The sequence below is a fragment of the Gilliamella sp. Choc4-2 genome (assembly GCF_001690355.1).
In the GTDB taxonomy this organism is placed as follows: Bacteria; Pseudomonadota; Gammaproteobacteria; order Enterobacterales; family Orbaceae; genus Gilliamella; species Gilliamella apicola_A.
In genome coordinates, this window is sequence record NZ_LZHG01000074.1 from 1 (window position 1) to 51,736 (window position 51,736).

Annotated in this window: 47 protein-coding genes, 1 tRNA gene and 1 pseudogene; 29 read left to right on the forward strand and 20 right to left on the reverse strand. The window is 33.2% G+C overall.

Going from position 1 to position 51,736, the window contains the following annotated elements; all coding sequences use genetic code 11:
* Together A9G34_RS10010 and A9G34_RS10015 are read right to left on the reverse strand one after the other, a co-directional pair.
* Nucleotides 1-737, reverse strand: a 737-nt coding sequence (locus A9G34_RS10010) for a hypothetical protein (protein WP_141670403.1), incomplete at its 3' end; no start/stop codon positions are given.
* A gap of 752 nt (nucleotides 738-1,489) precedes the next feature.
* A complete protein-coding gene (locus A9G34_RS10015) occupies nucleotides 1,490-2,266 on the reverse strand; it encodes a M48 family metalloprotease (RefSeq protein WP_065569625.1) in 777 nt (258 codons plus the stop codon).
* A gap of 155 nt (nucleotides 2,267-2,421) precedes the next feature.
* On the opposite strand from A9G34_RS10015, the gene queA reads away from it, so the two are divergent.
* The 3 genes from queA (at nucleotide 2,422) to A9G34_RS10030 (ending at nucleotide 5,108) form a co-directional block, all read left to right on the forward strand.
* Nucleotides 2,422-3,459: a tRNA preQ1(34) S-adenosylmethionine ribosyltransferase-isomerase QueA gene (gene queA / locus A9G34_RS10020; protein ID WP_065569626.1), complete on the forward strand. Its 1,038-nt coding sequence runs from the start codon at nucleotides 2,422-2,424 to the stop codon at nucleotides 3,457-3,459.
* Between the two features lie 362 nt (nucleotides 3,460-3,821).
* Nucleotides 3,822-4,958 (forward strand): tRNA guanosine(34) transglycosylase Tgt, encoded by a 1,137-nt coding sequence (tgt, locus tag A9G34_RS10025; RefSeq protein ID WP_065569627.1) that lies wholly within the window; start codon nucleotides 3,822-3,824, stop codon nucleotides 4,956-4,958.
* A 73-nt stretch (nucleotides 4,959-5,031) separates the two neighbouring features.
* Nucleotides 5,032-5,108: transfer RNA gene (locus A9G34_RS10030), tRNA-Pro, on the forward strand.
* A gap of 257 nt (nucleotides 5,109-5,365) precedes the next feature.
* Here A9G34_RS10030 and A9G34_RS10915 read toward each other — a convergent pair.
* Nucleotides 5,366-5,827 (reverse strand): substrate-binding domain-containing protein, encoded by a 462-nt coding sequence (locus tag A9G34_RS10915; RefSeq protein ID WP_218055729.1) that lies wholly within the window; start codon nucleotides 5,825-5,827, stop codon nucleotides 5,366-5,368.
* Nucleotides 5,752-6,318, reverse strand: a complete 567-nt coding sequence (locus tag A9G34_RS10920; protein ID WP_218055726.1) for a LacI family DNA-binding transcriptional regulator — start codon at nucleotides 6,316-6,318, stop codon at nucleotides 5,752-5,754. Before A9G34_RS10920 ends, A9G34_RS10915 begins: the two co-directional genes overlap by 76 nt.
* Before the next feature lie 390 nt (nucleotides 6,319-6,708).
* Between A9G34_RS10920 and A9G34_RS10040 the strand changes: the two genes are divergently transcribed.
* From A9G34_RS10040 to A9G34_RS10050, 3 genes are read left to right on the forward strand one after another with little or no spacing between them, the layout of a single operon-like run.
* Entirely contained in the window at nucleotides 6,709-7,152 is a 444-nt protein-coding gene (locus A9G34_RS10040) for a PTS sugar transporter subunit IIA (RefSeq protein WP_065569628.1), read from the forward strand.
* 30 nt (nucleotides 7,153-7,182) lie between these two features.
* A complete protein-coding gene (locus A9G34_RS10045) occupies nucleotides 7,183-7,455 on the forward strand; it encodes a PTS sugar transporter subunit IIB (protein ID WP_065569629.1) in 273 nt (90 codons plus the stop codon).
* Nucleotides 7,456-7,475: 20 nt separating this feature from the next.
* The gene (locus tag A9G34_RS10050; protein WP_065569630.1) at nucleotides 7,476-8,846 is read left to right on the forward strand and encodes a PTS ascorbate transporter subunit IIC; all 1,371 of its coding nucleotides are present in this window, start codon (nucleotides 7,476-7,478) and stop codon (nucleotides 8,844-8,846) included.
* Nucleotides 8,847-8,919: 73 nt separating this feature from the next.
* Here the strand turns inward: A9G34_RS10050 and A9G34_RS10055 are convergent, their stop codons facing one another.
* The 3 genes from A9G34_RS10055 to A9G34_RS10065 form a co-directional block, all read right to left on the reverse strand.
* Nucleotides 8,920-10,368: an APC family permease gene (locus A9G34_RS10055; protein WP_051825313.1), complete on the reverse strand. Its 1,449-nt coding sequence runs from the start codon at nucleotides 10,366-10,368 to the stop codon at nucleotides 8,920-8,922.
* Nucleotides 10,369-10,552: 184 nt separating this feature from the next.
* Nucleotides 10,553-11,587 (reverse strand): alcohol dehydrogenase AdhP, encoded by a 1,035-nt coding sequence (adhP, locus tag A9G34_RS10060; RefSeq protein WP_065569631.1) that lies wholly within the window; start codon nucleotides 11,585-11,587, stop codon nucleotides 10,553-10,555.
* 382 nt (nucleotides 11,588-11,969) lie between these two features.
* Complete coding sequence (locus A9G34_RS10065; protein ID WP_065569632.1) at nucleotides 11,970-13,289, reverse strand: MFS transporter; 1,320 nt, start codon at nucleotides 13,287-13,289, stop codon at nucleotides 11,970-11,972.
* 254 nt (nucleotides 13,290-13,543) lie between these two features.
* Between A9G34_RS10065 and A9G34_RS10070 the strand changes: the two genes are divergently transcribed.
* The 7 genes from A9G34_RS10070 (at nucleotide 13,544) to A9G34_RS10100 (ending at nucleotide 23,554) form a co-directional block, all read left to right on the forward strand.
* A complete protein-coding gene (locus A9G34_RS10070) occupies nucleotides 13,544-14,578 on the forward strand; it encodes a tagatose 1,6-diphosphate aldolase (RefSeq protein WP_176701009.1) in 1,035 nt (344 codons plus the stop codon).
* 232 nt (nucleotides 14,579-14,810) lie between these two features.
* The gene (xerD, locus tag A9G34_RS10075; protein ID WP_034946882.1) at nucleotides 14,811-15,725 is read left to right on the forward strand and encodes a site-specific tyrosine recombinase XerD; all 915 of its coding nucleotides are present in this window, start codon (nucleotides 14,811-14,813) and stop codon (nucleotides 15,723-15,725) included.
* A 24-nt stretch (nucleotides 15,726-15,749) separates the two neighbouring features.
* Nucleotides 15,750-16,454, forward strand: a complete 705-nt coding sequence (gene dsbC, locus A9G34_RS10080; RefSeq protein ID WP_034946885.1) for a bifunctional protein-disulfide isomerase/oxidoreductase DsbC — start codon at nucleotides 15,750-15,752, stop codon at nucleotides 16,452-16,454.
* Between the two features lie 78 nt (nucleotides 16,455-16,532).
* Complete coding sequence (gene recJ / locus A9G34_RS10085) at nucleotides 16,533-18,263, forward strand: single-stranded-DNA-specific exonuclease RecJ (RefSeq protein ID WP_065569634.1); 1,731 nt, start codon at nucleotides 16,533-16,535, stop codon at nucleotides 18,261-18,263.
* Nucleotides 18,264-18,387: 124 nt separating this feature from the next.
* The gene (gene mpl, locus A9G34_RS10090) at nucleotides 18,388-19,779 is read left to right on the forward strand and encodes a UDP-N-acetylmuramate:L-alanyl-gamma-D-glutamyl-meso-diaminopimelate ligase (protein ID WP_065569635.1); all 1,392 of its coding nucleotides are present in this window, start codon (nucleotides 18,388-18,390) and stop codon (nucleotides 19,777-19,779) included.
* Between the two features lie 406 nt (nucleotides 19,780-20,185).
* Nucleotides 20,186-21,907 carry a proline--tRNA ligase gene (gene proS / locus A9G34_RS10095; protein ID WP_065569636.1) on the forward strand — a complete coding sequence of 574 codons (1,722 nt, stop codon included), beginning with the start codon at nucleotides 20,186-20,188 and terminating at the stop codon, nucleotides 21,905-21,907.
* 195 nt (nucleotides 21,908-22,102) lie between these two features.
* A complete protein-coding gene (locus A9G34_RS10100; RefSeq protein ID WP_034946894.1) occupies nucleotides 22,103-23,554 on the forward strand; it encodes a beta-barrel assembly-enhancing protease in 1,452 nt (483 codons plus the stop codon).
* A 66-nt stretch (nucleotides 23,555-23,620) separates the two neighbouring features.
* Here the strand turns inward: A9G34_RS10100 and A9G34_RS10105 are convergent, their stop codons facing one another.
* Together A9G34_RS10105 and rluC are read right to left on the reverse strand one after the other, a co-directional pair.
* A complete protein-coding gene (locus tag A9G34_RS10105; protein ID WP_034946897.1) occupies nucleotides 23,621-24,283 on the reverse strand; it encodes a histidine phosphatase family protein in 663 nt (220 codons plus the stop codon).
* A 23-nt stretch (nucleotides 24,284-24,306) separates the two neighbouring features.
* The gene (rluC, locus tag A9G34_RS10110) at nucleotides 24,307-25,290 is read right to left on the reverse strand and encodes a 23S rRNA pseudouridine(955/2504/2580) synthase RluC (RefSeq protein ID WP_034946900.1); all 984 of its coding nucleotides are present in this window, start codon (nucleotides 25,288-25,290) and stop codon (nucleotides 24,307-24,309) included.
* 148 nt (nucleotides 25,291-25,438) lie between these two features.
* On the opposite strand from rluC, the gene dsbB reads away from it, so the two are divergent.
* From dsbB to rapZ, 4 genes are all read left to right on the forward strand, one after another.
* Nucleotides 25,439-25,969 (forward strand): disulfide bond formation protein DsbB, encoded by a 531-nt coding sequence (gene dsbB / locus A9G34_RS10115; RefSeq protein WP_034946902.1) that lies wholly within the window; start codon nucleotides 25,439-25,441, stop codon nucleotides 25,967-25,969.
* A gap of 78 nt (nucleotides 25,970-26,047) precedes the next feature.
* The gene (gene rluA / locus A9G34_RS10120) at nucleotides 26,048-26,704 is read left to right on the forward strand and encodes a bifunctional tRNA pseudouridine(32) synthase/23S rRNA pseudouridine(746) synthase RluA (protein ID WP_034946903.1); all 657 of its coding nucleotides are present in this window, start codon (nucleotides 26,048-26,050) and stop codon (nucleotides 26,702-26,704) included.
* An 86-nt stretch (nucleotides 26,705-26,790) separates the two neighbouring features.
* Nucleotides 26,791-27,390: an XTP/dITP diphosphatase gene (locus A9G34_RS10125; protein WP_034946905.1), complete on the forward strand. Its 600-nt coding sequence runs from the start codon at nucleotides 26,791-26,793 to the stop codon at nucleotides 27,388-27,390.
* 98 nt (nucleotides 27,391-27,488) lie between these two features.
* Entirely contained in the window at nucleotides 27,489-28,337 is an 849-nt protein-coding gene (gene rapZ / locus A9G34_RS10130; protein WP_034946908.1) for an RNase adapter RapZ, read from the forward strand.
* Here rapZ and A9G34_RS10135 read toward each other — a convergent pair.
* Nucleotides 28,313-29,128 (reverse strand): divergent polysaccharide deacetylase family protein, encoded by an 816-nt coding sequence (locus A9G34_RS10135; RefSeq protein ID WP_065569637.1) that lies wholly within the window; start codon nucleotides 29,126-29,128, stop codon nucleotides 28,313-28,315. The two genes, rapZ and A9G34_RS10135, sit on opposite strands and share 25 nt — an antisense overlap.
* A complete protein-coding gene (envC, locus tag A9G34_RS10140) occupies nucleotides 29,125-30,333 on the reverse strand; it encodes a murein hydrolase activator EnvC (RefSeq protein ID WP_065569638.1) in 1,209 nt (402 codons plus the stop codon). Before envC ends, A9G34_RS10135 begins: the two co-directional genes overlap by 4 nt.
* Before the next feature lie 223 nt (nucleotides 30,334-30,556).
* Here envC and glyQ point away from each other — a divergent pair, with 223 nt between their 5' ends.
* From glyQ to ybaK, 4 genes are all read left to right on the forward strand, one after another.
* On the forward strand, nucleotides 30,557-31,489 hold the full coding sequence (gene glyQ, locus A9G34_RS10145) for a glycine--tRNA ligase subunit alpha (RefSeq protein WP_034946911.1): 933 nt from the start codon (nucleotides 30,557-30,559) through the stop codon (nucleotides 31,487-31,489).
* A gap of 11 nt (nucleotides 31,490-31,500) precedes the next feature.
* The gene (gene glyS, locus A9G34_RS10150; RefSeq protein ID WP_065569639.1) at nucleotides 31,501-33,573 is read left to right on the forward strand and encodes a glycine--tRNA ligase subunit beta; all 2,073 of its coding nucleotides are present in this window, start codon (nucleotides 31,501-31,503) and stop codon (nucleotides 33,571-33,573) included.
* A gap of 73 nt (nucleotides 33,574-33,646) precedes the next feature.
* On the forward strand, nucleotides 33,647-34,438 hold the full coding sequence (locus A9G34_RS10155) for a hypothetical protein (protein WP_034946916.1): 792 nt from the start codon (nucleotides 33,647-33,649) through the stop codon (nucleotides 34,436-34,438).
* 125 nt (nucleotides 34,439-34,563) lie between these two features.
* Nucleotides 34,564-35,049: a Cys-tRNA(Pro) deacylase gene (gene ybaK / locus A9G34_RS10160; protein WP_065569640.1), complete on the forward strand. Its 486-nt coding sequence runs from the start codon at nucleotides 34,564-34,566 to the stop codon at nucleotides 35,047-35,049.
* A 175-nt stretch (nucleotides 35,050-35,224) separates the two neighbouring features.
* Here ybaK and A9G34_RS10165 read toward each other — a convergent pair whose 3' ends face one another.
* From A9G34_RS10165 to A9G34_RS10180, 4 genes are all read right to left on the reverse strand, one after another.
* Nucleotides 35,225-35,497: an HU family DNA-binding protein gene (locus A9G34_RS10165; RefSeq protein ID WP_034946923.1), complete on the reverse strand. Its 273-nt coding sequence runs from the start codon at nucleotides 35,495-35,497 to the stop codon at nucleotides 35,225-35,227.
* Between the two features lie 175 nt (nucleotides 35,498-35,672).
* Nucleotides 35,673-36,266 carry a YjaG family protein gene (locus tag A9G34_RS10170; protein WP_034946926.1) on the reverse strand — a complete coding sequence of 198 codons (594 nt, stop codon included), beginning with the start codon at nucleotides 36,264-36,266 and terminating at the stop codon, nucleotides 35,673-35,675.
* On the reverse strand, nucleotides 36,259-37,332 hold the full coding sequence (gene hemE, locus A9G34_RS10175; RefSeq protein ID WP_034946928.1) for a uroporphyrinogen decarboxylase: 1,074 nt from the start codon (nucleotides 37,330-37,332) through the stop codon (nucleotides 36,259-36,261). Before hemE ends, A9G34_RS10170 begins: the two co-directional genes overlap by 8 nt.
* Nucleotides 37,333-37,423: 91 nt before the next feature.
* Nucleotides 37,424-38,329, reverse strand: coding sequence for a LysR family transcriptional regulator ArgP (locus tag A9G34_RS10180; protein WP_034946931.1), 906 nt, complete (start codon nucleotides 38,327-38,329; stop codon nucleotides 37,424-37,426).
* Between the two features lie 209 nt (nucleotides 38,330-38,538).
* On the opposite strand from A9G34_RS10180, the gene rpiA reads away from it, so the two are divergent.
* The 5 genes from rpiA to mutH all read left to right on the forward strand — a co-directional run bounded on the left by rpiA (nucleotide 38,539) and on the right by mutH (nucleotide 43,228).
* Nucleotides 38,539-39,195 (forward strand): ribose-5-phosphate isomerase RpiA, encoded by a 657-nt coding sequence (rpiA, locus tag A9G34_RS10185; RefSeq protein WP_034946934.1) that lies wholly within the window; start codon nucleotides 38,539-38,541, stop codon nucleotides 39,193-39,195.
* 84 nt (nucleotides 39,196-39,279) lie between these two features.
* Entirely contained in the window at nucleotides 39,280-40,521 is a 1,242-nt protein-coding gene (gene serA / locus A9G34_RS10190) for a phosphoglycerate dehydrogenase (protein WP_034946937.1), read from the forward strand.
* An 800-nt stretch (nucleotides 40,522-41,321) separates the two neighbouring features.
* Nucleotides 41,322-41,858 carry a Dps family protein gene (locus tag A9G34_RS10195; RefSeq protein WP_034946940.1) on the forward strand — a complete coding sequence of 179 codons (537 nt, stop codon included), beginning with the start codon at nucleotides 41,322-41,324 and terminating at the stop codon, nucleotides 41,856-41,858.
* Between the two features lie 80 nt (nucleotides 41,859-41,938).
* Nucleotides 41,939-42,487 (forward strand): NADPH-dependent FMN reductase, encoded by a 549-nt coding sequence (locus A9G34_RS10200; RefSeq protein WP_065569641.1) that lies wholly within the window; start codon nucleotides 41,939-41,941, stop codon nucleotides 42,485-42,487.
* A gap of 72 nt (nucleotides 42,488-42,559) precedes the next feature.
* Complete coding sequence (gene mutH, locus A9G34_RS10205; protein WP_034946946.1) at nucleotides 42,560-43,228, forward strand: DNA mismatch repair endonuclease MutH; 669 nt, start codon at nucleotides 42,560-42,562, stop codon at nucleotides 43,226-43,228.
* A gap of 33 nt (nucleotides 43,229-43,261) precedes the next feature.
* On the opposite strand, the gene argA is transcribed toward mutH, so the two are convergent.
* The 5 genes from argA to aroE form a co-directional block, all read right to left on the reverse strand.
* Nucleotides 43,262-44,590: an amino-acid N-acetyltransferase gene (argA, locus tag A9G34_RS10210; protein ID WP_065569642.1), complete on the reverse strand. Its 1,329-nt coding sequence runs from the start codon at nucleotides 44,588-44,590 to the stop codon at nucleotides 43,262-43,264.
* Between the two features lie 1,204 nt (nucleotides 44,591-45,794).
* On the reverse strand, nucleotides 45,795-46,994 hold the full coding sequence (locus A9G34_RS10215; protein WP_065569643.1) for an MFS transporter: 1,200 nt from the start codon (nucleotides 46,992-46,994) through the stop codon (nucleotides 45,795-45,797).
* Between the two features lie 243 nt (nucleotides 46,995-47,237).
* The gene (aroL, locus tag A9G34_RS10220; RefSeq protein WP_034946955.1) at nucleotides 47,238-47,750 is read right to left on the reverse strand and encodes a shikimate kinase AroL; all 513 of its coding nucleotides are present in this window, start codon (nucleotides 47,748-47,750) and stop codon (nucleotides 47,238-47,240) included.
* A 411-nt stretch (nucleotides 47,751-48,161) separates the two neighbouring features.
* Nucleotides 48,162-48,257, reverse strand: a complete 96-nt coding sequence (locus A9G34_RS10510; RefSeq protein WP_080715907.1) for a DUF1870 family protein — start codon at nucleotides 48,255-48,257, stop codon at nucleotides 48,162-48,164.
* Nucleotides 48,258-48,407: 150 nt separating this feature from the next.
* On the reverse strand, nucleotides 48,408-49,238 hold the full coding sequence (aroE, locus tag A9G34_RS10225; RefSeq protein WP_034946957.1) for a shikimate dehydrogenase: 831 nt from the start codon (nucleotides 49,236-49,238) through the stop codon (nucleotides 48,408-48,410).
* A gap of 1,339 nt (nucleotides 49,239-50,577) precedes the next feature.
* Here aroE and rpmB point away from each other — a divergent pair.
* The 3 genes and pseudogenes from rpmB to A9G34_RS10240 all read left to right on the forward strand — a co-directional run.
* Nucleotides 50,578-50,814, forward strand: coding sequence for a 50S ribosomal protein L28 (rpmB, locus tag A9G34_RS10230; RefSeq protein WP_034946960.1), 237 nt, complete (start codon nucleotides 50,578-50,580; stop codon nucleotides 50,812-50,814).
* Between the two features lie 15 nt (nucleotides 50,815-50,829).
* The gene (gene rpmG, locus A9G34_RS10235; RefSeq protein WP_025314526.1) at nucleotides 50,830-50,997 is read left to right on the forward strand and encodes a 50S ribosomal protein L33; all 168 of its coding nucleotides are present in this window, start codon (nucleotides 50,830-50,832) and stop codon (nucleotides 50,995-50,997) included.
* Between the two features lie 428 nt (nucleotides 50,998-51,425).
* Nucleotides 51,426-51,680, forward strand: a pseudogene (locus A9G34_RS10240) (transposase); the annotation flags it as partial.
* Nucleotides 51,681-51,736 lie beyond the last annotated feature (56 nt).

A 51,736-nucleotide genomic window follows, 5' to 3' on the forward strand; every position in this document is an offset into this window, starting at 1 on the left:
GCTCGACCATGATTATCCACCACCAATCGCTGACCATTTAGCATGACTTCTTTCTTATCGTTCAGACCGCTCATTTGTATTACTACCTTACGATCTTGAGCTGAGGCAACTATACCTTGATGATCAATACGACTTTGCCCAAATCCAGGAATCGTACTGTCGGATTTTAATTGACCGTAAAATAACGCTCCGTTATTAACCAAATCAGCTTCAACATTGGGTTTAGTATAAGCAATAAAATCACTTTCTTGAGTCACGCCATGACCCAAAGTACGAAACATTACCGCATAAACATTATCTTTTAATCCTGTATGACTAATCGTAGTTAAAACCGCTTTATACTCTGTATCAATCGATAACGGCTCACCATTATCGGTATCACCATTCCATAATACCGCTTCATAAGGACTAATATCACTAAAACGCAATGTCTTTAATGGATATTGATTATCCACGTCCGATTGTCGGTAAATTGTAATTTGATATTCGGCTATTTTGGTGGGATAGTTGGTGTAGACATAAAGCCCCATTGGAGTGGTAAATAACCCATCGGATGTTAACTTAACTTTTGGGTTATAAATACTGAGATTAAGCTTCTCTTCTGTATTAAATTCATCCCGAATAACATTTAGTTTAGGTACATAGTGCGTGCCAGCATAAATAGTATTTGAACTAAGTAAAAAAGCAGCACTTACGCCTAGGCAAGGCAAATGCCGAGTCCAGTTATGTTTTTTCATTACTTTTACTTCCTTTACCTTAATGTCAATTGCTTTTTTAATTAACTCTAAACCATTGTAAGTAACGATAACAATCTATCTATCAGTTAATTGATGTAGCAACTTCCATTAATGCATCCACAATTTATATAATAATTACTTCATCGTCATAAACAATGAATTGATGATTTATAGCAACTATCAAAAACCATTTGGTAGGTATTGGTTTAAATACTAGTCAATGCCTATAAAGGTGATCGATGTCCGAACAATTAATTTTAAGATAATTTACGAAATAAAAATTATTTAAAACTAAATTATCAAAAAATTATCAGTAATAATACATTTATAATTACAAATATTCAATAATTATTATAATTAACACTTATATTTTAAAATATAAGGAATTAGCGTTTTAAATATACAATTTTGCAAAGGTATTTTATTTTTTTCTTTAAAAAGATTGAAAGTTTAAATTGATTTAAACTAGTTCATTATTAACTAGTAATATAGCAACATTATGTGTTTCGGATTATTTGAATATTAACTTTTGAGAAATAATTTAATAAATTATTAATGTTTTGATAACAATAAAGATAAGGATTAAACCATAACTATTAATTTAATAGTTAAGTCAAATTATTTAAAATGTTTAGTCAAAGCAGATTAATAAGTTAATTTAAGAAAGTGCAACTTACTAAAGTAAATTTATTTTAACCATTTGAAAATAAATAAAGCGCCGTAGTGGCGCCTTTCAACTTAGTCTACAGTATTTATTTCTTCAATTCTGTTAGTTTTTTCAAATCTGCAATTTTTTTACGAATATTTGCTGCTCGTGATGATGAGGATGGATGACTACTTAATAATGATGTATCACCACTACCTAACTTATCGAAAGCTGTTGCAAGCCCTGCAGGATTAATTTTTTTCTTAACTAAGAGATCAAAAGAATAGTTATCAGCTTCTTTTTCTTGGGTCTGAGAGAATTGAGCATTAACAACTGCTGTAGCCAAAGCTCCTAATTTAGATTTAGATAGTGTAGTTACTGCAGCATTTCCAGAACTAGCAGCTGCATTACGAGCAATCTCAGTTGCATAAGCAACTTGCATGGCTTTTTTACTATGACCTAAAGCAACATGACCTAATTCATGCCCTAAAACGCCTTGAATTTCATTATCAGTCATCATATCCATTAGACCACTATAAACACGAACACATCCATTAGCCATTGCCCATGCATTAACATCTTTTGTAAGATATACTTTATATGAAATTGGTATTCCATTTAAATTATTACCAAGTGTTTTACTAATCTTTCTTAATCGTTTAGTATAAGCATTGTTTGCTGGGGCAATTCTTGATTTAGCATCCATTTGAGCGCATGATTTGGCACTCAACGTTTTCACTTCATTATCACTAAGAGTTGCAGCTTTTATACCTCTCATCCCAAAATTAGCATAATCATCAAAGCCCATGCTGTTACAGCCAACTAATGACATTGAAGCAACTAAAGGAAGTACAGCAAAAAAGGCTTTTGAATGTTTTTTCATACTATTTTCCTTATATAAATAATAATTGATTTTTTTGATAACGTCAGTTAACCGAAACGAATTTTAAACTAACTTTGATAATAATCAATAAATAATTGCTTGCTTACTTATTTTATGGCATTTAGACTAGTTCTTCATTTTTAAGGTTTATAATTATGCAACTATCCGATTTTAATTTTACGCTTCCGAAAGAACTTATAGCAAAGCATCCTTCTAAAATAAGAAGTAGCTGCCGACTTTTATCTCTTGATGGTAATACCGGCAAAATTGAACATGGTGTATTTACTGATATTATTGAGAAAATCAATCCTGGTGATTTGCTGATTTTTAATAATACAAAAGTGATTCCTGCCCGCCTGTATGGTAAAAAGATGTCGGGAGGAAAAATTGAAATACTAATTGAGAGATTATTAGATAATAACCGAGCACTTGCCCATATTAAAGCATCAAAATCGCCTAAAGCAGGAACAGAATTGTTATTAGGAGAAAATGAACCAATCAGAGTAACCATGTTAGCTCGGCATGATACCTTATTTGAATTGCAATTTCCGAATGATGTACTCAGTATTTTGAATAAAATAGGGCATATTCCGCTCCCTCCTTACATCGATCGCCCAGATGATGAGCAAGATCATGAGGTTTATCAAACTGTTTATAGTAAAGTGCCAGGTGCTGTTGCTGCTCCTACAGCTGGTCTGCATTTTGATGATCCTTTAATAGCAAAACTGAAAGAAAAAGGCGCAGAAATCGCTTTTGTCACTTTACACGTTGGTGCTGGCACTTTTCAACCAGTTAGAGTTGAAAATATTGAATCACATGTTATGCACGCGGAATATGCTGAAGTTCCTGAATCAGTAGTAGATGCAGTTCTAACTTGTAAATTTCGTGGAAATAAAGTCATTGCTGTTGGCACAACATCTGTTAGAGCGCTAGAAAGCGCCGCTCAAAAAACTGGCTGCATCACACCATTTTTTGGTGACACACAAATTTTTATTTATCCTGGTTATCATTTTAATGTAGTCGATTCATTAATCACAAATTTTCATCTACCTGAATCAACATTAATTATGCTAGTTTCAGCCTTTGCTGGTTATGAAAATACTATGAACGCTTATCAACAAGCCGTAAAAGAGCTGTATCGATTCTTTAGCTATGGTGATGCTATGTTTATTGCTAAGCAGAACGATGTGTAATATTTCTATTTAATATTATTGGCTTTCTGAAAAATGCATCGAATTAACTCTGATTAAGCTTTAGTTAGCCAATTAGGAATGCTTGTTAACTAATTGCTAAAACAACTTGTTTTGATGATTTTTTGTACTGATATAATTAATAAAGTTTGATTATTTTGTTTTTGACAACTGATAGGTGAGCACGCTATTAAACATGATAATAATGAAATAACATGGGTTAAAATGTTTTAATCCTTTCTAAAAGTTGTCTATCTAAGCTAGGAACGATAAACTAGATGGTCAATTTGTTGATACAAAATGTATTATGGTAATAATTAATTTGCGCCAAACTGTTTATTTGGTCGCAAGAGGTTAACAAAAAAATGAAATTTGAACTAGGCAATACTGACGGGCTAGCTCGTCGAGGACGTATGAAATTCGAACGTCGTGGCGTCGAATATATTGTTGAAACCCCAGCATTTATGCCTGTTGGCACGTATGGCACAGTAAAAGGCATGACGCCAGAAGAAGTGGCTGCAACAGGCGCACAAATATTACTTGGCAACACCTTTCATTTATGGCTAAGACCTGGGCAAAAAATTATGCGTAAACATGGAGATTTACATGATTTTATGCAATGGCCTGGACCAATCTTAACTGATTCAGGTGGATTCCAAGTTTTTAGTCTTGGCCATATCCGAAAAATTAAAGAAGAAGGTGTTTATTTCCGTAATCCTATTAATGGTGATTCAATTTTCTTATCTCCTGAAATTTCAATGGAAATCCAATATGATCTTGGTTCAGATATTGTGATGATTTTTGATGAATGTGCCCCCTTTCCAGCCGAATGGGACTATGTTAAAAAATCAATGGAGATGTCATTACGTTGGGCAAAACGTAGCCGTCAGCGTTTTGACGAATTAGGCAATAAAAATGCGCTTTTTGGCATTGTGCAAGGAGGTATACACCAAGAATTACGTGATATTTCTATTAAAGGATTAACTGAAATCGGTTTTGACGGATACGCTGTTGGAGGACTTGCCGTTGGTGAACCTAAAGCCGATATGCATCGCATTTTAGAAGGCACATGCCCACAATTGCCTGCTGATAAGCCTCGTTATTTAATGGGTGTAGGTAAACCTGAAGATTTAGTAGAGGGCGTACGCCGTGGTATTGATATGTTTGACTGTGTAATGCCAACCCGTAATGCACGTAATGGTCATCTATTTGTGACAAATGGTGTAGTTAAAATTCGTAATGCTAAATATAAAGATGATACCTCGCCTCTTGATCCATATTGTGACTGTTATACGTGTAAAAATTATACTAAATCGTACCTCCATCACTTAGATAAATGTGGTGAGATCTTAGGCGCTAGGTTAAATACTATTCATAATTTACGCTATTATCAACGCTTAATGGCAGAAATTCGAGAGGCGGTTGCTAATAAACGTTATGAGGATTTTGTTGTTGAATTTTATCAACGTATTGGTAAAACACCCGCTCCTTTATCAAAATAAGGAAATAAAAAGCATAATTTTTCGTGGTAAGTCTTGACACTTTTTAGGAAGCGCAGTATCATGCGCTTCCTAACGGCGAGTAGCGCAGCTTGGTAGCGCAACTGGTTTGGGACCAGTGGGTCGGAGGTTCGAATCCTCTCTCGCCGACCACTACCTATTTTCTGACATTTTAAAAATCTTTCTTCCTTTTATTACTATAGCTTACGGAAAATTGGTGCCTTTGGGTTCAGTATTTACTCTCTGACAAGTTCCCTGTAAAAAATCAAGATAGAAGGCTTAGCATTGACATATATCTTATTTGGCAAATAAATTTAAATAAAATAGCCATAACCTGATGCAATTATTCATTATTTTTAGAGTTACTTACTAGTAAATTAGAAGCATACTCAAAATCCATCCAATAATAACTAACTGCTTGTTCTTAAACGAAGTGTAGGAACTAACACAGACAAATCTGGCTTATGGCAATGAGTTTCACCTCTTAACTTATTTAATAATTGACTCGCTAGATATTCTCCTATTTTTTCAGACGGTAAAGATACCGTTGTTAAAGGAGGAAAACTGAATTGACTAAACTCGTTATCACCAAATCCACTAACAGCTAATTGGTGAGGTACTCGGATATGTCGCCGTTGGCACTCATAAAGCACACCGCATGCTAATTCATCTGTAGTGCAAATTAATGCATTAATTTCAGGCCAATTTAACAGTATATCGGAAAGTAATAAACTTCCAGTACTAAAGTTGGGAGGTAGAGCAGCATTGATAACTCGGTGAGTAGGTAAATGATAATCTAACATTGCTTTATACCAGCCATGTAAACGTTGTTGAAAAAGAAAATTTTGATGGCTAGCACAGAGTAATCCAATATTTTGATAACCTTTTTTATTATATGTTCGGTTAACATATACATTGCCAAACTATTATCTAACCCTACGTAAGCATCTGCTGATATATCATCTTGCTTACCAATATTCATAATTGGAATCATTTTTTTTAAATTAATGTTTTCAATAATAGCGTCATTTTCGACATAAAATAACAATATTGCTTCAAGGTTATAATTGTATAGATTATCCAGCAACTGTGATTCTCGTTTATAATTATAGTCAGATTCAACAAACAATATTGTATATCCTTGTTTAGTTAAACTTGCTTGTAATGCATCAAGTAAGATTTGAGCAGAATGATCATGGATTTTTGTGGTTATAACCGCAATAACTGGGTTAGCCGATGCAGAGGCTAACAAACTCGCTGCCACATTTGGTTTATATCCTAACACATCAATAGCAATTTGAATCTTTTTGCGAAGTTTATCTGAAACTCTTCCAGAAGTGCGTAAAGCACGAGACACAGTCATAGTGCCCACACCTGCATATTTAGCCACATCGAATAAAGTAATCTGCCCTGTACTTCTTCACTTTTTTACACTTTGCATTTTTTATCCTAATTTAATCTGAGCTAAGCAGTATCTAAGGAATGTTGATTTTAACCATCATCAAGCTAGCGATAAATTAATGTGAACGCCAATAGCCTATTATTTTAAATGACAATTTTTTAGATAATATTATTTTATTAATAGGGTTATTTTTGATTAATTCATTAAAAATGTTATCTAAATCACAAAATAAATAAAATTTCATTCAAGTTTGATAGCGCTATCACATTTCTATTATCTTATAGGTGGCTATGTTTAAACCATATGATAGTTTATTTAATAAATTGTCATAAATATTTTAATGGAGAGAAAATGCTCGCAAGATATTTAACACAACAAACAGTAAATGTTGTTGATTCTGTTAGTGATTGGAAAGCAGCTATACAGCTTTGTGCATCGCCTTTATTAACTAATAATACTATTTCCCCTAACTATATTGAGGCAATTTTTAAATCGCATGAAACAATGGGGTCTTACTATGTGTTGGCTCCAGGTATTGCTATGCCTCATGCCAGACCTGAGCAAGGTGTGAATCAGTTAGGATTATCCATGTTAGTTGTGAAACACGGTGTCAACTTCAACTCAGCTGATAATGACCCCGTATATTTAATTACATTATTAGCTGCAATTGATAATACAAGTCACATAAAAATGTTAACTCAATTAGCAACATTGTTTACTGAAGTAAACGATATTCAGACAATTTTTAATGCCCAACATCGTGAACAAATTCTATCAGTAATTAATCGTTATTAAATTTAGTAAGACTAACTAAAGGAAAAAGATATGAAAATTATGGCTGTTTGTGGTCAAGGTTTAGGTAGTAGTTTTATGGTAGAAATGAATATTAAAAAAGTACTAAAAAAATTAAATGTTGATGCTGAAGTTACGCATGCAGATCTTGCGTCTATAACACCAGATGAAGCCGATCTGTTTGTTATGACAAAAGATTTAGCCACTAGCTCAGGAATCCCTGCAGATAAATTAGTCGTACTAAGCAATATTATTGATATCAACGATCTAGAATCAAAACTCGTTGAGCATTTTGCTAAATGCTGATTAAATCATGAGGTATTGCTATGATTCAAGAAATAGTAAAATTTATTGTTGATATTTTAAAGGTTCCTGCTGTATTAGTTGGTCTTATTGCTATGATTGGATTATTGATTCAACGAAAGCCATTTGCTGATACGATTAAAGGAACTATTAAAACGATTCTCGGATTTTTGGTATTAGGTGGTGGAGCAACAGTTCTAATCAGTGCGATTACTCCATTGGGGAGCATGTTTGAACAGGCTTTTAAATTACAAGGAATTATTCCTAATAATGAAGCAATTGTTTCTATGGCGTTAGAACAATATGGTACAGCAACCGCATTAATTATGGCATTTGGCATGGTTGCCAATATTATCGTTGCGCGTTTTACTCGTTTAAAATTTATCTTTTTGACAGGACACCATACTTTTTATATGGCCTGTATGATTAGTATTATTTTAACTGTAGCAGGATTTGGTGGCTGGCAACTTGTATTCACAGGTTCGTTAGTTCTGGGACTCATCATGGCATTTTTCCCTGCTTTAGCACAACCTCACATGCATAAAATTACGGGTAATAGTGATGTCGCATTTGGTCATTTTGGTACTTTAGGATATGTATTAGCTGGCTGGATTGGGCAAGCTGTAGGTAAAAAATCTCGATCAACAGAAGATATGAATTTACCTAAAAATCTAAGTTTTTTACGAGATAGTTCAATCTCAATTTCATTAACAATGATGGTTATTTATCTCATTTTAGCCATATTTGCTGGTTCTTCTTATGTCGAAAAAGAACTAAGTAGCGGTGAAAATTATTTAGTTTATGCGATTATAGAAGCGATTACCTTTGCTGCCGGTGTATTTATTATTCTTCAAGGTGTACGATTAATTCTGGCCGAAATTGTACCTGCATTTACAGGCTTCTCAGAAAAATTAGTACCTAATGCAAAGCCAGCTCTTGATTGTCCCGTAGTATTTCCATATGCCCCTAATGCTGTGCTTGTTGGATTTTTATTTAGTTTCCTTGGTGGCTTAGTTGGACTATTTTTTTTAGGGCAATTAGATTTCGTTCTTATATTACCTGGTGTTGTTCCTCATTTCTTTTGTGGTGCCACAGCAGGTGTATTTGGTAACGCTATGGGCGGTCGCCGAGGTGCAATGCTTGGCGCATTCGCTAATGGTTTATTAGTAACATTTTTACCGGTTCTTTTATTGCCTGTTTTAGGATCACTTGGTTTTGCAAATACAACTTTCTCAGACGTGGATTTTTGTGGTATTGGGATCATTCTAGGTAATATGGCAAAATGGTTTAATAAAGATATTATTATGAGTATTTTTATTGCTATTTTTGCATTATTAGTAATATTCAACTATACCTTTAAACCTAAAAAAAGTATCAGAGAGAATATTGAGTAAATAATTACTATCTCATTTAAAAAATATTATGCCAGACAATTTGCCTGGCATTTTTTCATAAACTCTTTTAATTTTAGTTGCTAACAAAAAAACCATAAGCAACAAACAAATTTACAATAATAATTGTTGAAACTGCAATGATTACCATTCTTTTTATTGTATATTTTTTCATTTCACCAAGAGAAAGCTCTCTATTTTTATTTTTACCATAGTAATAATAATATATTGGCAAACCAATTAAAGTCAGTACGATAGAAACAATACCATTTATGGTTTGGTAAACTAACATACCATAAATAACATAAGCAGCCCCTAGCATTGCAATGATGGGAATTATTGGATAACCAATAACTTTATAAGGCCTATGTACTTCTGGGTATTTTTTACGAGCAACCATCACTCCAACGAACGTTAGTAAATAAAATACCCAAATTGAAAACATTGAGATTTCTGATAAACGGTCTGCATCAAGAAGCGTTGAATATAAGAAAGAAAAAATAACTAAAACAATAATCGCATTAACAGGTGAGCGGCTATCATCATCAATAGTACTTAAATAACGCGCGCCAATAATAGTTCCCCTCTCAGCCATACTAAATATAGTACGAGATAACGTCATAATATATCCATTAATTCCGCCAAGAATCGAAACCATAATACCAACAGCAACTAAATTTCCGCCAAAATGTCCAAACATCCGTTGTGAAGCAACAGATGATGCATCATGACCTAGTGAAATCATCTCTTGGACAGGAAAAATCTTAAATAATGCAATATTAATACAAGCGTAAACAACAACAAGAAAAATAATGCCAAAAATAATCGCCTTAGGTAATATTTTTGATGGATTATTAATCTCACCAGCTACTGATGCAACTTGTGCCCAACCATCATAAGCAAAGAGGGTGGCGAGAATAGCTACTGCAAAAGGAGCATAAGATTCAATACCTTGACCACTAGCAGTGAATAATGCGACTTGGCCATTTCCTTCACATAATCCAAATATAGCCAATAACAATATAGGAATAAGTTTACAAACAGTAGCAATTGTCTGTAAATAACCTGCCTCTCTAATACCAATAGCATTAATAAAAGCAATAAAACCCAAAACACCAGCACTTACCGCCATTGTATAAGAATCATCAATATTAAATAATAGACAAAATACTGAACTAAAATATCCAACCAACGCTCCAACTAATGAAGGAGCGAAAATAACTGTCATCATCCAACCATAGAGATGAGAAATTTTGGTGCCATATATTTTTTCTAAATAAACTAGCATTCCTCCTGTTTTTGGGAACATTACACCTAATTCACAAAGTGTTAACCCGCCACAAATAGAAATGGCGCCACCTATTATCCACGCTAATAGCGCATAATTATAATCACCAGTAACTTCTAATACTGATGGTGGTTTCATAAAAGCTCCTGCACCTAAAACCATTCCAACAACTAGTGATAATGCAGAAACTAAACCAAGATCCTTGCGCAAGTTATTCTCTAAATTGTGCTCTGCCATAAAGTTCCTCTTAAAACATATAAAATTAACGGCGAAATTTTGTTATGATAGGGAATTATTCATAAAACACAAGGAAGATTAGTATCGTTTATATAAAAAACTAAATAAATAAAATAAATAATATTTTTATTTATAAAAATAAGCCAGCATATAGCTAGCTTTTTGAATTACAATTAAGGTTAACTTATTTAGTCTTCTTCATTTTCATATCTACAACCATACGACCTCGAATTTTACCTGCTTTCATTTCGTCGATCATATCATTGATATCTTCCAATGGCCTTTTTTCAACTATCGGCACGACCTTACCTTCTGCACTAAACTGAAATGCTTCGGCTAAATCTTCACGAGTGCCAACCAATGAACCTAAAACTTGAATACCATCTAATACTGTTTTAGGAATACTTAAATCCATATTTTCTGAAGGCAGACCTAAGGCAACCACTCGCCCTAAAGGTCGCACTGAATTGATAGCTTGATTGAATGCTGTTTTAGTCACAGAAGTTACAACAGCACCGTGCACACCACCACCAGTATACTTTTTAATATAAGCGCCCACATCTTCAACTTTTCTAGGATTAACGACTAAATCAGCGCCTAATGTTTTACATAATTCTAATTGATTATCACTATTACTGATTGCAACGATTTTATTATTAAAAACTTTTTTACCATATTCGATAGCGAGCGTTCCTAATCCACCAATACCAAATACAGCAAGCCATTGCCCTGGTTTAGTACCAGCCACTTTAATACCCTTATAAGTAGTCACACCAGCGCAAGTTACACTTGTTGCTTGTGCTGGATCAAGCCCTTCTGGCACTTTAACCGCATAATCAGCCTTAACTATGCACTGTTCTGCCATACCTCCATCTACGCTATAACCTGAATTTAATGCGCTGCGGCAAAATGTTTCATTTCCAGAAATACAATATTCACAAGTACCACAACCTGCATGAAACCATGCAATACTTACTCGATCACCAATTTTTAGACTTTTTACATCTGGGGCAACTTTAGTCACAATCCCTACACCTTCATGTCCTATAACGCGTCCAGGTTGTTTACCAAAATCTCCTGCTGCAACATGGAGATCAGTATGGCAAAGACCACAATATTCAACGTCAACAAGTGCCTCTCCCTCTTCTAAAGGACGAACTGGGATATCTTTAATTTCGACTTGTCCATCGCATTCTTGTTTGATAACAGCAGCTTTCATATTTTTCTCCTAAATAATTTTAAAGTTAAAATATAATTGATTATCATTCTAAACGAATTATTTTGAAAAAATATGAGTAATTTCACAAATTTATAAAAGAATAATTATTTCTACAGCAGTGTAATTACTATGTGGTATTTGTATAACTATTCATTTGTTAGATTATATTTTTGTAAAAAACATCTCAGGATTCTATGCCGTTTGGTAATTAATAAAGCCGCAAAAAGTGATATGACTTTAATGGATATGTAAGAAAATCAACAAATATTTAGCTATTTAAAAAAGATAAAGTTTAAGTAATTTTGAAGACAACGCTAATATGTTTTTATTTTACAGGAACGAGTAACAAATATTCGTTCCTTATTATTGATAATAATTACGTTTATTTCATGTCTGTAGCAAGATATTTCTGGCAATTATTATTGATTAATAAAAATAATCCAATGAAGGCGCCTAAGCAAAATAATCCAACCACATAAATAGTGGGAGCCATTTTACTGACGAAATCACTAAAAAATGAAATCAGTAAAGGCGTTATGCCTCCTGCAATAGCATAGGCCATATTGAATGAAAACGAGACTCCACTATAACGAATTTGCGCAGGAAACACTTTAACCATAAAATAAGAAAAAGAACCAACTATACCTATACTAAATCCTGTCAGCGAGTAAGTAATAAATAAAATATGAGGATTATCTAACCAAAAATAAAAGATAATGATCATAATTGCTGCAATAAAACATCCAATAAACAAAACATTACCTATAGAAAATCTATCCATCATCATGCCATAGAAAGTGCAGCTTATAATTAATCCAATAATTGCTAATATATTACCCTGCAACGCATCAATCGGTGAATAACCAAACTGTTTTTGTAACAAAATTGGCGTCATGAGCATGATAACCATGATACCAGCAGAAAGTACCCATGTAAGTAGCATTGATAAAATGGTTTGAGGCAAGTATTGAGTTAATACCGTAATAACAGGTACTTTTTTAGATAATTCTTGTTGTTTACGTTTTTTAATTTCAAGAAAAATTGGTGTTTCTTTTAACCAACGACGTAAATACATCGCAATCAATCCAAAAACACCACCAATAATAAATGGAATACGCCAGCCCCAATCCATTATCTGTTCAGAAGATAAAAATTTATTCATCGCAGTTGAAACTAATGAACCAAGTAAAATGCCTAGGCTTAAACCACTTGTTAAAATTCCGCAAGCTAAGCCAATTTTATTTTTCGGTACATGTTCTGCAACAAAAGTCCAAGCTCCAGGGACTTCACCGCCTACAGCTAAGCCTTGACATAAGCGCATAAGTAAAAGTAATAAAGGAGCCCAAATACCAATATTTGTGTAAGTGGGTAAACAACCTATAAATAATGTGGGTAATGCCATAAGCAATATGCTTAGTGTAAACATTCTTTTTCGGCCTAAAAGATCACCAAAGTGCGCCATAATAATTCCACCCAATGGGCGTATTAAATATCCCGCAGCAAAAATACCAAATGTTTGAACTTGACTTAACCAAGCTGGCATATCATTTGGAAAAAAGAGATAACCAATAGTTATTGAAAAAAAGACAAAAATAATAAAATCATAAAATTCTAATGCTCCACCTAATGCAGAAAGCGCCAATGTTTTATAATCTTGATGGTTTAATGTGCGTATCTGCGTAGTGGTTACTATGTCCGGCATAATCATCCTTGTAAATTATTATTTACATTAAACTTTAATATTGTGTATTAATATAACGAATTCCCTAATTTTTGGAAAATAAAATATTAACTAAAAAAGATAATCATAAGTTTTTTTCAAAAAAAAGTAAAAATAAAAATGAAATATAACAAATGATGGAGATAGATAAAACCAGCACCAAATGATTAATAAACAAGCAAGCAAAAACCTACAATGAGAAGATTTTATTCTTAAAGGAGAGTTGCAAAATGGCTATAAAACGTATTACTCGTGGTAAATTCACGCGCATGAAACAATTATCAAATCAAGATGGTATTATTGCAGCATTAGCGATTGATCAACGTGGTTCAATGGTTAAAATGATGGAATCTGCTGTTGGGAAAGATCGTTATCATATCGATATGGTGTATGAATTTAAAGAACTTGTTTCTCAAGAATTAACTAAATATGTTAGTGCAATTTTGTTAGATGAAGAATATGGTTTTAAAGGCATGGCAGCTAAAAATAGCAATGCTGGATTAATCATGTCATACGAAAAAACAGGATATGATGCAAATACTCCAGGACGATTACCCGATATTTTGCCTGAGGATTCATTACAACGCCTAATAAAAAAAGGTGCCGATGCCGCAAAAGTATTGGTTTATTATAATCCGGATGATCCTCAAGATATTTTAGACAAAAAACATGCTTTTTTAGAACGTTTAGGCAATGAAGCTAGAGCTGCTGATATTCCTGTATTTGTTGAACCGATTGTATATGATAACGTGATAACCGATGATAAAAGTCCTGAATTTGCAAAAATCAAACCTCAAAAAGTCATCAATACGATAAAAGAGTTTACTAAAGAACAGTATTATATTGATATTTTAAAACTCGAAGTTCCCGTATTGTTTAAGAATGTAGAAGGCTTTAACGACAACAATGTGGTTGTTTACACACAAAAACAAGCTGCTGACTATTTTAAACAAGCAAGTGAAGTAGCAACCCGCCCTTTTATCTATTTAAGTGCTGGTGTACCAACAAAGACCTTCCACCAAGAACTTATTTTTGCCGGTGAAAATGGCGCCAAATATAGCGGCATCCTTGGAGGGAGAGCAACATGGTTTGAAGGTGTTGCAGCCTATGCTAATGGCGGTAAAGAAGGTTTAAAACTTTGGCTAGATCAAACTGGTCGTGAAAATGTTGAGCATCTCAATAAGATATTAAAACAATATGCAACACCTTGGTATGATGTTTATGGTGGTAAAGATAGCATTGAAATTATTGATCTTGAATTAGGAAATTGATTAACATTAACCAATTATTTATAGTTATAATATAGTTGGTTATAATTAGAGAAAAAAGCTTTTCCTATTATCTGTTTTATCGTTCCGTCAATCAACATTGGCGGAATTTTATTTTTAAACAAGATTTCTATAGTTCCTATTGTTACTAATTAAATCATTTTATTAAAAATGCAACCTAAGCAGAGTTGATATATAATATGCAAAAATAAATATCAGCAGAGATAACTTTATAGTGCCTAAAAAAAATGCCTCACTACAAAATAAAAATCTCATTGAACAGTTTTTAAACTCAATATGGTTAGAACGTAATTTAGCTGAAAATACGATTGATTCTTACAAACTTGATTTATTATCACTTAGTCAATCACTACAACAGCAAGATGTCAGCTTCCTTACAGCAGAAACACATAATTTACAATATTTTTTAATGCAACGAGTTAATGATGGTTATAAAACCAGCAGCTCCGCTCGTTTGCTTAGTGCCACTAAACGTTTCTTTCAATATTTATATCAAGAAAATTACCGTAACGATGATCCAACCGCCGTTCTTTCATCACCAAAATTAGCAAAGAAGCTACCTAAAGATCTTACTGAATCACAAGTTGAAGCCTTGCTTAATTCACCCAATATTGAAGATTCAATCGAACTTCGTGATAAAGCAATGTTAGAGGTTCTTTATGCAACTGGTTTGCGTGTTTCCGAATTAGTTAATTTAGAAATCAGCGATATTAGTTTGCGTCAAGGCGTAGTAAGAGTAGTAGGTAAAGGCAATAAAGAACGTTTAGTGCCACTCGGCGAAGAGGCAATTTATTGGCTTGAGTATTATTTTAAATATGCTCGCGATGATCTATTAAAAAATGGGCCTGTAGATGTACTTTTTCCAAGTCGCTTAGGCAAAAAAATGACACGACAGACATTCTGGCATCGAATAAAATATTATGCGATACTAATTGATATAAATGTTGAATTACTTTCTCCTCATGTTCTTCGCCATGCTTTCGCAACGCATTTGCTTAATCACGGTGCAGATTTGCGCGTTGTTCAAATGCTATTGGGGCACAGTAGTTTGTCAACAACACAAATATATACACATGTCGCTACAGAAAGATTAAAACAGTTACATAGTAAACATCATCCTCGAGCTTAAAGCTTACAAAATAAGGATAATTAAATGAAAAAATTAATTTTAGGTTTAAGTATTGCATTAATTACAACGCCATTACTGGCTAGCAACAATGATATTTCCAATACAATGAAAAAATTAGGTTATGAAGACAAAGATTTTAAAATTTCAAATAGTCCAGTCAATGGATTAAAAAATGTGATGACCCCCGACGGTCTATTTTATGTTTCCGATGATGGTAAATACTTAACACAAGGTCCTATTTACAACTTTGAAGGTAACGAACCTGAAAATATTGCGAATAATAACAATTTAAACCTAATAAAATCAATTGAAAAAGATGCCATTGTTTACAAAGCGAAAAATGAAAAATATATCATTTTTGTATTTACTGATTATACCTGCCATTACTGCAAATTACTGCACGAAAATATTAACCAATATCTAGATGTGGGTATTTCAGTACACTATTTTGCTTTTCCTCGTGCTGGCGCTGATAGTGAGATAGGCAAAAATATGCAATCAATTTGGAGTATGGCTGATCGTAAATCGGCATTTGAAAAAGCCTATAAAGGCGAATCAATTTCTCCGGCAAATAGTATGATACCTTATGTAACCCAACAATTTAACATAGGTAGGCAGCTTGGTATTAATGGTACACCTGCGATTGTTTTACCAAATGGACAACTTGTTTCAGGTTATGTACCTGCAGACAAATTAATTGATATTTTAGCTAAAAAATCAACCAATTAATTTGTAGCAAGTTTATAATAAATTAAAATTTAAGCTTAATGTGAAGATACATGTTAGCATAATGCTAACATTAAGAATATGAATAAACTACTACATCGTAAATTACCAGAATCACTTCCAGAGTTGTCAAAAGATATCCCATTATTATTGCGGAGAATTTTTGCCCTGCGTGGTATCACATGCATGCAAGAGCTTGATTATACGACACGAAATTTATGTAATTATGATAAGTTATATGGTATCGATAATGCAGTTGAAATTCTTTATACAGCAATGGTGAGTAATAAACGTATTATGATCGTTGGTGATTTTGATACCGACGGTGCGACGAGTACCGCTCTTGCTGTTAAAGCGCTAAAAGCAATGGGATGCCAATTTGTTGATTATATTATTCCAGATCGTTTTGAAGATGGTTATGGTTTAAGTATAAGTGTCGTTGAAAAAGCTATTTTACAAAAAACAGATCTCATTATTACGGTAGACAATGGTATTTCAGCAGTTGATGCAGTTGAATTTGCTAAGCAAGCTAACTTGACAGTAATTATTACTGATCACCATTTATGTCCCGAACAATTGCCAAATGCCGATGCGATAATTAATCCTAATTTGCCGGATTGTTCTTTTCCATCTAAACACTTAGCTGGTGTTGGTGTAACATTTTATTTTATGTTAGCGTTGCGCGCTAAATTACGACAAGAAAATTGGTTTTCTAACAAAAATTTGATCGAATATAATATTGCTAATTTATTAGATTTAGTGGCATTAGGTACCATTGCTGACGTAGTTAAACTTGATCATAATAACCGTATATTAGTTCACCAAGGTGTGAAAAGAATACGCTCAAATTATTGCTGTGAAGGAATCAAAGCATTATTACATATAGCCAAAAAAGACCCTTCTTCCTTTACCTCTACAGATCTCGCCTTTTATATTGCACCAAGATTAAATGCTGCAGGAAGAATGGATAATATGTCACTTGGCGTTGAATTATTACTTTGTGATAACTATGATATAGCGCTTAATAAAGCAACTGATCTTGATAATCTCAATAGTGATCGAAAGTTAATTGAGCAGGCTATGCACAAAGAAGCCTTAGCATTTGTTGAGGAAATAGAAAAACAAAATATTTCTATTCCAAATTCTTTAGTTGTTTATCATCCTGATTGGCATCAAGGGATTATCGGTATATTATCAGCTCGTTTAAAAGATAAATATTACCGACCAGTTATTTCATTCGCTTCAGCACAAAATGGTTTTTTAAAAGGTTCTGGGCGTTCTATTCAAGGTGTTCATCTACGCGATCTACTTGACGAATTAGATCAAATGCACCCTGATCTTTTAGTCAGTTTTGGTGGTCATTCAATGGCTGTAGGTTTAACAATACGCGAAGAAAATTTAGCCTATTTTAGACAATGTTTTGATTCTCTTTTAGTTAACCGATTAAATTCAAATACATTAAATCAGGTTATTGAAACTGATGGTGAAGTAGATAAACAAGATTTTACCTATTCTGTAGCTAAGCTGCTAAAAGAATCAGGACCATGGGGAGAAGGTTTTTCTGAACCAATTTTTGATGGTGAATTTGTTATTCACCAACAAAGATTATTAGCAGACAAACATTTAAAACTACTATTAGAACCCGTAAATAGTAGCATACTTATTGAAGGTATTGCGTTTAATGTCAACCGACTTGAGTGGCCAGATCATTCCATAAAAAAAGTTAAAATTGTTTACCATTTAGATGTTGATGAATTTCGAGGTAATCAAGCTGTTAAATTATTAATTAGGCATTTGTGGCCTATCGCTTAAGCAAGAAAAATCGATTATAATTATTAAATTGTTTCAAATTTACATAAAATGATTATTTGAAATAATATTGATAAAAATGAGATATTTTTACCTACAAAATTTTATACAAAATTAAGGACTAAAAATGCGTATTCATATTCTTGGAATTTGCGGCACATTTATGGCAGGAATTGCATTAATAGCTCGTTCACTTGGTCATAAAGTAACAGGATCAGATAAAAATGTATATCCTCCAATGAGCACCCTTTTAAAAAAAGAAAATATTGATATCATTGAAGGCTATGATCCATCGCAACTCAATCCTATACCAGATTTAGTAATTATTGGTAACGCATTATCAAGGGGCAATCCTTGTATTGAGTATATATTAGATAATAATATCCCTTACATTTCAGCACCGCAATGGTTGCATGATAACGTTTTACGAGATCGCTGGGTCATTGCCGTGGCAGGCACACATGGTAAAACCACAACAGCAGGGATGGTCAACTGGATTTTAGAAAAACAAGGTTATCAACAAGGTTTTATTATTGGTGGAGTACCGGGTAATTTTGATGTTTCCGCAAGGTTAGGAGAAAGTAACTTTTTTGTGATTGAAGCGGATGAATATGATTGTTCATTTTTTGATAAGCGATCAAAATTCATGCACTATTGCCCTAAAACACTTATCATGAACAATTTAGAATTTGATCATGCTGATATTTTTGATGATCTAAATTCTATTCAAAAACAATTTCATCATTTAGTACGATTAGTGCCAAGTAATGGACTTATTATATCACCTCATGAAGATGTAAATCTCAAGCAAGTACTGACCAAAGGCTGTTGGAGTGAACAAGTATTTACCGAGTCTGAAACTGGTTGGTTAGCACAACGAATTAATAATGATGCAAGTCATTTCGCCGTCTATTTAAATAGCCAAAAGGTGGGGGAAGTTGAATATTCACTTGTAGGTGAACATAATATGCATAATGCGTTAATGGCAATAGCTGCAGCTTATAATGTTGGTATTAAACCTGATGATGCTTGTTTAGCTCTCAGTTCTTTTGTTAATGCTAAACGGCGTTTAGAACTTTATGGTGAAGTCAATCATATTGAAATTTATGACGATTTTGCTCATCATCCAACAGCTATCTTAGCTACACTTGAAGCACTACGCAGTAAAATTGGCGAAAACCGCCGTATTCTTGCTGTATTAGAGCCTCGTTCAAATACTATGAAATTAGGTATATCGAAAGATGAATTAGCGCCATCATTAGGTCGTGCTGATGAAGTTTTTATATTCCAACCTGAACAATTACCCTGGTTAGTGGCTGATGTTGTTGATGCCTGTATTCAGCCTGCATATTGGTCAGGTGATATCGATTTACTTGTTGAAATGATAACTAAATCAGCTAAATCAACTGATGCAATTTTAATTATGAGTAATGGTGGCTTTGGCGGTATTCATAAAAAGATTTTAAAAAAATTAGAAAAACAAGAAATTAAAGAACGCGAAGAGCAACAATCAATTTAGAAAATACTCAATATTTATAAGATATATCATGTCGTATGGCATATCTTATAAATATACATTTTAATAATTACATCTATTTAATCTTTACTCTTCCAACAATTTTTTACTCACAAAAGATATCAATTAAGCTAACAATTAAAAGAAATTTCCTATCAATTTATATTAACAAACACTTTTAATCCCAAAACCACAAAATATTAATAGTTAACATAGTAATTAAATTTAAGTAATTTATACTTATACTTTTTTTCTTGCCTTAAATTAACGACTAAACTAATTTATTATTAATCTACTGTTATCTCGTCAATTAATAATAAAATTACTTTAGTGTTGCGCTAGGTGCTGCTAAACTAACTAGCATTTTTTAGTATATTTTTAAATATAATTATTTTTTCAGGATAAATTTATGCGAACCAGTAAATACCTTCTTTCTACGCTAAAAGAAACTCCTGCTGATGCTGAAGTCATTAGCCATCAATTAATGTTACGTGCAGGCATGATCCGAAAAGTGGCTGCTGGTTTATATACCTGGCTTCCCACTGGTTACCGTGTACTTAAAAAAGTAGAAAATATTGTTCGTGAAGAGATGAATAAAGCTGATGCAATAGAAGTATTAATGCCTGTTGTACAGCCTGCTGATATTTGGCAGGAAAGCGGTCGTTGGGAACAATATGGTCCTGAATTATTACGTATTAAAGATCGTGGCAACCGTGACTTTGTATTAGGTCCAACTCATGAAGAAGTGATTACTGACTTACTGCGTAATGAAGTTAGCTCATATAAACAATTACCACTTAACGTGTATCAAATTCAAACCAAATTTCGAGATGAAGTACGCCCTCGCTTTGGTGTGATGCGTTCACGTGAATTTATTATGAAAGATGCATACTCTTTCCATACTACACAAGAATCATTACAAGAAACTTATGATGAGATGTATAAAGCCTATAGCGCAATTTTTACACGTGCTGGTTTAAACTTTAGAGCGGTACGTGCTGATACAGGATCAATTGGTGGCAACTGGTCACATGAGTTTCAAGTATTAGCCGACAGTGGCGAAGATGATATTGTTTTTTCAACTGAATCTGATTATGCTGCTAACATAGAAATGGCTCAAGCATTAGCGCCAACACAAAAACGTGCTGAACCTACAAAAGCAATGGAGTTAATTGATACACCCAATGCCAAAACTATTGACGAATTAGTCGAACAATTCAATTTACCGATTGAAAAAACCGTAAAAACCTTAATGGTTAAAGCCACTAAAGAAAGTGGTCATCAATTAGTAGCTTTACTGGTTCGAGGTGATCATACATTAAATGAAATCAAAGCAGAAAAAATTGATATTGTTGCCTCGCCACTTGAATTTGCAACCGAAGAAGAAATCCGTGCTACCGTTAACGCAGGTCCTGGCTCGCTAGGTCCAATAAATCTAAACATGCCAATTATTATCGATCGTGATGTGGCTGTTATGAGCGACTTTAGTGCTGGTGCAAACATTGACCATAAACACTATTTTAATATCAATTGGGAACGTGACACTGCTTTACCTCGTATTGAAGACATCCGTAATGTGGTTGAAGGAGATATTAGCCCTGATGGCAAAGGCACATTACAAATTAAACGTGGTATTGAAGTTGGGCATATCTTCCAACTTGGCACAAAATATTCACAAGCAATGAAAGCAACAGTCCAAGGTGAAAATGGACAAAACCACGTTATGATTATGGGTTGTTACGGTATTGGCGTTAGCCGAATTGTAGCGGCTGCAATTGAACAATGTCATGACGACCGTGGTATTGTATGGCCAGAAGCGATTGCTCCATTTAGCGTTGTCATTATTCCAATGAACATGCACAAATCCGAAAAAGTTCAAGCAACAGCCGAAAAACTTTATGCTGATTTACAAGCTGCTGGTATTGAAGTTTTATTTGACGATCGTAAAGAGCGCCCTGGCGTGATGTTTGCTGATGCGGAACTAATCGGGATCCCTCACACTATCGTAATTGGTGAACGCAACCTCGATAATGGAGAAGTGGAATACAAACACCGCTCAGGTGGTGATAAAGAAATGGTGAAAGTTAACAATATCATTCAATTTATCCAAAACCGCCGTCAAAAAGCATAATAAAGCCAATCATAAAAATAACAGCAACAAATTAATCCAGTTGTTGTTATTTTACCAATTCAAGAATAGGCATTATTATTCATAACACATGTTACATCAAATAAGTTAAACCTCTAATTATAAATTCAAAGTGATATCGTCGTTTTTTTCAGCTAGAATAAATTAACGCAACTCTTATTTTAATTGGTTAGAATAATGTTAAAAAAAACAATTGCATTGATATTATCCACCTCATTATTATTACAAAGTACATCTATTGTTTATGCTGATAATATCAATCTCCCCGATATAGGAACTGCTGCTGCATCAACACTAAATATTGGTCAAGAAATGGAAATGGGCGATTATTATATGCGAATGTTACGAGCACAAGCCCCTATCATCGAAGATCCAATCTTGAATCAATACATTAATGATTTAGGAAAAAAATTAGTTTCAAAATCAGAATCAGTACAAACACCTTTCCATTTTTATATTATGCAAAGTGATATGCTTAATGCCTTTGCCTTTTTTGGTGGTAATGTTGTTATTCATTCGAAACTTATTTTAGACACAGATAACGAAAGTCAATTAGCATCGGTTATGGCACATGAAATTGGTCATGTAACACAACGCCATTTAGCTCGATCAATGGAAGCTCAAAACCGCAATAGCCCTTATATTTGGGGAGCTACGCTGGGTTCAATCTTACTTACATTGGCTAATCCTGAAGCAGGTATTGCTGCCATGACAAGTACTATAGCAGGATCAACTCAAAGTAAAATTAGTTTTACACAAAGTAATGAACAAGAAGCTGATAGGGTTGGTCTTAGGACGCTTGCTAAAGCCGGATTTGATCCTTATGCTTCATCAGAATTTCTACAAAAACTTGCCGATCAAAGCCGATTTAGTAGTAAGGCTCCCGAAATTTTACTTACTCACCCATTACCTAACAGCCGATTAACCGATATTCGAAATCGTTCATTGCAATATAGCAAAAAAAATGTATCTCCGTCATTAAACTACTATTTAGCGAAAGCTCGATTGGCCATATTAATGGCTAAAAATAAAAATACCGCAAAGCTATTAGTTGAAGATTATAAAAAACTAAACAATGAACAAAGTAAAACAGCTATTATTTATGCTAATGCTTTAGCAGATAATCTAAGTGGAAATAATCAAAAAGCGAAACAACAACTACAGCCATTATTAGATAGTGATCCCAATAATATTTGGTATATTGATTTAATGACTGATATTGATTTAGCGCTCAACAATAGCAGTACTGCAATAACTCGCCTACAGGCAGCATTAAAAAAAGCACCAAATAGTTCTACATTGCAACTAAACTTAGCTAATGCGTATATAAAAAACAAAAACTATCAACAAGCCGTAAGCTTGTTACATCGCTATACTTTTGACCATAACGATGACTCAAATGGATGGGAATTACTCGTCACTGCTTACGGGGGATTACATGCAAGAGCAAAAGAAATGAGTGCTAGAGCGGAATTAATTGCATTAGAAGGTCAATTTCAACAATCCATTCAACTATTACAAAATGCTAAGAATCAAACAAAAGGCGATCAGACAATGATTTCCAAAATTGATGCAAGAATTAATCAATTAAAACAGCTACAAAAACGTTATGCAGCTTATAAACGATAATTTTATTAACAAAACCCTCTCGACTAATTATTTACACACCCATTAGTCGAGAAGATAACAAAATACTTATTTATCAGCTAAATGATCCACATTATTGAAGAATTTTACAGTAAATTTCCCTTCAGATTGTTCATTACCTTGCTTATAATTAACCACACTAATGCTAGTATTTAGCATTCGAGGGAAATAATCCTCATCACGATGTAAACGCCAATCACCACCATTTAAAACACAAAGTAATATGCGTAATACAGTACCGTGTGAGACAACCAAAATATCACCGGTATTTTGGGGTGCGTTTTTTACAATGATATTTAACGCTTGCTTCATACGCCCTAGTATATCAAGATAATTTTCGCCCTGATTGACTGAAGCATCAAAATTAGCCGGTTCAGTTAAATAAATGTTAAATTCGGGCACTTCTTGTTTTAAGGTCGGTACATGTTTACCTTCCCAAATACCAAAATCCATCTCACGCAAATCAGCAAGCTCAAAAGTAGGAATAGCAATATTATTTTCATTAACAATATAATCGCGGGTTTCCATAGCTCGTTGTTGTGTACTTGAGTATGCTTGAATAAAAGGAACATTTTTTAAATATTGTCCAGTCAATTTAGCACCTAAAATACCTTGTTCAGTTAACGGTGAGTTTTTAGAGCCTTGCATCTGATCTTTAATATTCCACTGCGTTTGCCCATGCCTAATTAAATATAAATTAATATCTTTCATTCGTAGTAACTACCTTTTTTATTTTAAGATTCTGTTTTTTGATATTTATCTTTTCTTAGATATGACAAGCAAGCCTGCAAAACATCATCCATTGGTGCATTTAATTGCATCTCTTGCAAATTTTTAGGATGAATAAACCTTACACTTGCTGCATGTAAAAATAAACGATTAAGCTTCGTATCAGCTAATAACCCATCAAATTGTCTATCGCCATAACGATCATCAAAAGCAATTGGATGATTAGCGTATTGAGTATGTATGCGAATTTGGTGTGTACGACCAGTAACAGGGCTAGCTTTAATCAAAGTAGCAAAATTGAAACGCTCCTCAACTTTAAAGCGCGTTTCAGAAGGCTTACCCTCTTTATCAACCTTCACCACACGCTCACCGCTTTTTAATACATTTTTAAGCAATGGAGCTTGTATCACTTTACATTCAGAAGGCCAATTTCCCTTAACAAGCGCCAAATAATTTTTTTGTATTTGTTTAAGGCGCAACTGCTCGTGTAACGCTTTTAGTGCTGAGCGTTTTTTAGCAATCAATAACACGCCCGATGTTTCGCGATCTATGCGATGCACCAACTCTAAAAATTTCGCTTCAGGTCTTAAGGCGCGTAATCCTTCAATCACGCCAAAACTTAGGCCACTACCGCCATGAACAGCAATACCTGATGGCTTATTAATTGCCAACATTACCTCATCTTCATAGATGATTGCCTTTTCTAAATCAGCGACTTTATTAAGCTTGGTCGAAATTTCTGGTGTAGATTTTTCAATCATACGAACAGGAGGGATACGAATCTCATCGCCAATGTTTAATTTATATTCAGGTTTAATCCGTTTTTTATTAACACGAACCTCACCCTTTCTTAAAATGCGATAAACCATACTTTTTGGTACACCTTTTAAATAGGTGATTAAAAAGTTATCAATACGCTGTGTCGCATTTTCCTCAGAAATAGTAACAAATGAGACTTGTAGTTTTGTATGTGGAGCATTTGAGTCCATAAGAAGTACTTAATCCGCTATAAGTAAATAAAAGTCGTTTACATTATTAGAAAATAAACTACACTACTTCCAATCAAGGAATAAATCAGTTATTTTCAGCATAATTAAAGTTAACTAATTATAACGGAATCTGGGAGAATTAAATAGTATGTTATTACAACTTAACCAATATTCACAAGGAAGATTTGCTTGGTTTTTACTTTTCTTTTCAACTTTTGCTTTTGAATTAATAGCGCTTTACTTTCAACATGGCTTAGGACTTGCTCCTTGTACACTCTGTATTTATCAACGTTGTGCTATTTATGGAATTATGCTTGCAAGCATTATTGGGCTCATCACACCTAATAAAATAACCTTTAGATTAGTTGGGATTTTTGTTTGGATTTATAGTGCTTACAAGGGCTTTGGATTAGCTACACTCCATGCACACTTACAATTTGAACCAAATCTCGCTGATACTTGTGCAATTAATGTGGAATTTCCCTCTTGGCTGTCATTAAATTCTTGGTTGCCTAGCATGTTTAACTCTTATGGCTCCTGCTCTGATAGAGTTTGGACATTTTTAACTATTGAAATGTCACAGTGGATGATCATCATCTTTGCTTCTTATCTTATTGTTGGCTTGATTGTGCTGTTCTCACAGATTTTTTCGCCAAAAAATACAATGAAAAATAAGTAAAATTTGCATTCAACTAGCACTTTTTTTTGAATTTGTTAAAATATGTGACAATTTCATTTTACAAATTGTCACATTTAAATGCTTTTGGAATATCACCCCCCCATTGATCCTTGGCTATCTGTTTTATATCAAGACGACCATATTGTGGTTGTAAATAAACAACCGGGTATTTTGTCGGTTTCAGGCAATAAACCTCAATTTATTGATAGTATTATTCACCGATTGCAACAAAAATATAGCTACGTTGAATCCGTGCATCGGTTAGATATGGCAACCAGTGGTATCATGGTTGCCGCACTTTCTAAACTCGCCGATCGAGAGATAAAAAAACAGTTTCGTGAACGTATTCCTAAAAAAAACTATATTGCTGTTGTGCATGGACATCTTGAACAAGATTCTGGTCGTGTTGAATTACCACTAATTTGTGATTGGCCCAATCGACCAAGGCAAATGGTCGATTTAGAAAATGGCAAACATGCGCTGACAGAATATCAAGTTATTTCACGCAATCCTGACAACACAACTCGAGTGAAATTATTTCCTTTTACTGGGCGATCACATCAATTACGGGTACATATGCAAGCCATTGGTCACCCTATTTTAGGCGATAAATTCTATGCCCACCCTGAAGCCTTTGCTATGTCAAAAAGGTTGCTATTACATGCTCAATTACTAACAATTAACCATCCTAAAACAGGCGAAAGTATGACGTTTAGCTGTGAGCCTGATTTTTAAAAAAGCAGGAATATAAAATTAGCAATCGTTATATATAATCTACTCAAATCAGTAACAGATAACCAACTGATATAAAGGAAATTAAAATGCAAAAAATTGTTTTAGCAACGAATAATCAAGGTAAAGTCAATGAATTGCAAGCATTACTCGCTAATGCCGGTTTTGATATTATTGCACAAAGCCAATTTAATGTACCGGATGCCGACGAAACAGGTTTAACATTTATTGAAAATGCACTTTTAAAGGCAAGACATGCCTCCAAATTCACTGGATTACCAGCTATTGCTGATGATTCTGGATTATCGGTAGATGCTCTAAAAGGTCAGCCAGGAATCTATTCTGCACGTTATGCTGGTGAACATGGGAATGATAAAAGCAATAATCAAAAGCTATTAGATGCACTACAAAATGTTCCGAAAGAAAAACGTACAGCTTACTTTTATTGTGCATTAGTTTTTATGCGAAACGAAAGCGATCCAACTCCAATTATCTGCTTGGGAAAATGGCAAGGTTTAATCTTAAATGAAGCTCAAGGTGAAGGCGGTTTTGGTTATGATCCAATTTTTTATATCCCAGAACTTAATTTCACAGCAGCACAGCTCTCGAAAGAACACAAAAACCAGATTTCTCACAGAGGGCAAGCTCTTAAGCAATTAATTAAGAAAATCAAAACTGAGCCTTTTTAAAAAAATTTTGTTTATACTATTATTGTTTTTAATCAGAATTACCCATTTGGAAATAAACAGTATATAATTAAAGCATCAATCATTTTGGAGTTGATATAGTGATTCTAATGATAGTAAGTGGTCGTTCTGGCTCAGGAAAATCTATTGCATTACGAGCCCTAGAAGATATGGGGTTTTATTGTGTTGATAATATTCCTATTGTTTTATTACCTCAGTTAGCCGATACTTTAAAGAATAACAATACACCTGTTGCTGTCAGTATTGATATTCGAAACTTACCTGCAAATTCTGATTTTAATCATGATATATTTCAACGTTTGCCCGAATCTGTCACGCCTGAAATTATTTTTTTTGATTGTAGTCGTAATACATTAATACGGCGCTATAGTGAAACAAGGCGAATACATCCTTTAACTAATCAACAATATTCACTTGAAGAAGCTATTGATCTTGAAAAAAAATATTTAGAACCCCTGAAATCAAATGCAAGTTTAGTCATTAATACTGATAATCTTTCTGTTCATGAATTATCAGATATCTTAAGATCACGGGTTCTAGGAAAAAAAGAAAGAGAACTCACTATTATTTTTGAATCATTTGGGTTTAAATATGGTTTGCCTATTGATGCCGATTTTGTATTTGATGTGCGTTTTTTACCTAATCCACATTGGAATGCCAGTTTACGTCCCTTAACAGGTCTAGATGAACCCGTAAAAAGCTATTTATTAAATCATGATGAAGTTACCAATTTTATTTATCAAACTGCTAATTATTTAAAACAATGGTTTCCAATGTTAGAAAAAAATAATCGCAGTTATTTAACTATTGCTATTGGTTGTACTGGTGGTCAACATCGCTCTGTTTTCATTGCTGAAAGATTAGCTGAAATTTTCAGAGCACAAAATAAGCAGGTACAAATTCGTCATCGCACATTAGAAAAAAGATAATATATTTTACTAAATTGTTTTTTATATTTTTCAAAAATATCTTTTAAAATTATTTTTGACCTTTTAGTTAATGGAGTAGCTAAGTGACTTATGCTAACTAACTCAATATCAGCAGGTAAATTGGCTAACTTGAATTTTAATGCATTAATCGTTTGTGGATAAGGATGACCTATTGCGATAGCATATCCATTTTTGCGCGCAAGTGAAATAGCCAAATCAACTTGATACCTAATTGCTTTTTCGCTTTGGTCATCATCTAAAAATACATCTCTGACAACAACAGGAATATTATAATTATGGGCTGCTACTTTTACCTGTGTTTTGCCAATGGTTTTACTATCCAAAAAAAACATTGAATACTGACTTAATGCTTTCATAACATATTCCATTCCTTTTTGGTTTGATGTCATCAAACTCCCCATATGGTTATTGACACCAATTGCATAAGGCACTCGCTCGACAGCATTATCAATAATTCGGCTTATTTCTGCTTCAGTCATATGAGGAAACAACGTATATTTCTCTAATGGCTGTTTACCTAAAGGAGCCATAGGTAGGTGGATAATCACATCATTCCCATGTTGATGAGCCATTGTAGCAATGCGCTTGGCATTAGGAGAATAAGGTAAAACTGCAATGGTAATATGAGAAGATAATGCAATAATTTGTTCTTCATAGCGTTGGCGATATCCAAAATCATCCATAACAATAGCGAGCTTTGCTGCCCATACATTTTGTATATTTAATATCCAAAAATTTAAAATTAATATACAGACCAAATGTTTCTTCATTTCAGCCACCCACTCGGATCAAGAGCCTTACCATCTCGACGAATCTCAAAATAAAGGGCCGGTATATTTTGCCCTCCACTCGATCCTACAAGAGCTATCGATTGCCCACTTTTAATTTTATCTCCTACATTCACTAATACTCGTTGATTATATCCATATAAACTCATGTCCCCTTTACCATGCTCAATAGCCACAATAAAACCATACCCTTGTAACCAGTTAGCTAAAATTACTCGCCCATCAGTAATTGCTTTAACTTGAGTACCATCTACGGCATTAATTACCAAACCTTTCCAATGCAGCTCGCCTTGTAAAGACTCACCATATTGATGAACAACAGTTCCACTTACAGGCCAATTGAATTGATGTTGCGGCTTACCAATTCCACTTACCCTTGCCATCAGGGCTTTTTCATCTGAGCTGAGAATATAATTAGTATTTTTTTGCTTTTCGGCAATATATTGAGCTTGCATTTCTTCTTCTTCAGCAATGCGTCTACTATCTTGTTCAGCTTGCGCAATTTTAGCTTGTAATTTTGCTTCGTTTTCACGTAAATTTGCTAATTTTTGTTTATTCGCCTGCATTGATGACTCAAGAAACATAATTGTTTTTTGCCGTTTTTTCCAATTTATTTCAAGCCGTTTTTGCTCCTTTTTTTGTTGATTTTGCATTGTTTTATGAGAAGCCTGCATTTTCTGCAATTCACTTTTCTTTTCATCTAATTGCATTTGTGTTATTTGAATATCACGAATTTGTTGTTGTCTTACTTCATTAATGTAACCATAATAAGAGATAATACGTTCATTAAGTTCACTTTTTTCACCGGAGAAAATCAGTTCTAATCCTGCTGCCTTTCCTATTTTGAATGCACTTTCAATTTGTTTTGCCAATACTTCTTGTTGCTGTTTTTGCTTAATCTTCAAGACATCAATCTGCTTTATCAATTCATTAATTTGTTCGTTAAATTTCTTTAGTAATAAACTATTTTTCTCAATTAATGTTAGCAAGTTGGCTATTTCGGTTTCTTGTTCTTTTAATGCTTTCACTAATTGTGAACGCTCTTTGCTCTGCTGAGCTAAACGATTTTCTTGCTCTTCAATCGAGCGACGTAAGGATTCTAACTTTTGATTATCATCAGCGTAAACAGAATTAATTTTGATGGCCAAAATTAAAGTGATAACAAAAAATTTTAGATAAATAGACATGGCGTTTTATTTATAATTTATTACCAAGTATTAATGATAATGTCACTATACCTACAAATTGGTAAAGATGCAAAATCAAAAGCCTATTAGATTATTAGATGATAATGATTGAATGATATAGTAAGATTGCACGATTAGAGATTTCACAAGCAACAAGAAAAAGTATAAAATACAGCACTATTTAAATTATCGAAAATATCAATTCAACCATTAAGATAACAGCATGCAAAAGTTTAATGTCAAAACCTTTCAGGGTTTAATACTTACGTTACAAGATTATTGGGCTAATCAAGGTTGCACCGTGATTCAGCCATTGGATATGGAAGTTGGTGCGGGGACATCTCATCCTATGACTTGTTTACGAGCACTGGGGCCAGAACCTATTAATGCGGCTTATGTTCAACCATCACGTCGCCCAACTGATGGCCGCTATGGTGATAATCCAAACAGGCTTCAGCATTATTATCAATTTCAAGTTATCTTAAAACCTTCTCCTGATAATATTCAAGAGCTTTATTTAGGTTCGTTAAAACAATTAGGTCTTGACCCAACTGTTAATGATATTCGTTTTGTTGAAGATAATTGGGAAAACCCAACCCTTGGTGCGTGGGGGCTTGGTTGGGAGATTTGGTTAAATGGTATGGAAGTAACCCAATTTACTTACTTTCAACAAGTTGGCGGGCTTGAATGTAAGCCTGTTACTGGTGAAATCACTTATGGACTTGAGCGCTTAGCAATGTATATCCAAGGCGTGGACAGTGTTTATGATTTGGTTTGGAGTGATGGTGCATTTGGTAAAACAACTTATGGCGATGTGTTTCATCAAAACGAGGTAGAGCAGTCCACTTATAATTTTGAATATGCAAATGTTGAATTTTTATTTTATTGTTTCGAACAACACGAAAAAGAAGCTAAGTTTTTGCTGGAGTTAGAAAAACCACTGCCACTACCTGCTTATGAGCGCATCTTAAAAGCGGCTCATTGTTTTAATTTACTTGATGCTCGTAAAGCAATTTCAGTAACAGAGCGACAACGTTATATTTTGCGCATCAGAACATTAACAAAAATGGTGGCAGAAGCCTATTATGCATCTCGCGAAGCTCTTGGCTTCCCTATGTGCCAAAATTCACAATCTAACGAAAGCGCATCAAAGTAGGAATTTAGAAGATTATGCAAAAAACATTTTTAGTGGAAATTGGTACCGAAGAGTTACCACCAAAATCACTCCGCACGTTGGCAGAAAGCTTTGCGGCTAATTTTATACAGCAGCTTGACAATGCCAATTTAGAACATGGTGAGGTACTTTGGTATGCATCGCCTCGTCGTTTAGCATTAAAAGTTTTGAATTTGAATGATACGCAACCCGATAGTCAAATAGTTAAACGAGGTCCAGCGGTTAGCGCAGCCTTTGATGCCAATGGCAATGCAACAAAAGCTGCTGAAGGTTGGGCTCGTGGTTGCGGTATTACTGTTGATCAGGCTGAACGTATACAAACTGATAAAGGTGAATGGCTTTCTTATACTCAAAATCAAAAAGGTCAACCTGTTGTTAATTTGTTATGTGATATGGTTAAAACCGCATTAAGTAAATTACCTATTCCTAAACCAATGCGTTGGGCAGCTCGTCAAGTTGAATTTATTCGTCCATGTCATACTGTCACTATGTTGTATGGTAATGAGCTTGTGCCCGGTACGATTTTAGAGATTAAATCAGATCGCATTATTCGTGGTCATCGTTTTATGGGTGAACAAGAGTTCACTATTGATAATGCAGACCAGTATCCTGAAATTTTGGAACAACGTGGTAAAGTAATTGCTGACTACGATAAACGTAAATCTATTATTAAACAACAAGCTGAAGAAGAAGCAGCAAAATTAAACGGTAAAGCAGATTTAACAGATAATTTGCTTGAGGAAGTTTCATCGCTGGTTGAATGGCCCGTTGTGTTAACTGCTAAATTTGAGGAACGATTTTTAGAAGTTCCTGCTGAATCCTTGGTTTATACCATGAAAGGCGATCAAAAATACTTTCCCGTTTATGATAAACAAGGCAAATTATTACCAAACTTTATCTTTGTGGCTAATATTGAGTCAAAAGATCCACAAGTTGTAATTTCGGGTAATGAAAAAGTAGTTCGCCCTCGCCTTGCCGATGCAGAGTTCTTTTATCAAACTGATTTAAAACAACGTTTAGAAGACCGTTTGCCCCGCCTTGAAACAGTTTTATTTCAACAACAACTTGGAACAGTTAAGGATAAAGCTATTCGCATTGAGTCGTTATCAGGCTTTATTGCCGATAAAATTGGTGCTGATGTTGAGCAAGCCAAACGAGCGGGCAAATTAACAAAATGCGATTTAGTGACTAATACCGTTTTTGAATTCCCTGAAACACAAGGCATTATGGGTCGTTATTTGGCACTTAAAGATGGCGAAAGCATTGAAGTTGCAACCGCCATTGAAGAACAATATAAACCGCGTTTTGCTGGTGATGAATTACCAAGCACTGCTATTTCTTGTGCAGTTTCTATCGCTGAGAAATTGGATACTTTAGCCGGTATTTTTGGTATTGGTCAACATCCTAAAGGTGATAAAGATCCTTTTGCATTGCGTCGCGCTGCTATTGGTGTGTTACGAATCATTGTTGAAGAAGCATTATCTTTAGATCTAGTTGAATTAGCCAATTATGCCGCATCATTATATGGCGGTAAACTGACCAATAAGAATGTGGTTGATGATATTGTTAATTTTATGCAAGGTCGTTTCCGCGCTTGGTACCAAGAGCAAGGTTTTGCCATTGATACAATTCAAGCTGTTTTAGCACTTAATCCAACTAAACCCGCTGATTTTGATGCACGCATTAAAGCAGTAACTCACTTTAGGACCTTGCCCGAAGCTTCGTCATTAGCCGAAGCTAATAAGCGAGTGTCAAATATTTTATCTAAAGTTGAGGTTACTATTCCTGAACAGATCAATGCAGCATTGTTAGAAGCAGGTGCTGAAGGCGAGTTAGCTAAAAAATTGGTGATTTTAACCGATAAACTTTCACCTTATTTTAGTGAAAGCCGTTATCAAGATGCATTAATTGAATTATCGTCATTAAAAGAGACAGTGAATGCATTTTTTGATTCAGTCATGGTTATGGTTGACAATGAAGATATTAGACTTAATCGATTAGCGCTTTTGAAAAAGCTACAAAACTTATTTTTGAAAGTAGCTGATATTTCATTATTGCAAGCTTAATTTACGAATTTAATCGTTTAAAAATAATAGTGGTAACTAAACCTGTTACCACATATAAGGAACTTATATAGAAATGCAAAAAAAAATTCCTTTTTCTTTAGTTTTTACACAAACATGCAATTTTTTTCGTAATCGTATTATACCAATTGCGCTTGTAAGCCTATTAGTAGCACTAATGAGCCCAGTTATAAGTTACTACTTTTACAAACTAGAAACGTATACACAATTATATTTATCAGGAAACATCGCTAGCTATGTATCAGTCATTATTATAGAAGTTGCAATCTATATTGCTATAAAATCAATTAGTATTGCAACAGTTTATAATCTTTATGTAAGTGATAAACTTAACCCCAAATTATTACTGTCTAAAGTATTAGAAAATCTATTAAAAATTATTGTTTTTTACTTTGCGATGATTTTTCACTTAGTTGTTATAGTATTATTTTTATTTTTAATCTTTATTACTTTAAATTCACTACTTCCCAAACCTTTGATTATTTCATTAATTTTTATAACGCTAATTATTTTCTCTGTACTTTTCTTTATTTTTACTAGCTTCTTTTTTGGATTATTAGCTGAATCTAAACAAAAAAGCTTCTCTGAGTTATTTTCGTTAAGTTGTCAACTGACAAAAACGCAATGGCTTCCTTCTTTTCTTATGCTATTAATTAATATCGCATATTTAATGATTATTACTAAATTGTTTATGATAATCGGTGAAAACAATATAGTAGTTAATATTATCTTTTCGTTCTGTTCTGCCTTTTTTGATATCTTCCTGACGAGCTTTTTCTATCGTCTTTATTGGTTAGCAACTAATGATGCTAACTCAAACTTTCCAACAAAAGATGATCAGCAATAAACTAATAGTTTGATCGTTTAATTATTCTCATCCCCACCAGTTTAGATTGGTGGGGAAACTCACTTGCTATATCAATTCGCTGTGTATTATATTTGTTATAATGAAAAACCATTTGGATAACAATTATGACACCAGCGATTAATTTACTTAAAAAGTTAAAAATCAAATTTAATATCCATCAATATAAGCACGATCCAAACCAAACCAATTATGGGCAAGAAGCTATTGATAAGCTTGATCCCAGTTTGAATATTACAGCGGCACAGGTATTTAAAACCTTGATTGTGAGTTTAAATGGTAATAATAAAACATTAGCGGTCTGTGTATTGCCTGTCGATAGTCATCTGGATCTTAAAAAAGCCGCAAAAGTATTAAACTGTAAAAAAATAGATTTAGCTGATCCTAATTTAGCCCAAAAGGTAACAGGTTATTTGGTGGGAGGAATTAGTCCACTCGGTCAAAAACAGCAACTACCCACACTTATTGATTTGAGTGCAAGTGAGCACTCTACCATGTTTATATCAGGCGGACGAAGAGGATTAGAAATTGAAATCGTGCCCCAAGATTTGGTTAATATATTACAAGCGAAATTGGTTGAAATAACCGCTTAAAATTGTTAACGGTATAATTTGTAATTAGGATTTAATATTACTTATAAATAGGATAATAAAGCCTAAAATCAACTTGTTTTAAAGAATTTTATTTTTTATTTAAAGACAAGGCCATAAGGATACACCCTATGACCTATTACTTCTATCAATCAATTTGACTATAAGAAAAAGTAATTTATTTGATTGCTTCTTTTAAGCTTTTACCTGATACAAATGCAGGTACTTTACTTGCTGCAATTTTAATTTCTTTACCCGTTTTTGGATTACGACCAGTGCGAGCTTTACGAGAATTAACTTTGAATGTGCCAAAACCAACTAATTGAACTGGCTCACCAGCTTTTAATGATTCAGTGATAGCCGCTAATGTAGCTTCTAATGCAGTTTTAGCTGCAACTTTAGTTATATCTGCTTTACTAGCAATTGCATCAACAAGTTCTGTTTTATTCATGGAAATATCCTTACATATTTATTTTATTGTTAAAGTTAACATAATCAGAAAAGTTAATTGATTAACTTTCTTCCTGTAAACAACATTTAGTTACATTGCTACTAAATGTAGTCTATATTGCTCTAATATAAAAGGAAAATTTATTAAAAAGTAAAAAAATCAGGGCTTGACTGTTTTAATCGCTCAAAAATAACCCAATATTACTTGTTTCAGCCAATCTAATTTCAGCCCTTAAACCTTTTATCAAATCGACTGCATCATTTTTTTCATCACGTAACAGTCGAAAAATATCCCATTGCAAGTCAAATTCATCAATAACACAAGGTAAAAGCAGCTGTTCATCTTCTGAAAGTTCAATATTAGATTTTGTCATTTCAAATTCTGCAATAGTAACAGCTGATATACTACTGACTTTGGCACTATGTTCAGCTATTTCACCACTGATATATGAGTGCAAAAGTTCACTCAATGCCTGGCACGCATCAATTGCAGGATACACAATATATGGACTATCATTCGTAATTACAGGAATCATTGCTTCTAATTTTTCTAACTGTAAATCAAAATTAATTTTCACATCCTTAACCAATAATGACTCCCAAACTAAATCAAGTATTTTTTTATAATTTTTTGCATTTTCTTCATTCTGTTGTTGACGACAATAAATAACAAAGTTTGGATACATACGCTCACATAGGCAAACCATAAATAAACGTTGCTGCCATACTGGTAATTTTTCTATTCTTAATTGAACAGGATTTTTAATCATGATGAAACCTTTTTGACTGTCGGTGCACCGCTTCAATCAAATGCTGTACATTCTCTACAGGGATATCTTGTTGAATACCATGACCTAAATTAAAAATATGCCCATTGTGATGACCAAACTCATTAAGAACGACCTCCACGTTGGATTCAATTACTTGTTTTCCTGCATATAAAACGCAAGGTTCTAAATTCCCTTGTACTGCTATTTTGCCTTTTTGAGTAATCTGACTTAAATTTACTGTCCAATCCACACCCACCGCATCGCAACCAGTATTAATAATACTATCAAGCCATAATCCTCCCCCTTTAGTAAATAAAGTAACAGGAATGTACGAGGTTATATCTTCACTTTTTTTACCTTGCTTTAATTGCGATAAAACCAATTGCATATAGTCAAGTGAGAATGTTTGATAGCTTTGATGACTTAACACTCCGCCCCAAGTATCAAAAATCATAATTGATTGCGCACCCGATTGAATTTGCGCATTTAGATATAACGCAACACTATGAGCAAGTTTTTCTAATAACAGATGCAATGCTTGTGGTTCGTCATAAAGCATTTTTTTTATTTTAGTAAACGTTTTACTACTACCACCTTCGATCATATAGGTAGCTAATGTCCATGGACTACCTGAAAAACCAATTAATGGTACTTTACCATTTAATTCTTTTTTCGTTAGACTAATTGCATCCATTACATATTTAAGAGATTGCATCGGATCGGGAATCGGCAATTGTTTTATATCTGATAAACAAGAGATAGACTTAGTAAATTTAGGTCCTTCACTTGCGCCAAAATATAAACCAAAGCCCATGGCATCAGGGATAGTTAAAATATCAGAAAATATAATAGCAGCATCTAAATCAAATCTTTTTAAAGGTTGCAACGTTGCCTCACATGCAAGCTCTGGAGTTTGGCACATTGTCATAAAATTACCTGATTTAGCTCTCAGTTGTCGATATTCAGGTAAATAACGACCAGCTTGGCGCATCATCCAAATTGGTGTGTAATCAGTTGGCTGACATTGCAAAGCACGTAAATAACGGTCATTTTTTAATTGGCTCATATCTTCAGCTCTTTAAGTTAATACAAATTTTTATTAGAAAGTTTTTGGGACACCCAACTCTTATCAGTAAATGATTTTCAAATTATGATCATTATTTACGATCTTGAGGTTGTAATAATGTATTTTTCGCATAACGAATCAATGTTTCAGAGATATTTTGCATTATACTACTTTCTGGTGCAAAACGATGCCAATACAGTATGCGCCTTTGATATAACCCTTCTGTCAAATTTATAAGCTCACCATTTTTCAATTCTTGTTCAACTTGTAATCTCGGCAACATACAACATGCAGAACCTTGCTTAGCTAATTGAACAAAAGCTTCTGACGAACTAGTGATATGGCATATGACACTGCCTGGAGTAAGATTAAAGTTTTCTTGCAAGAATGCTTGATGCATATCATCTAAATGATCAAAAGCAACAGCTGGCGCTTTCAAAAGGGATGCACGAGTTACACCATTAGGAAAATATTTTTTAGCAAAATTAGGAGAAGCAACAAAAATATAATCCAATACTCCTAATAAATCAGATAGGCAGCCAGGTAAAGGATTGGCTTGGATGCTAATAGCTGCCACCACTGTACCTAAACGCAAAAGTTCTAAAGTATGCTCCTCATCTTTTACTTGAATATCAAAACGTAATATATTCTTATCTAAAACAGGTTTTAACGCAGGTAGAAGCCAAGTTGCTAAAGAATCAGCGTTAATCGCAATGGATAATGATAGAGGTGTAATATTTTGTTCATTATCACCTAACCACTGTTGCTCAAGCAATTCAACTTGATGTAATAAGCCTAATAAATGCTCACCTTGTTTCGTTGCTTTAGGGGGAATGGTTCTAACAAGAAGTTGTTGACCAAAAAAGCTTTCTAATTGTTTAATACGTTGCGATACCGCAGGTTGCGTAATACACAATTTATCTGCTGCTCTTTCAAATCCTCGTTCTTTTATCACCGCATCTAATGCTTGTAATGCTCTATAATCTGGACGCTTCATAATCTCTTTACTAATGATTTGATCATTGCTTGGGTAATCAAGTTACTTTAATATCGCAAAAAGCTTTAAATATATCTCTAAAATTAATATATTTTTTAAATATCCTAATGATTTTTGCTTTCCAATTCGTTACTATGCCATATCTTCAAAAATTTTGCTTTCAAAAAAAATTTTTTTTGAGAAAATTATGCTCGAAATACGGTAATATTATGACACAAAATGAATTAAAAAAAGCAGTTGGATGGTCTGCATTAAAATTTATAAAGCCAGATTCATTAGTGGGAGTTGGCACAGGCTCGACAGCGTCACATTTTATAGATGCGTTAGCTACAATTAAAGCTAAAATAAAAGGAACAGTATCGAGTTCAGAAGCATCCACACAAAAATTAAAAAGTTATGGTATTCCTGTGCTTGACTGTAATGAAGTCAATAGCCTAGATATTTATGTCGATGGTGCAGATGAAATTAATCATCACATGCAAATGATTAAAGGTGGAGGGGCAGCTTTAACGCGTGAAAAAATAGTTGCGGCACTTGCTAAACAATTTATTTGCATTGTAGATGAGTCGAAAGTTGTTAATATTTTAGGAAAATTTCCTTTACCCGTCGAAGTAATTCCAATGGCCCGTTCCTATGTTGCTCGTGAACTATTTAAGCTTGGCGGTAAACCTGTATATCGTCAAGATGTCATAACCGATAATGGTAATGTTATTCTGGATGTTCATGATCTTGTTATTGCTAATCCCATAGAATTAGAAAATCGAATCAACAATATAGCAGGTGTTGTAACAGTTGGATTATTTGCGAACAAAGGTGCTGATATTGCACTTATAGGCACGCCTATGGGCGTAAAAGAGGTAAAATAAGTTTATTTAAAATGATAAGCTTCATCGAGTTGTGTAACAATAATCATCAATGTATATCCTAAAAGGGAAAAAAGAGAGGGAAAAATGGTTGTTCAAGCTTTAACCAAAGATGAAAATAAGTTTTTGTTACTTGAAGGGGTTCACCCTAGTGCAATAGAAACATTAAAAAAAGCAGGCTTTAACAATATTGAATATCTTAAAAGTGCATTATCACATTCTGAACTTAAAGAAGCCTTAAAAGATGTCCGTTTTGTTGGCATCCGGTCAAGGACACAATTAACCCAAGACATCATTAATTCAGCACCAAAACTTGCTGGTATTGGCTGCTTTTGTATTGGTACTAATCAAGTTGATCTTGAGACAGCTACCTTTAAAGGTATCCCTGTTTTTAATGCGCCATTTTCAAATACGCGCTCTGTTGCTGAACTAGTACTAGCAGAAGCGATTTTATTATTGCGCCGAGTACCAGAAGCTAACGCTAAAGCACATCAAGGTAAATGGAATAAAATTGCTACCGGCTCTCACGAAGCACGTGGTAAAAATTTGGGAATTGTTGGTTATGGACATATTGGTAGTCAATTAAGCGTACTAGCTGAGTCACTTGGTATGAATGTTTATTTTTACGATATTGAGACAAAATTGCCCTTAGGTAATGCAAAACAAATACCAACAATGAAAGATTTACTTGCTATAAGTGATATTATTAGTATGCATGTACCTGAAAACACAACAACAATCAAAATGATTAGTGAAAATGAAATCAACACCATGAAAAATGGTGCAATTTTAATCAACGCATCTCGAGGTAAAGTTATTGATCTAGATGCTTTAACTCTAGCGCTAAAAACAAACAAAATTAGTGGTGCAGCAATCGATGTATTTCCAACAGAGCCAGCTAGTAATAGCGACCCTTTTGAATCTCCATTATGTCAATTTGATAATGTGATTATTACTCCCCACATCGGCGGTTCAACTAGCGAAGCGCAAGAAAACATTGGTATTGAAGTTGCAACTAAACTCGCAAAATATTCAGATACTGGAGCTACACTTTCTGCCGTTAATTTCCCTGAAGCCTCGTTACCCATTCCCGAGAAAGGTTCAAGTCGCTTTATCAATATTCATCATAATCAACCTGGTGTATTAACCGCTATCAATACGCTCTTTGCCGAACAAGGTCTAAATATTTCAGCCCAATATTTACAAACTGACTCAAAAATTGGTTATGTTGTTATTGATATTGATAGAGTTAAGCAAGACAAAGCTGAAGAGTTATTAGTTAAGTTAAAAAATGTATCAGGGACTATCCGAGCAAGATTGCTTTTCTAAAAGATGAGATAAGCAAAAAAATAACCATCTTTTTCAATAAAAACTAAATTTATTTTTTCGGATGTTTTTTTGCTTTATGTTTTTTATAGCTCAGCTAACGTCCGAAATTGAAGTAGGAAAATAAAAATTTATTTTTAAGTTTATTTATGGACTACTCTAACTTTAATTACTTTAATGCATCGTTATACAACGTTTACCATAATATTTATTATCTAAATTATTATCCTTAATAACGATATCTATCGATACTTAAATTATAAAAAACATATTGGCTATGTCCCTACATTAATTATTCCACAAATAAGATTAATTAAGTATCTGTATTTAACATAAGAATGCTACCAATAACTTAATATAGTTTTATTGATATTTACGCTCCGACAAATTTGTGAAAACGGATGTCTTTTATCTAGAATGAGCGAAATAATTTTTAGTTTAAACTTTTTGGTGTAGATTTTTGCATGTACCCAATCATTGCTTTAAATGCCATTTTTACTTTATTCTCTTATTCAGTTTATCACTTATTATTGTGCTAATGTTAAATAAGATCACAACTGATTAAGTTTAACTTCGAAAAAAAGTTATAAATCTTAAAGATTTAAAATATTTAACCTCATAAAAATTTAAAATATTTTCTTTTACTTTAAATAATAATTTAATATGTTCAAATCAAAAAATAATAGATTGCTGAAATAACAGTGATAGTTAAAAATAGCCTAATATTATTGGACATTTATAAGTAGTTAGCGTACTTTGGTAAAGTACAGTAAATAAATTATTCTACAAAAGGAGAATATGTTATGGCTAAAAGTACTATTTCTGCAAAAAAAATTCAACAATCTGCAATTTTATTTCCAACTGACTTAGGGCAAAAAGCATCAAAAGATATTTCTGGTGCAATGAACTCTGTGTTAGCTGATGTTTTTGCCTTATATTTAAAAACAAAAAACTTTCATTGGCACGTAAGCGGTCCCCATTTTCGTGATTACCATTTAATGTTAGACGATCATGGTGAAGAGCTATTCGCAATGACCGATCCAATTGCTGAACGTGTACGTAAATTAGGTGGCACAACATTACGATCAATTGGTCATATTTCAAAATTACAAAGTATTAGTGATAATGATGCTGATTTTGTTGAGCCTTCTGATATGCTTGCTGAGCTATGCCAAGACAATGTTAAACTAACAGAACGTATGCGTGTGGCACACGATATTTGCGATAAATATAATGACACAGCAACAGCAAGTTTAATTGAAGAGTGGATTGATCAAACTGAAAGACGTGCATGGTTCTTGTTTGAAACTGGTCGTAAAATGGATTCATCTGGTCATTAATTACTAATTTTTAATAGTGAATAATGTTGATAAGAGGCAGTATATATGCCTCTTCTATTAAGCATATGTGAGGATTGAAAATGAGTAAAAAAATTGCCGTATTAGTCGGAAGTTTACGTAAAGATTCTTACAACTTGAAAGTAGCAAAAGTTTTACAAAAAATTGCTCCTTCTTCTATATCGTTATATATAATTGAAATAGGCGATTTACCACTTTATAACGAAGATATTGATACTGATATACCACCTACACCTTATACACTTTTCCGAAAAGAAATAATGGAATGTAGTGGTGTAATTTTTGTAACTCCAGAATATAACCGTGGCTTACCAGCAGTTATTAAAAATGCTATTGATGTAGGTTCTCGACCCTATGGCAAGAGTGTTTGGGCTAAAAAGCCTGCTGCGGTAATTTCAGTATCACCAGGTGCCATTGGTGGTTTTAGTGCAAATCATCAACTTCGCCAATCATTGGTTTTCCTGGATATGCCAACTATGCAACAACCAGAAGCTTATATTGGTAATATTAATTCAGCTTTTGATGAAAATGGAAATATTAACGAAAAAACAAAAGAATTTCTTTCTATTATCATTAATTGTTACGCTAATTGGGTTGAAAAATTAAGTTAATTAAGTTTAATTTGGTGCCCACAGTTTTTTGATTAACTGTGGGGTTATTTATTAAGTGATAACGTTTTTTACATGGCAACATTTTATCCAACCAGTGAACAAGAATTGTTAAACCGAGCGCAGTTAGTAGCTGGTTATACTTTCGGTGAAATAGCACAATATTTAAATATCCCTATACCAAGTAACCTTAATAAACAAAAAGGTTGGGTAGGCAACCTTATTGAAACATTTTTAGGGGCTAACGCCGGTAGTAAAGCGCTGCGTGATTTTGCTAATCTTGGTATTGAATTAAAAACAATCCCTGTTGATAAACAAGGGCGCCCTTTAGAAACCACTTTTGTCAGTGTAATACCACTTATGGCAAATTATGGTGTTATTTGGGAAACTAGTCACGTTAAATATAAGCTTTCTAAAGTACTTTGGATTCCCATAGAAGGTGAAAGATCGATTCCACTACATCAACGAAAAGTTGGTCACCCTATTTTGTGGACCCCCACTAAAGAACAAGAACAGCAACTAAAGCAAGATTGGCAAGAGCTCATGGACATGATTGCCCTTGGTCAAATTGAAAAAATCACAGCTCGTTATGGTACTTATCTGCAAATTAGACCAAAAGCCGCTAATGGAAAGGCTTTAACAGAAGCAATTGGCGAGAATGGGGATATTATATTAACGCGCCCTAGAGGATTCTATCTAAAAAAGTCATTTACGATGCAAATTTTACATTCTACTAAATGCTAATTTTTTTTAGGATAAAACTTAATAATACGTTAATCAAAGCATATCAAGTATTAAAATTTTTGAGTTGCGTTGATAATTATAAAGCTGTTTCTTTTTTATAGGCAAATCATCTACAACGGCTGGATTAAACCCTTTTTCTCTAAACCAATGAATACTATGTGTAGTTAAGACAAATATTTTTTCTAAACCTAAATTATTTGCTCTTTCTTCTATTTTTTGTATCAGTAAATCGCCTCTAGATGAATTGCGATAATCAGGATGAATTGCTACACACGCCATTTCACCCATTTTTTCTTCAGGATAAGGATAGAGAGCAGCACAACCAATAGTCATATTATCACGTTCAATAATAATAAATTTATTTATTTCAATTTCTAACTGCTCGCGCGAACGTCTAACCAAAATACCCTGTTCTTCAAGAGGACGAATAAGCTCTAAAATTCCACCAATATCATTAATAGTTGCAAGACGAATTTGTTCAGAATGTTCCATTGCGACCTGTGTTCCAATACCGTCCCGTGAAAATAGTTCTTGCAAAATAGAACCATCAATCAAATAGCTCACTAGATGACTTCGTCTCACCCCACTTCGACATGCTTTCGATGCCGCACGTAAAAAACGAGCCTCACTAGATAAATGCTTTCCTTGCTTTTCTTTTTGAAGAATGTAACTATCTACATCATTTGGGTAAAGATCGGTAATGACATGTCCTTTTTCATCAAGCACACCTTGTTCGTCACAAAAACTAATTAATTTATCTGCTTTTAAACGAATAGCAACTTCTGCAGCAATATCCTCAGAAGCTAAATTAAAGCTTTCTCCCGTAACTGAAACGCCAACAGGTCCTAATAGCACCATTGAGCCCCGCTCCAGTTGTTCAGATATAGCCTTTTTATTAATACGGCGAATTTTACCCGTATGGCAATAGTCAACACCATCTTCCACGCCCAAAGGCTGAGCAATTACAAAATTACCGCTAACAACACTAATATGTGCGCCTTGTAATGGTGTATTATTCAAGCTCATTGATAAGCTTGCAGTAATATTAAGTTGCAGCAATCCAGTTATTTGCTTAATTATATCTAGCGTTTCTGTATCAGTGATGCGCATATTTTTATGGTATTTAGGTTCAATATTGTGTTTTTTGAGTGATTCATCAATTTGATTTCGAGCGCCATTAACAATAATAAGTTTGATACCAAGGCTGTAGAGTAATCCAATATCATTGATAATACTTGAATAATTATTGCTTTTTAACACCGCTCCAGTGAGTAAGATAACAAATGTTTTACCATGGTGAGCATTAATATAAGGTACAGTGTGCCTTAATCCTTCGACCAATTCAGTTGTTCGTTCTTTCATTTTCGCAAGACCTTAATGAATATTTATTCATATTTTATATATTTTTATTTATTTTAAATTTAATAGCAAGAAGTTTTTAACAAATTCTAAAAAACAGAGACTTTAGTAATATAAAAATGCAGGATTAAAATAGATAATTTAAATTAACAAGGAAGTATTAAAAACAATATTTTTAATATAAATAAAAAAACATCGAGTTTTTATATCTCTTTTTATTAAAATATCTTTCTTTATTAGGTATTAAGGGGAGTTGATAGGAAAGCCAAACATTTTTATTAGTAATGTGTTAACTCAATAACAGCTAATAATGTATTTAAGACTGCAATAACTGATACTAAGACAAAATAACATAAACCCAAATTGGTTGATATCCAATATTAAATATAGAATTATGTCAGTTGCTGCGCTCGAAAAATGTGAAAAAATACCCAACAGTTTTCCACATGGAAAAATTCAGTCATTGCGGTTAAGGGTAATTTTAATAAGTACTTTTTGCAATAAAACACAATGCCATCACCCTGCACATAAAGCCTTTTAATAAAATTGAAGTTAGGAATATGCTAACTAATATACCAATGTTTTGTGATTAGAAAGCTTGTAAGAAATAAGGTTTATTCATACTTACAACCATTTATAAAAAGTTTTTTAAACAAGAAGAAATTAAATAGTCTCTGTAGAGGTAAAACTAATTACAATAAAACAGATACTTTCTATCTCAACCTTCTATTTTTTCTTTAAATTCTTCGTATTACTTTAAATAGTTTATAAATATTTTTTCTTACCGCTAGGAAAATTTTTATGATTTAGCAGTGATATTTTAAGCACAATTAGTACATTTATGCTTAAAATAATACAGTATAAAATACATATTCAACTATAATGATAAGACACTACAGATTGACTAGCGTCAAGTACAGCTTTAATTAATATTGATGCTCAATCCAGTGATTTTGCAAAAGATTACATTAGGACTTGATAGGTCCCGACATAAAACGTTGAGCTATCCCCTCTACCTAAAAGCAATAGATGATTTACTCTCAAATTTATCCGATAATGCCCCATAATAAACAATACTCCGAACAGCATCAAAAGCTATACACACTTTGTTGGACTTTGCTAATTAATCTTATTTATTCTAGCATAAGTAAACTCTTTTAATACTGAATAAATAGGATGATTCTTCAACACCTATTAATGTTACATTCTAAATTTTTTTGATATCAATAACTTTAATGAACCGAAAATATACGATTAAACCAAACACAATACTTGACAATGCAATGAAAAAATCAGTTAAAATTACATAGCTAACATCTATCATAGCCAATTTTGGCACTATTAGCGGAATCACTAGAAAAGATAAACCACTAAAAGTGTACACACATCCAACAGCAAGTCCTTTACAAGTTGGGAATAATTGTTGCATAACAACCAAGGTTAATTGAAGCACTCCCCCTGCAGCGGTAAATCCCATACCAATAGCAGCGATAACACACATTAATGATGAAATATTCAAGTAAAAAAGGATTAATACTAATGCTGATAATGTAGGCAAAATGATAATGCAAAATATAGGTTTTAATAAATGTTTCACAATAAAAGCCGTAAAAAATACCGACGCAATAGATGCAGTACTATAATAACTAATCAGCTGTTTAGCATCGAGATCGCTCATATTAATACCATTGATAGCGATAGTAGGAAGCCATTGTAAAATAATGACAAAGGTAGCTGTTGTTGTGAATCCCATAAGTATCAGAAAAATACCTTCAATTAAGAATTTTGGTTTAGCTTTGAAGTAGTTTTTTGAGCCTTCACTACCCATTATTGTAGTATCTTTATTTGGGAACTTTTGAGGAAATAATAATAAGCCATTAATCATTAAATAAATCGCGAAACCAAGAAATGCCCAACCATGCCATAATCGGTTAATATAGAAAAAAGTGACAATAAAAGGAAGAACTAATGTTCCAATAGAAATAAACGCCTTAATTAGTACACTAGCAGATCCTGCTGAATTTGGAAAACATTCGGTTAAAGCAGGCATTGAGCCTGTATCTAAAAAAGAGTTACCAGCCCCTACAGCAATCGCTAAACAAAAAGCGATATGAATATTGGAGCAAAAAGTCATTCCAATAAAAAAAAACGTGTAACAACTCATACCAAAGTATATGAATAACTTTCTGCCAAATTTATCAGAGAGCACGCCACCAACAAACATTAAAAGTATTTTTCCAATGCCAATTCCTGACGCAACATAACCAAGCCCAACTATATCGGTATTAAGTTGTTTTGAAAGAGCTACAGAAAATTGCATAATCACAATTAATGCAATACTTTGAATAATATAATTTGCATAAATAGATCCAACAATTCCATAAGGATTAACTTTTCGATTATCCATTTCGTGCCCTATATTTAAAATTAAAAACTTAAAACCTGAGTTATATCCAATATACAAGCATCAATATTAATCTGAAAGTGATAAGTATAAATTTATTGCTAAACGTTTAAATCCGTCACACTTATTTATGTATTCTAGAGCTATTTATAATAAAAAATACATTTTTCAATCAAATAAAAAATAATTTATTATAATTTCAAAATTAATTCTTTTTTATAGAAAGGCATTGAAAAAACAACTTGGTTAACTTTTTAGTATTTCAAGCATTTTAGCAAGAACTAAGCTTTCATCTTGATCAACATTAATCACATGGTGCGCGGCATCATGATATAAAGGTAATCTTTCAGCTAGAATTTTTTCCATTTCATCAATAATAGACAATCCTGTTAATGAAGGACGTTGTGCTACATTAGGATCTTTCATTAAACGAGCAGTTAACGTTGCAGCAGATGCCAATAAAAAGATAACGGTGCCATTTTGTTTCATAAAATCACGGTTATGGTCAGCTAGCACCATTCCCCCACCAGTTGCAATTACACAGTTAGGTTTGGCTGTGTCGATAAGCACTTGACTTTCTCTAGCTCTGAATCCTTCCCAGCCCTCTTTTTCGACAATTTCGGCTACAGTTTTTTTGGTGGTTTCAAGTAAATGGTAATCTGTATCTATGAAAGAAAATGATAGTGTGTTAGCAAGCATCTTACCCATTGTTGTTTTTCCTGCTGCTCTTGCACCAACTAAAAAAATTGTTTTATTCATATTTGGTCCTTTGAGATTTGCAGATTACAAAATATGTTGATTATGCTAGTGACTCACTCTAATTTTTGCAATCATTATTTTATATATCAATAAACATTATAAAATACTTTCATTTTTATGAAATGAATCTATAACTCTATTAAAAATGTAAAGATAAAATTACATAATCAATTTAAAAATTTTTGAATGTTCAAAAATTTACAATTATATTTTATATTAATTAACATGGATTTTCTAAATTACGAAAATAAAATTTGGTGGCAATTGATTTATATAATCGCCATTGAATAGCACCAAGGATAGGATTAGCCTTTTCAAATTCTTCATGCATTATAAAATAACTAATCGTATTCCAGCATTGCCGTTACAACAAAATCTGGGGCAAGAACTGCGGCCCTTTTCCCATACCTGTCAAGTTTTAGCATCTGTTTTACCAATATACTCACTTATTTCAGATATTTTTAACATAAGAATACGACGATATACTTGTAATTCTAAGTTAGTCATAAATGCTCTTTTTATATTTTGATTGATACAATCAAATAAATTATTAAGACCATTTTTTCAATAATAAATCCAAAGATAATAAAACATATTTGTTTCGTAGCTTAAAAATACATTTAATTAGGTATTATTAAGTGTGCATGTCATTATTATTTATTTTCCAGATAAAGCATTGATAACTTCCTGTTTTGCTCTTTTAGAAATATCTTTACCTGTCCAAATTTTAAATTGAGCATTAGCTTGACCAATAAACATTTCACGTCCAGAAATAGACTCCCATCCAGCTTCTTCTGCTTCTTGTCTAAAACGAGTATTATATGGGTTATAAACAATATCATAAGCCAAACCTTTACCTTTAAACCATGCTTTTTCATAAGGTGTTTGATCTTCAAACTTTCCTGCCATGCCAAGTGGAGTTGAATTAACAATAATTTGTGCTTCGACTTTATTACGTTCTTGCCATGCAACAGTTTTAAGATTGAATTCTTCAGCTAATGCTTGTGGCAAAGCATCCACTATATCCGTTACAGTAATATCGGTATAACCAAGATCTTGTAATCCAACAACAGCAGCACGCGCAGCTCCACCAGCACCAAGTAATAAAACTTTTTTATATTCAACTCCCAGATTCTTGTTTCGAAGAGGCTCCATAAAACCGACAATATCAGTATTATCACCACAAAGCTTATCACCATCCCAGTAGACTAAATTAGCCGCTCCAGCTTTTTTTACATGCTCACTCACTTCATCTAAATATGGAATGATAGTTTGTTTATGAGGAATAGTGACACATAACCCCTGAATATTTAATAATTTTGCTGCGTTAAAAAATGTAGCAATTTCTTCTGGAGGAATTGTGAATGGGACTAAAACTGCTGGAATACCATGATCTTGAAATGATATTGTGTGAATTAGTGGGCTCAAACTATGCCCTAGAGGATAACCGATAATACCGTATATACTATATGGCGTGAACTGATTCATATAATCTCCTTTAAAGTTAGAAAATAAAACATGAAAAACTGAATAGAAAAAATCTTGATCAAAGTATTAAAGCATATTTATTTTAAAATTAAATCATTTTTTGGAAAAAGTTTAATTTAAAAATTTATTTTATATTCAATTGTTTAATATATAGGAAATAACTTAGACTTTAACACAGAAATGACTTTTTATTAAAAATTACCTTATAAATAACAATATTTTCATATCGTAATTAAAAGTAGTCCATACATTATTGAATTAGTACAAATGGTAACTTTTAATTATCATTCAATAAAACCTTTTTTGACAATGTAACTATCATAGAATAATTTAGTGCCCCAATATAGCACCCAAATATACTTAATTAAGAAATGATAAAATTTTTAAAAAACAGATAATAACTGCTTATTTTTCATTGTTATAATAACAATATACTTTTAATAACTTTTTTTCATAGGAACAAAAGTAGCATTAAATTCTTTCGAATAAGTGTTTTAGGTATAATACCAACACCATAATTTATTGATACAGAAATCCATCAAGGAACTTTCCATTTCAACATGACAGACAATATTTGGTTACAACTAGGCTTACTTAACATGTTATCAATCGCACTGTTCATACTACTTCTTTACTGTGAAAGAAATAAGTTTTTCATGAATCAGTTCTTTTAAATCAAGCTTGTGCATTTAGATAAAGCATGATTTTTGTTATTTAATTTTTTATGGTAAACATCAGACTTATCTTATCAATTTAAATAAATATCTATTTCATATTTTTATCTTTAAGGTTTCAATAATATTTTGTGACATCTCCAGATAAAAAGAGAAGCAAAAATGCTTTCATTATTTTGCAAATATAATTAGAACTATAAATAGAAGAAGATTCAATGAATTTACCGAAAATACTGGTTAATTCTTTTTGAAATTCTCAAATTTAGTGACTGAACTTTGGTTTACTGATTGAAAAATATTATTAATTTAATATGTAATATTGACTTTTTTAAGTTCCTTGAAAATTTTAACTATTTTAAATTCATTTTATTAAACTCTTTTTATTAATTTATACAAATGGCAATGTAGGAGAATTTTCGACTAACACAATACTTATATCTTATTTAAATTTTATACTCTTAAACTTATTTTATGCTTACATAAGATAATACTTGAGAATTTGTGCATAACAGCGTATACTTCGCTACCTCATTATCGTGGGTGTAGTGTGAGAGGTTAGACTGCTTCTCAGATAGAACTGCAGCAAACTAAAAGCCTGACGAGGTTAATTCCATTAACATATTACGCCCAAGGCTTAAGCATAGAAATTTCGGAGAATTATTGACATGTCACGAGTATGCCAAGTAACAGGAAAAGGCCCTTTAGTAGGAAATAATCGTTCTCATGCGATGAATGCTACTAAACGTCGTTTTCTACCAAATCTTCAAACTCACCGTTTTTGGATTGAGAGCGAGAAACGTTTTGTAAAATTGCGTGTATCTGCTAAAGGTATGCGAATTATCGATAAAAAGGGTATTGATGCAGTTCTAGCTGAACTTCGTGCCCGTGGTGAAAAGTACTAATAAGGAAACCATATCATGGCTAAAGGTGTACGCGAAAAAATCAGATTAGTTTCTTCTGCTGGTACAGGTCATTTTTATACCACTAGCAAAAATAAAAGAACTATGCCTGAAAAAATGGAGATCAAAAAATACGATCCTGTAGTTCGTCAACATGTTATTTATAAAGAAGCTAAAATTAAATAGTTATCAAATAAATAAGAAAACCCAGCATTTGCTGGGTTTTTTATCAACTTCTGGAAAAATTTATCAAAATTTTCAATAAAATACACCTATTTTTCTTTATCTTACAAGCATCTAGCATTAGTCATAAATAGCAATATTAACTTATAGGGAAATAACGGATTTTTTATACCTCATCACTAAAATAACCTCTAAAAATTCATAAGTTGGTTCCCCTAAATTACTAAAACTTTTAGTTTCTATCTTTTGAATCGCTAAATACTATATCTCAATTAAAGGTTATCTCTCTCTCGGTAAGTTTTGTAAATTTTTGATTGATATAATGGTTATCACAGGTTTTAAAAAAATAGAGACAGCGTGTAACTATCCCCTAAAATAGTACAGCAAAAAAGTAGAAAATTCTCTATGATAAAAGAAAAGGGGATTTAATTATGAAAAAAATGACTGAACATCAAATCGTCGCTATTTTAAAAGAAGCTGAAGCGGGTATTCCGGTTAAAGAACTGTGCCGTAAATATGGCATGGGTAATTCAACTTTCTATAAATGGCGAGAAAAATACGGCGGAATGGAAACTTCGGATATCAAACGCTTAAAGGAGCTGGAGGCTGAAAATCTCAAGCTTAAGCAGATGTTTGCCGAACTGAGCTTAAAATCCCAGCTTCAGGAAGAAATCATAAAAAAGCTTTAGTGCCCACAAAGGCACGTAAAACGTGGGCACAGCAACTACAACAAAATCATTCA

Coding starts and splice junctions, on each gene's coding strand:
- A9G34_RS10015 (WP_065569625.1), bottom strand. CDS start 2,266: ATGAAAAAACATTCAAAAGCCTTTTTTGCTGTACTTCCTTTAGTTGCT.
- queA (WP_065569626.1), top strand. CDS start 2,422: ATGCAACTATCCGATTTTAATTTTACGCTTCCGAAAGAACTTATAGCA.
- tgt (WP_065569627.1), top strand. CDS start 3,822: ATGAAATTTGAACTAGGCAATACTGACGGGCTAGCTCGTCGAGGACGT.
- A9G34_RS10920 (WP_218055726.1), bottom strand. CDS start 6,318: ATGACTGTGTCTCGTGCTTTACGCACTTCTGGAAGAGTTTCAGATAAA.
- A9G34_RS10040 (WP_065569628.1), top strand. CDS start 6,709: ATGCTCGCAAGATATTTAACACAACAAACAGTAAATGTTGTTGATTCT.
- A9G34_RS10045 (WP_065569629.1), top strand. CDS start 7,183: ATGAAAATTATGGCTGTTTGTGGTCAAGGTTTAGGTAGTAGTTTTATG.
- A9G34_RS10050 (WP_065569630.1), top strand. CDS start 7,476: ATGATTCAAGAAATAGTAAAATTTATTGTTGATATTTTAAAGGTTCCT.
- A9G34_RS10055 (WP_051825313.1), bottom strand. CDS start 10,368: ATGGCAGAGCACAATTTAGAGAATAACTTGCGCAAGGATCTTGGTTTA.
- adhP (WP_065569631.1), bottom strand. CDS start 11,587: ATGAAAGCTGCTGTTATCAAACAAGAATGCGATGGACAAGTCGAAATT.
- A9G34_RS10065 (WP_065569632.1), bottom strand. CDS start 13,289: ATGCCGGACATAGTAACCACTACGCAGATACGCACATTAAACCATCAA.
- dsbC (WP_034946885.1), top strand. CDS start 15,750: ATGAAAAAATTAATTTTAGGTTTAAGTATTGCATTAATTACAACGCCA.
- recJ (WP_065569634.1), top strand. CDS start 16,533: ATGAATAAACTACTACATCGTAAATTACCAGAATCACTTCCAGAGTTG.
- mpl (WP_065569635.1), top strand. CDS start 18,388: ATGCGTATTCATATTCTTGGAATTTGCGGCACATTTATGGCAGGAATT.
- proS (WP_065569636.1), top strand. CDS start 20,186: ATGCGAACCAGTAAATACCTTCTTTCTACGCTAAAAGAAACTCCTGCT.
- A9G34_RS10100 (WP_034946894.1), top strand. CDS start 22,103: ATGTTAAAAAAAACAATTGCATTGATATTATCCACCTCATTATTATTA.
- A9G34_RS10105 (WP_034946897.1), bottom strand. CDS start 24,283: ATGAAAGATATTAATTTATATTTAATTAGGCATGGGCAAACGCAGTGG.
- rluC (WP_034946900.1), bottom strand. CDS start 25,290: ATGGACTCAAATGCTCCACATACAAAACTACAAGTCTCATTTGTTACT.
- dsbB (WP_034946902.1), top strand. CDS start 25,439: ATGTTATTACAACTTAACCAATATTCACAAGGAAGATTTGCTTGGTTT.
- rluA (WP_034946903.1), top strand. CDS start 26,048: ATGCTTTTGGAATATCACCCCCCCATTGATCCTTGGCTATCTGTTTTA.
- A9G34_RS10125 (WP_034946905.1), top strand. CDS start 26,791: ATGCAAAAAATTGTTTTAGCAACGAATAATCAAGGTAAAGTCAATGAA.
- A9G34_RS10135 (WP_065569637.1), bottom strand. CDS start 29,128: ATGAAGAAACATTTGGTCTGTATATTAATTTTAAATTTTTGGATATTA.
- envC (WP_065569638.1), bottom strand. CDS start 30,333: ATGTCTATTTATCTAAAATTTTTTGTTATCACTTTAATTTTGGCCATC.
- glyQ (WP_034946911.1), top strand. CDS start 30,557: ATGCAAAAGTTTAATGTCAAAACCTTTCAGGGTTTAATACTTACGTTA.
- A9G34_RS10155 (WP_034946916.1), top strand. CDS start 33,647: ATGCAAAAAAAAATTCCTTTTTCTTTAGTTTTTACACAAACATGCAAT.
- ybaK (WP_065569640.1), top strand. CDS start 34,564: ATGACACCAGCGATTAATTTACTTAAAAAGTTAAAAATCAAATTTAAT.
- A9G34_RS10165 (WP_034946923.1), bottom strand. CDS start 35,497: ATGAATAAAACAGAACTTGTTGATGCAATTGCTAGTAAAGCAGATATA.
- A9G34_RS10170 (WP_034946926.1), bottom strand. CDS start 36,266: ATGATTAAAAATCCTGTTCAATTAAGAATAGAAAAATTACCAGTATGG.
- hemE (WP_034946928.1), bottom strand. CDS start 37,332: ATGAGCCAATTAAAAAATGACCGTTATTTACGTGCTTTGCAATGTCAG.
- A9G34_RS10180 (WP_034946931.1), bottom strand. CDS start 38,329: ATGAAGCGTCCAGATTATAGAGCATTACAAGCATTAGATGCGGTGATA.
- rpiA (WP_034946934.1), top strand. CDS start 38,539: ATGACACAAAATGAATTAAAAAAAGCAGTTGGATGGTCTGCATTAAAA.
- serA (WP_034946937.1), top strand. CDS start 39,280: ATGGTTGTTCAAGCTTTAACCAAAGATGAAAATAAGTTTTTGTTACTT.
- A9G34_RS10195 (WP_034946940.1), top strand. CDS start 41,322: ATGGCTAAAAGTACTATTTCTGCAAAAAAAATTCAACAATCTGCAATT.
- A9G34_RS10200 (WP_065569641.1), top strand. CDS start 41,939: ATGAGTAAAAAAATTGCCGTATTAGTCGGAAGTTTACGTAAAGATTCT.
- mutH (WP_034946946.1), top strand. CDS start 42,560: ATGGCAACATTTTATCCAACCAGTGAACAAGAATTGTTAAACCGAGCG.
- argA (WP_065569642.1), bottom strand. CDS start 44,590: ATGAAAGAACGAACAACTGAATTGGTCGAAGGATTAAGGCACACTGTA.
- A9G34_RS10215 (WP_065569643.1), bottom strand. CDS start 46,994: ATGGATAATCGAAAAGTTAATCCTTATGGAATTGTTGGATCTATTTAT.
- aroL (WP_034946955.1), bottom strand. CDS start 47,750: ATGAATAAAACAATTTTTTTAGTTGGTGCAAGAGCAGCAGGAAAAACA.
- A9G34_RS10510 (WP_080715907.1), bottom strand. CDS start 48,257: ATGACTAACTTAGAATTACAAGTATATCGTCGTATTCTTATGTTAAAA.
- aroE (WP_034946957.1), bottom strand. CDS start 49,238: ATGAATCAGTTCACGCCATATAGTATATACGGTATTATCGGTTATCCT.
- rpmB (WP_034946960.1), top strand. CDS start 50,578: ATGTCACGAGTATGCCAAGTAACAGGAAAAGGCCCTTTAGTAGGAAAT.
- rpmG (WP_025314526.1), top strand. CDS start 50,830: ATGGCTAAAGGTGTACGCGAAAAAATCAGATTAGTTTCTTCTGCTGGT.